The sequence below is a fragment of the Caulobacter sp. LjRoot300 genome, from assembly GCF_964253875.1.
Taxonomy (GTDB): domain Bacteria; phylum Pseudomonadota; class Alphaproteobacteria; order Caulobacterales; family Caulobacteraceae; genus Caulobacter.
Window position 1 is genome coordinate 1065327 of sequence record NZ_CAXUSA020000001.1, and the last position, 53851, is coordinate 1119177.

The window sequence follows — 53851 nt, forward strand, 5'->3', positions numbered from 1 at the left end:
GGTGGAGGCGTCCTTGGCCAGGTCCAGGCCTTCCAGGCCGGCCCAGGCCTTGGCCTTGGCGACCAGGGCGTCGAGGTCGAATTCGCCGGTCGGCGAGTGGGCGATCACGCCGTGCGGCATGCCGGTCTCGCGGATCTTGCGGGTCAGGGCGCGGGTGTCGACGCCGGCCAGGCCGATGACGCCGCGCCGCTGCATCCAGGCGTCGAAGTCGCTGTTGGCGCGCCAGTTGGCCGCATCGGTCGGGACCTCGCGGAACAGCACGCCGCGGGCGGCCGTCTCGGCCCCCCCGGCCATCTGTTCCAGGTCTTCGAGATTGGTCCCGACATTGCCCACGTGCGGGAAGGTGAAGGCGACGATCTGGGCCATGTAGGAGGGATCGGTGAGGATCTCCTGGTAGCCGGTCATGGCGGTGTTGAAGCACACCTCGCCGACCGCGTCGCCGACCGCGCCGCAGCCGACGCCCTGCAGGATCGTGCCGTCGGCCAGGGCCAGGACACCAGTGACGCCGGGGAGAAGGTCTTTGGACATCTCGAAAAGCGCCTCCAAAACGCAGGCCCCAAGGGGCAGGTCATTGTCGCAAAGAGGCGGGCCAGGAGTAACCCCCGCCCGCGTCCGGCTATCGCCGGACTCTACCTGCAAGAAGGCGGTCGGGCTCTCGCCCGACCGCCGCGCAAACGGCGGCGTGTCTAGGGGCATGCGGAGGGGGGGTCAACCCCTTCGATCACGGGAGTCGAAGCGTGGCCCCACATTCCCGTGATCGGCCAACAAGCCCCCTCGCGCGGCGCGCCCCAAAGCCCCTATGCTGGAAGGGTTAAGCGCCACAAGAAGCATTAGAACCTGGGAGGACGGCCCATGCTCGAACTGCGTCCCAATTGCGAGTGCTGCGATCGCGACCTGCCGCCCGACAGCCTGGACGCGCGGATCTGCACCTTCGAATGCACCTTCTGCGCCGACTGCGTGGAGACCCGATTCTCCGGGGTCTGCCCCAATTGCGGCGGCGACCTGTCGGCCCGGCCGATCCGGCCCAGCGCGGCCCTGCACCGCTTTCCCGCCTCGCTGAGGCGCGTCTACAAGGCCCATCCGGTTTGCGCCCCCGTGCGGCCGCCGCCCCGCCCTTCGGACAGGCAACCGCCGCCCTCGTGGGCATGACGCCTCCAGCCTCTATTGAAACGGTTGTCATCCCGGAAGCCTCGCAGAGGCTGTCCGGGACCCAGGGGACTGGGCGAATGCAGTGCGGCTGTCCTAGGTCCCGGACAAGCGCTGCGCGCTTTCCGGGATGACAACTTTTCAACAGCCCCTGATCTGACCCTGACGCCCGACACACCGTCTCTTCGGCGCCACGGCTGGAACAACTTGTCGCGGGGGTGCGTCCGTTCGCGCGGTCGACGCGTTAACGCCTGGGAGCTCATGGTCGAGCTTCGAGGAGCTGATCCCATGAACCCGCCGGTCGCCCGCATCGTCCCCGCCGCCGCCGACTGGTTCGGCCTGGTCGAGACCGGCCTGCGCGTGCTGCTGCTGGTCGCCGCGCCGGTCAGCGCGGCGATCTTCGTGGTCCAGAGTCTCTGAATTCGAAAAACCGATCTTGGCCGTTGGAACGTCGGGAAGGCGACGTCGTTTGGCTAGGCATGGGCGGGGGCGTCCTTAGTCGTGCCTGTGGCTTTTCATGTCCAATTCCTTTGACGATCGTTTCGAAGAACCGGCCTCGGCCGTGTCCGCGAACCTGACCGAGCAGATGCTCCACCTGACCAACCGGTTTGAGCAGGAACGCCTCAAGCTTGAAGAACGGACGTTCCGCGCCGACGGCGACAACGAACCCGAAGGCGCCGGCGAGGAAGGCTGAGCGGCGCGCCTTGGCCTGGGGCGGCGACGCAGCGTATCACCGGGCGAGATCCGGAGAGCTTCCATGGCCGTCACCACCGTCGGTATCGACGCCGACGACACCCTTTGGCACAACGAGACCATCTTCCGCCTGACCCACAAGCGGTTCGTCGAGCTGCTGGCCCCCTATGGAGACGCCGAGCAGATCGACGCCAAGCTGGCCGAGACCGAGAAGCGCAACCTGCGGCTCTACGGCTACGGGGCCAAGGGCTTCACCCTGTCGATGATCGAGACGGCGATGGACCTGACCGACAGCCAGGTCAGCATCGGCGTGATCCGCCAGATCTTGGCCGCCGGCCGCGAGATGCTGACCGAGCCGGTCGAGCCGCTGCCCGGCGTCGAGAAGGCGCTCGCCACGCTGTCGGAGCGCTACCGCCTGGTGCTGATCACCAAGGGCGACCTGCTGCACCAGGAGCAGAAGCTGGCGGCCTCGGGCCTAGGCGACCTGTTCGCCGCCGTCGAGATCGTCTCGGAGAAGGACGCCGACACCTACCGCCGGGTGTTCGCCCGCCACGGCTCGGGACCCGAGCAGGCGGTGATGGCCGGCAATTCGGTCAAGTCCGACATCCTCCCGGCCCTGGAGGCCGGCGCCTGGGCCGCCCTGATCCCCTACCCGCTGGTCTGGGCGCATGAGGCGGCCACGGCGCCCAAGGACCACGGGCGCTATGCCGAGCTGGGCTCGATCGGGGAGCTGCCGGCGTGGGTGGATTCGCTCACTTGAACCCTCTCTCTTAGAGAGAGGGAGGGGCCCAAGCGAAGCTTGGGAGGGTGAGAGGTTACAGCCTTAAGCCGGTGTGCCAGCAGGGCGCTAAGAACCGCGAAGTTCGCTTGCGACCCATGCACGATGTTGAGAAGGTCGGTTTGCGGGACCTATCTGACGGCGAACAGGCTGCTAACGGTCAGATTACGAGAAAAATTCAGCCGGTAGCAGTGCGGTCGCATCCAATATTTCGATGCCCACCAATCGACCATTCTGATCAAAATCGAGATTAATCGTCCCGCCAACCTGTTCGATATCGCAGGAATAGGTCTTGGACACCTCGCCCGGACCGATCTTCCTTAAGGAGACATAGGCAGCGTCAACTTGTCTGTCGTATGTCGTCTCAATCGGATTGCGCATCAACTTCCTCCGTCAACTGGGGCGTCTAGTCTCTTGCATGACGCAAGCCTAGGCCGGCTCAACCCAAATGTCCGGTCCACACTCACCACAGACGTTCTCAGCGTCAGCTAGCGGCCCAGCGTGAAACCGGACAGGGTGAAACCTCTCACCCTCCCACCGCTACGCGGCGGGCCCCTCCCTCTCTCCATGAGAGAGGGTTCGTCTTTGGCCCAGCCCTGAAATCCAGTCCCGCGCCGGCCGCTCGAACAGCACGAGCGACAGATAGGCGGCCGGGATCAGGGCCAGCACCCAGAACAGCACCCACAGCCTCAGCAGGTCGCCGTTCAGGCCCCAGGCGGCGACCCCGACCCAGTTGATCCCCATCTTCAGGGCGATCGGGTGCAGCAGGTAGAGGCTGAAGCTCAGCTGAGCCCAGGGCGCCAGGCGGCGGCTGATCCCGCCCTGCGAGCCGGCCGCGTCGGCGGCGACCCCGGCTAGGCCGATGGCGTAGACGAGCAGCAGCAGCAGGGTCCGCTCGATCCGCAAGGTCGAGGCGACCAGGAACGCCGCCAGCAGCCCCCACATCCAGAACCGCGCCAACGGCAGGCGGCCCAGCGGCGCGCGCAGCTGGAACGCCAGCATGCCCAGCAGGAAGCCCGGCACGGCGCGCAGCACGCCGAAGTTCCAGGTCCACTGGTGGAAGGGCATCTCGCCGTCGGGATTGAGCAGCAGGACGATCAGGCTGGCGATCGCCGCCATGGCGGTGACGATCCGCCCGCGCCCGGCGATCCAGAACAGCAGCGGCAGGGCCAGATAGAGCCCCATCTCGGCGCTGATCGCCCAGCTGGCGAAGTTCCAGGTCTGGCCGTGGCAGACATGCCAGGCGTGGACGAACAGGATGTTGGGCGCGATGCAGAAGAGGTCGTAGCGCTTGGGATCGACGTCGCCGCCCCAGCCCATCACGCCGGCCGCCCAGACGCCGACGAACACCAGCATGGTCGCCCAGTGCAGCGGCCCCAGCCGCGCCACCCGCTTCTTCAGGAAGGTCCCGTACCGCGACCAGCTGTTCAGCCGGCCGGTGTAGACCGCCGCCATCACATAGCCGGAGATCAGGAAGAACAGGTCGACGACCAGGCTGAAGCCCTTGACCATGTCGTCGACCAGCTGCCAGCGCCCATCCAGGTTGATGTAGCGGTTGAAGTGGAAGACCACGATCATCAGCGCCCCGACGATGCGCAGGGCGTCGAGGTGCAGCATGCCCTCGGAGTCGGGCTTCAGCGGCGGGAAGGCTTTCATCGCCCCGGGATGGGACGGGCGGCGGCGATGGTCAAGCTCGTGGGCGCGGTTGGGGACAGGTCCATGGGCCTGTCCCCGTTCCGATCCACCGCCGTTTTGTCATCCCGGACAAGGCCCACAGGGCCGCCGATCCGGGACCACCGCAAGCGCATGCGTTCAGGCCTGGTCCCGGATCTTCGCGCTGCGCGCTCGTCCGGGATGACAACGTTGGCTGGTCATGGGCGATAGCTCTCCTCCCAAGGCCCTCCCAAGGGAGGGAAAGGCGCGCCTACCGCAGCGCCGGGCCCTTGGCCCTGTCCAGGCTGGCCAGGGCCAGCTTCGGCGCGGCGGGATCAACCGCCTCCCCCCCCGCCTGCGCCAGCAGCGTGTCGATATGCGCCCGCTGGGCCTTGAAGCGCGACAGCTCGGCGCCGGCCAGGATCGTGCCCTGGGGCACCTTGGCGCCGATCGGATTGACCCGCTGGCCGTTGAGCCAGACCTCGTAGTGCAGGTGCGGGCCGGTCGCCAGGCCGGTGGCGCCGACATAGGCCACCACCTGGCCCTGGCGCACGTGGACGCCGGGACGGATGCCCGAGGCGTAGCGCGAGATGTGGCCGTAGCCGGTGTCCCACTGGCCCGAATGGCGGATGCGCAGCCAGTTGCCGTAGCCGCTCCAGCGGCGGGCCTCCAGGACCACGCCGTCGCCGGCCGCCAGGATCGGCGTGCCGGTCCCGGCCCCGAAGTCGACGCCCTTGTGGGCGCGGGTATAGCCCAGCACCGGGTGCTTGCGCTGGCCGAAGGTCGAGGTGATGCGGGCCCCGTCGACCGGGGTGCGCAGCAGGAAGCCCTTGATGTTCTTGCCCAGCTCGTCGAAGAACTGCGGCTTGCCGTCATCACCTGAGCGCTCGAAGGCGTAGAACTTCTGGCCCTTGACCTCGGCGTATTCCAGGTCGCCCGCTTCGACCGTGCGGCCGCTCTCGGTGACCTTGCGGTCGAACACCAGGCAGAAGCGGTCGCCTTCCTTGATGTCGCGCGAGAAGTCGATCTTGTGGGCGAACAGCTGGGCCGCCTGGCTGATCACCGCCGGGGTGCCGCCGACGTCGGCGACGCTCTCGTAGAACGACCCCTTCATCTCGCCGCAGGCCACCTTGGTCTCGTCGGTGACCTTTTCCTCCAGCTCGCGCAGCTTCATCGCGCCGTCGAAGGTGCGCGAAACGGTCAGGGTCGAGGACGGGCCGGTGCGCATCGACAGGCCGATCAGCCGGGCCGAGCCCGCCCTCCTTTGACTATTGGGCCCGTTGCGACGCTCGGCGATGGCGGCCTCGAAGGCCATGCCGGCCTTGATGTTGACGGTGTCGATCGCGCCCTGCAGGGCGGCCACCACCTGGCGGGCGTCGTTGGGGGCGATGCCGGTGCGCAGCACGGCGTTTTCCAGGGTCTCGCCGGGACGGACCTGGACGGGGATCGATTCCGGACGCTCGAAGCCCGGCTGGGCCTCGGCGCTGGCGAAGGCGGCGTGCTGCAGGGCGGCCAGGGCGTTGGCGTCGAGCGGGGCGCGGACCACCGCCACCGGCGCGTCCGGCGCGGTCAGCTTCCACCCCAGGCCCAGGGCGACCAGGCCGGCTGCCGCGGTGAGGATCTTGGGGGCCAGACGCATGGTCGGCCGTCTCGGATCGAATTCCTGCATCAAGCCCCCGACTGGTAGCGATGCCGTGTGCGGTTGGAAGACACGGCTGGGAAGCCCCCCAGCAATCGTCGCGCCGGAAAATGACGGATGACGCCATGTTCGAGCAAGGACTATTCGGTGCTTCGGGCGATTTGTCACGGACAGGGTTAAGGCCCTGTTCCCACAAAGGAAAATGCCCGCCTCCGGAGAGGCGGGCGCTCAACTTTCCAGGCTGGTCGCGCCGGCGATTACGCCGCGTTGACCTGCTCGTTCGGGTCGCGCAGCACGTAGCCGCGGCCCCAGACGGTCTCGATGTGGTGCTTGCCCTGGGCCGAGGCCGCCAGCTTCTTGCGCAGCTTGCAGATGAAGACGTCGATGATCTTCAGCTCCGGCTCGTCCATGCCGCCGTACAGGTGGTTGAGGAACATCTCCTTGGTCAGGGTCGTGCCCTTGCGCAGGGAGAGCAGCTCCAGCATCTGGTATTCCTTGCCGGTCAGATGCACGCGGTTGCCGTTCACCTCGACCGTCTTGGCGTCGAGGTTGACGATGATGTCGCCGGTCTTGATCACCGACTGGGCGTGCCCCTTCGAACGACGGACCACCGCGTGGATGCGGGCGATCATCTCGTCCTTGTGGAACGGCTTGGTCATGTAGTCGTCGGCGCCGCCCGAGAAGGTCTTCACCTTCGTATCGATTTCGGCGCTGCCCGACAGGATCATGATCGGCGTGTTCACCTTCGCCACCCGCAGGGTGCGCAGAACATCCAGACCGCTCATGTCCGGCAGATTCAGGTCCAGCAGGATGAGGTCGTAGTCATAGATCTTGCCCAGATCCACGCCCTCTTCGCCAAGATCCGTCGTGTAGACGTTGAAGCCTTCAGACTTCAGCATCAGCTCGATGGTCTGCGCGGTGGCGCTGTCATCCTCGATCAACAGTACGCGCATGCAGCCCTCCCCGCCCTTGGGCGGCATTATTCGACAGCTAGGCGGAATACCGCCGGTGAAACCCGTCCTGCACTCTGCCGGACAGTTAATTTAAGACAGGTTAATGGTGAATGATCTCGCTGGAGAAATGGTTAATCTGATTTGCGAATCGGGTGCAAGCGGTCAGCGACTCATTTGGCGCAAAGGTCGCAGGGGCCTGTGGATGGTCCGTCAAGACGATTCCTTTTGGCCCGAAAGCCCGGAATTGGGGCGCTGTAAAGGGGCCGGGCGCCGTCTTTCGTCCCTGTCGCCACGCCGCGCCGTTCACCAGTAAGGCGAGATTGCGGCGTTCTGTCGCGAGAAGTTTACAGGCTTGGCCGCGCCGCCCAGAGCGCCGCCTTCGGGCTGGCCGTCCGGCGTCCGCGACGTCCCGTCGCGGCGGGCTCCGCGTTATTTTCCGCCGGCGGCTTCCGGCGCCAGCCAACCGGCCTCCCCAAGCCTGGCCACGGAGGCGCGCGAGACCGGCGCGTGGAGGTCGCCGCGCAGGGTCAGGCGCAGGTTGCGACCGTCGGCGACCAGCCATGCCATGGCCCGGATGGGGTCAAGACATAAGGACGCAGACCGCATCCCCAGCCACAATCCTCAAGGGCCGATTAACCATGTCGGTCTACTTCACTCCCCATTAACGCGCGGGGCCCAAAGCTTGGCTCCGAGCTCTCGGGGACCTCACTTGCGCAGCCTGATCGCCGCCGTCGAACGTATCGATCCGCTGACCATCTTCGGTCGCGTCGCCGCCGTGAACGGCCTCCTGATCGAGGCTCGCGGCGGGCTGACCCGGCTCGCCGTCGGCGCCCGGGTCGAGATCGAGCGCCTGGGCCTGCCGGTGCTGCCGGCCGAGGTGGTCGGCTTCCGCGAGACCCGCGCCCTGCTGATGCCGTTCGGCCCCGTCGAGGGCGTGGCCCCCGGCGCGGTGATCAAGATCATGCCCGAGGGCGCCGTGGTCCGCCCGACCAAGGCCTGGCTGGGCCGCATCATCAACGCTTTCGGCGAGCCGATCGACGGGCTGGGACCGCTGCCGCAGGGCGAAGTCCCCTACCCCTTGAAGACCCCGCCGCCGCCGGCCCACGCCCGCGGCCGTGTGGGCGAGCGCATCGACCTGGGCGTACGGTCGCTGAACGTCTTCACCACCACCTGCCGCGGCCAGCGCCTGGGCATCTTCGCCGGTTCGGGCGTGGGCAAGTCCGTCCTGCTATCGATGCTGGCCAAAGAGGCCACCTGCGACGCCGTCGTGGTCGGCCTGATCGGCGAACGCGGCCGCGAGGTCCGCGAGTTCATCGAGGAGACCCTGGGCGAGGAAGGCCTCAAGCGCGCCATCGTCGTGGTCGCCACCTCGGACGAGCCGGCCCTGACCCGCCGCCAGGCCGCCTACATGACCCTGGCGATCAGCGAGTTCCTGCGCGACCAGGACCTGGAAGTCCTCTGCCTGATGGACTCGGTGACCCGCTTCGCCATGGCCCAGCGCGAGATCGGCCTGGCCGCCGGCGAGCCGCCGACCACCAAGGGCTACACCCCCACCGTCTTCACCGAGCTGCCCAAGCTGCTCGAGCGCGCCGGCCCCGGCCCGATCCGTCCCGACGGCACCACCGCCGCCCCGATCACCGCCCTGTTCACCGTGCTGGTCGATGGCGACGACCACAACGAGCCGATCGCCGACGCCACCCGGGGCATCCTGGACGGCCACATCGTCATGGAGCGGGCCATCGCCGAGCGCGGCCGCTTCCCGGCGATCAACGTCCTCAAGTCCATCAGCCGGACCATGCCGGGCTGCCAGACGCTGGAGGAGCGCGAGGTGGTCAAGGCCGCCCGCCAGAGCCTGGCGGCCTATTCGAACATGGAGGAGCTGATCCGCATCGGCGCCTACCGCGCCGGGGCCGATCCGATCATCGACCGCGCCATCCGCCTGAACCCCGCCGTCGAGGCCTTCCTCAGCCAGACCCCGGACGAGGCCACCAGCCTCGACGACAGCTTCGGCTACCTCGCCCACATCCTGCAGAGCGACGCCGCCTAGATGGGAAACCTGGCATGACCAAGTGGGCCGACTCCCTGATCCGCATCTCGAACCACGAGGTCGAGACTCTGCAAAAGCGCCTGGCCGACATCGTCGAGCGCCGCCAGACCGCCGAGATGAAGGTCGCCGCCCTGGACGCGGAGTCCGAGGCCGAGGCCATGCAGGCCCAGGGCGACGTCGAGGCCGGCTGGTACATGATCGGCTTCCGCCAGGGCTCGAAGATCCGCCGCGACCAGGCCTTGCTCGAGATCGACCAGATCCTGATCGAGGAGGCCGGCGCCCGCGACGCCCTGTCCCTGGCCTTCGAGAACCTCAAGAAATACGAGCACGTCGCCGAGGCCGCCAAGGTCGCCAAAGCCAAGCTGGCCGGCAAGCTGGAAACCGCCGCCCTGGACGAACTGGGCCTGCGCCGGATGGTCGTCGGTGGGCGGTAGGCGCGACAGCCTCTATTCGCCGCGTCCGGGGCTGGGGACAGGCGCATGCGCCTGTCCCCGTCCGCCGCCCCTGCCCCGTCTCGGCCGCCGCGCGGTCCTGACCGGGGCCCTGGCCCTGTCGGCCTGCGGCCCTCAGGTCGCCAAGAGCCAGCCCGCCCCCTTGCCGCCGCTGAAGAGCCTGGCGCCGTTCCGGATCGGCAGCTGCGTCCAGGCCCTGCACCTGGACGACCCCGCCCTGGCCGCCCTGCTGGCCCGCGAGGTCAACCAGCTGACGCCCGAGTGGCAGATGAAGATGGAGTACATCGTCCAGCCGGACGGGTCCTTCCGCTTCGACGCCCCCGACCGCATCGCCGCCTTCGCCCGCGCCCACGGCATGGGCCTGCTGGGCCACACCCTGGTCTGGTACGCCCAGGCGCCGGAGGCCTTCGCGCGGCTGGACGAGAACCGCATCGACTTCGCCGACGCCTATCGCAACTACATCCTCGCCGTGGCCGGCCGCTATCGCGGTCAGGTGGTCGGCTGGGACGTGGTCAACGAGGCGGTGGCCGAGGACGGCAACGGCTGGCGCGACAGCTTGTGGGCCCAGCGCCTGGGCGCCTTCGACCACATCGCCCTGGCCTTCCGCACGGCGCGCGAGGCCGAGCCGGACGCCCCGCTGCTGCTGAACGACTACAATCTCGAATACTATCCGCGCAAGCGCGCAACCTTCCTGAACCTGGCCGAACGGCTGCTGGCCTCGGGCGCGCCGCTGACCGGCCTGGGAACCCAGATGCACGTGGCGGCCGACCTCGCCCCGGGCGAGATCACCCGGATGATCCGCGAGCTGGCCGGCCTGGGCCTGCCGATCCACGTGTCCGAGCTGGACGTGTCGCTGACCCGGTCGGAGAACAAGCTGCTGTCGCGCGCCGAGCTGCAGCGCCGCCAGGCGGCCGTCTATGCCGAAGCCGCCGAGGCCTTCATGGCCCTGCCCGAACGCCAGCGCTTCGCCTTCACCGTCTGGGGTCTTCGTGATCGCGATTCGTGGCTGACGGCGGAGAACGCCGCCGACGCCCCGGCCATCTTCGACAACGCCGGCCGGCCCAAGGCCGGCGCCGAGGCCCTCGCGGCGGCGTTCCGGGGGATAGGGGCGACCTAAAAAATGGTTGTCATCCCGGAAGCCTCGCAGAGGCTGTCCGGGATCCAGGGGACTGGGCAAGAGCGGTGCGGTTCACCTGGGTCCCGGCTCTCCGCTTCGCTGCGGCCGGGATGACAACTGTTGGCTCTCTTACTTGGGCTCTGGACCTAACCCGCCGTCCCGCCCGCCGGCTCGTCGTCGCCGTCCGAGCTGAGCGTCCGGGCCAGGGCCAGGATCTGGCGGCGCTGGGCCGGCGGCAGCTGCGGCACCAGCGAGGCCAGCTCCACGCCCTCCTCCGTGGCCATGAACCGGCGCACGGCCTGAATCCGCTGGTCGCCGGCCCCGACGCCGTCGGCCTCGGGCGGCATGCCCTCGAAGAACCAGGCCACCGAGGTCTGCAGCGTCACGGCCATGCCGTAGAGCTTGGACGCGCTGACGCGGTTGGTCCCGCGCTCGTACTTCTGCAGTTGCTGGAAGGTGATGCCCACGCTGTCGGCCAGTTGCGTCTGGCTCAGGCCCATGGATTTGCGGCGCATCCGGATGCGCGCGCCCACATGGATATCGACGAGGTGAGGTTCTTGATCGGCGGCCAAAATGCGTCTCCGGCTGGAGGCTCGACAGGCCTCCTGCCGCTTAGACGCCGGGGATCGACCCCGCCCTCAAGCTTTGTGACGTATTTTCGTCGACCGCGTTATTCGGTCGCAGGGGTGAGGGTTCAGGCGATCGGGCCTTGGACTTTTGTTTTCGCATCGCTCTTGCGGAAAACCGGCGTCCACTTTTCCGCGCGATGCTCTAGCCCTGAACCGGCGGCCGGGTGACGGTCGCCACCGCGTGGTCGGCGTCGCTGGCCTGGCGCAGGGCGCGCAGGTCTTCGCTGATCCGGAAGATGGCGACGTAGAACTCGCAGAAGGCGCGCCACAGCAGCACCATGGCGGCTGCGACCAGCAGGCCGGCGATCAGCACCGGGAAGGCCAGCAGCAGCGACTGCAGGCCGGGCTCCTTCAGCGCCAGGCCGACGGCGGCGCCGACGACGGAGAAGGCGAACAGGGCCACCACGCCCAGGCCGGCCCAGTAGATCAGGTGAATCACCGGCCCGGTGACGAGGCGGTCGAACGTCAGCAGGTCCCAGAACAGGCCATTGGAGCCACGCGCCTTGGAATTTCTGGCCGGAGCCATCCGACACCCCTCATGTCAGCGGGAGCTCCGCCGGGTACTGGCCCATCGCTAGCAGCGCGAAGCCCGCTCGGCAATGCCGAGCGGGCTCCTGGTCGTTCCGATGAGGCCGGATGGTTATTGCGGCTTGGCGCCGGCCAGGGTGGCGTCGATCTGCGCCTTGGTGGCCGTGGTCTGCAGGCCGCCGGTGGTGGCGGCGCTGAAGCTGGCCTTGGGCAGGGCGAACTTCTTGTCGCCGCTGGTCACGACGACATTGGTCGAGCCGTCGGCGCCGGCCGTGGTGCCGGCGATGGTGCCGACCACCGCGCCCGAGGGATCCTTGACCTCGGAGCCGACCTTCAGGTCCAGGGCGACATTGGCCGAGGACGGCGTGCCCGCCGCGTCGGCGTCAGCCGCCGTCGTGCCGGCCGTGCCCGCGGTGCCGGTCGCGCCGGTCGAGGCCGCCGCGCCCGTGGCCGGGCTGGCCGGCGTGGCCGGAGACGCCTGCTCGCCGGTCGACGGCGAGGCGGGCGTGGCCGGAGTGGCCGAGGTCGTGCCAGACGGGGTGGTCTGGGCCGACGGCATGGTCTGGCCGGACGGCGTCGTGGCGCCGGTGGCCGGTGTCGAGGAGGACCCCGTCGTCTGGGCGAAAGCGGCGCCGGCCAGCGAAAGAGTCGCGGCGGCGGCGAACATGGCGATCTTGGTTTTCATCAGTAGCGCTCCGTCGTGAAGGCCCCCGCCTTGCCAAACCGAACGCGACCTATCGGCAACGGTTCCGAAATAGTCCGTAACAAGGCGTGACCATTTCAGGGCGCTTCCGGGCTTTTTCCGGGCGGAAGGCCTCATGGTCGGGACGCGTCGCCAGCCGGGGACATGCACTTGTGCGTGTCCCCTTCCTCATTCCTGACGGCTTGGGGAGCGTCACTGGGGACACGCACAAGTGCATGTCCCCGGCTGCTAGACCATCCCCACGGTGCGCAGGCGGGCGCGGGGATGGATTTCGTTCTGGCTCATCACCACGGTCTGACCGCGGAAGCGCTCGATGATCGAGCGGACATAGGGCCGCACGCCGGGGCTGGTCAGCAGCACGGCGCTGTCCCCGGACATCGCCGCCTGGTCGAAGGCGTCGCGCACGCCGCGGATGAAGTCCTGCAGGCGCGAGGGCGCCAGGGCCAGCTGCTTGTCCTCGCCCGGCCCGACCAGGGCCTCGGCGAAGGCCTGCTCCCACTCGGCCGACAGGGTGATGATCGGCAGGGCGCCGTCGTCGCCGCGGTTGGCCCAGCACAGCTGGCGGCCGAGGCGGGCGCGGACCTGCTCGACCAGCTGGATGACCGAGGCGGTGTGCGGCGCGGCCTCGCCGATGCCTTCCAGGATCTGCGGCAGGTCGCGGATCGATACGCGCTCCTTCAGCAGGGCCTGCAGCACGCGCTGGATGGTGGTGGCGCTGACCACCGAGGGGATCAGGTCGTCGACCAGCTTCTTCTGGCCCTCGGGCAGGTCCTTCAGCAGCTTCTGCACCTCGGCGTAGGAGAGCAGGTCGGCCATGTTCTCCTTGAGGATCTCGGTCAGGTGCGTGGTCAGCACGGTGGCCGGATCGACGATGGTGTAGCCGCGGAAGGTGGCCTCCTCGCGCATGGCCTCCTCCACCCAGGTGGCGGGCAGGCCGAAGGCGGGTTCGCGCACGTGCTCGCCCGGCAGCTCGACCTGGCCGCCGCGCGGGTCCATGGCCATCAGGCAGCCCAGGCGCACCTCGCCGGCCCCGGCCTCCATCTCCTTGATGCGGATGGCGTAGCCCTGGTTGGCCAGGCGCATGTTGTCCAGGATGCGGACCGGCGGCATCACGAAGCCGAACTCGGTGGCCAGGGTCTTGCGCAGGGCGCGGATCTGGTCGGTCAGCTTGCGGCCGTCCAGGTCGTTGATCAGGGTCAGCAGGCCGTAGCCCAGCTCGATCTTGACGTCGTCGATGGCCAGGGAGGCGCTGATCGGCTCCTCTTCCGGCTCGGCGGACGCTTCGGCCAGGGCGGCCAGGGCGGCGGCGTCCAGCGGCTGCGGCTCCTTGGCCTTCTGGGCGCGACGATAGGCCAGGTAGCCCGAGCCCACCGCCAGGGCGGCGAACGGGATGATCGGCATGCCCGGGATCAGGGCGATGACCCCGGCCGAGGCCGAGACCATGCCCAGGGCGACGGGGTTCATGGCCAGCTGAGTGGTCAGGGCCTTGTTGGCGCTGCCCTCGACGCCGGCCTTGGACACCACCATGCCCGCGGCGATCGAGATGATCAGGGCCGGGATCTGGCTGACCAAGCCGTCGCCGATGGTCATCAGGGTGTAGGAGGCCGAGGCCTCGCCGATCGGCATCTTGTGCTGGACGACCCCGATCAGGATGCCGCCGACGATGTTGATGGCGGTGATGATCAGGCCGGCGACGGCGTCGCCCTTCACGAACTTTGACGCCCCGTCCATGGCCCCGAAGAAGGTCGATTCCTGCTCCAGGTCCTTGCGGCGCTGCTTGGCGGTGTCCTGGTCGATCAGGCCGGTCGACAGGTCGGCGTCGATGGCCATCTGCTTGCCGGGCATGGCGTCCAGGGTGAAGCGGGCCGCCACTTCGGCGATCCGGCCCGAGCCCTTGGTGACGACCATGAAGTTCACCACCACCAGGATGATAAAGACGATCACCCCGATGACGAAGTTGCCCTGCATCATCAGGTTGCCGAAGGCGGCAATCACCGCGCCGGCCCCGTGCGAGCCTTCCTGGCCGTGGCCGAGGATCAGGCGCGTGGAGGCCACGTTCAGGCCCAGCCGATAGAGGGTGGCGACCAGCAGGACGGTCGGGAACGAGGTGAATTCCAGCGGCTTCTTGATCAGCACCGCGGTCATCAGGATCAGCACGGCGCCGGTCAGCGAGATGGCCAGCAGCAGGTCCAGCATCATCGCCGGCACCGGGATGATCAGCAGGACGATGATGCCCACGACGCCCAGGGCCAGTCCCATTTCGCCGCGCAGGATCCCCTCCCACAGCGACTTGGCGCTGGGGATCGACGTGGCGGCCTTGGGGACGGCGGCGTCAGCCATTCAAGTCTTCGATCCTGTTGCCCAGCTTTGGCGAGTGGAGCGATTTGCGCGAAGTCGCCAGGGGTCTTAATCGAAATTAGCTATGTTGGGCGCCGGACCGATGGTCGCGGCGCCCGAACGGGGTTCACGGTCCTCAGGCGGCGGCCACCCCGCCCTGCGGCGGCGGCACCGACACGCCGGCGTCGGAATATTCCTTCAGCTTGTTGCGCAGGGTGCGGATCGAGATCCCCAGGATGTTGGCCGCGTGGGTGCGGTTGCCCAGGCAGTGCTCCAGGGTCTCGATGATCAGGTGCTGCTCGACCTCGGCCACGGTCGAGCCGACGAAGGTGCGCGACACGGCGTCGGCGGCCATCTGGGCGCCGCGAGCCACCGCGACGTCCGGGGCGGGGGACAGGGGCTGGCCGTCGGGCAGACGGATGGCGAACTCCTCGATCTCCGCGCCCGGCGACAGCAGCACCGCGCGGTGCATGGCGTTCTCCAGCTCGCGGACGTTGCCCGGCCAGCGGTGGGCGATCAGCCGGCGCTTGGCCTCGGCCGAGATCGGCTTTTCGGCGACGCCGTTGGCGGCCGAGTACTTCTTCACGAAGTGCTCGCACAGGGTGATCACGTCGCCCGGGCGCTCGCGCAGCGGCGGCAGGCGCAGGTTGACGACGTTCAGGCGGTAGAGCAGATCCTCGCGGAACGTGCCGTCCTTCACCGCCGCGGCCAGGTCGCGGTTGGAGGTGGCCAGGATGCGGATGTCGACCTTGACCGGCTTGGAGCCGCCGACCCGGTCGATCTCGCGTTCCTGGATGGCGCGCAGCAGCTTGGCCTGCAGGCGGGCGTCCATCTCGCTGATTTCGTCCAGCAGCAGGGTGCCGCCGTTGGCTTCCTCGAACTTGCCGACCCGGCGGGCCACGGCGCCGGTGAAGGCGCCCTTCTCGTGGCCGAACAGCTCGCTTTCCAGCAGGTTCTCGGGGATGGCGGCGCAGTTGACGCTGATGAACGGCGCCTTGGCCCGGCGCGACTTGGCGTGGACGTAGCGGGCCATGACCTCCTTGCCCGAGCCGCTTTCGCCGGTGATCAGGATCGAGGCCTCGGACGGCGCCACCTGGTCGGCCAGGCGGATGACGCCTTCCATGGCCGGATCGCGGACGATCATCGGGCGGTTGTCGTCGGTGACGGCGGCCAGGACCGCGGCGATCAGCTCGGCGTCCGGCGGCAGCGGGATGAATTCCTTGGCCCCGGCCTTGATCGCCGCGGCGGCCCGCATCGGGTCGGCGTCGACGCCACAGGCCACCACCGGCACCCGGATCCGCTCGGACTCGTTGGCTGCGATCAGGCCGGCGATGTCGAGCGTGTACTCGACCATCAGCAGGTCGGCCCCCTGCCCGGCCCGCAGCGCGTGGGTCGCCGCTTCCGTGGTCTCCACGTGCGAGACCTTGGCCCCGGTGTTCATCGCCATCTTCACGGCGACCGAGAGCTGTCCGTTCAGTTTTCCGACGACCAGGAGGCGCATCGTTTTCTCTCCGTTGGGGCCTTCGTGCCCCGGCAGTTCAACTGTTTAAGCGGTGCTCGGCGGCGCCAGGCGTCAGCCGGCGGCGTCGCCGTCCTTGATGATTTCCGTCATGGTCACGCCCAGGCGCTCGTCGACGACGACGACCTCGCCACGGGCCACCAGGCGGTTGTTCACATAGATGTCGATCGCCTCGCCGACCTTGCGGTCCAGTTCGAGGATGCTGCCGGCCTGCAGCTGCAGCAGCTGCGCCACCGACATGTGGGCGCGGCCCAGCACGGCCGAGATGTTGACCGGCACGTCGAAGACCGGCGCCAGGTCGGACGCGATCTTGTCGCTGAGTTCGACCGGCATTTCGGAGGCCAGCATGCTGCCGCCGAATTCGTCGAGGGTGAGGTTGTCTTCAGACATGGCGGTCAGCCTTCGCTAGGCGCAAGAGGTTCGGCGTGGAGACCCTCGGCCGCGATGGCGGCTTCGAGGGCTTGGGTGACGCGGGCGGCCGCGTCGGCGGGATCGAAGGCCGCGCGCCCGTCGCCCCAGTCGAGGAGGAAGGCGGCGGGCGGCACGGCGTCGGCCCGGGCGATGATCTGGCCGGGGAAGCCGATGGCCTGGGCGGTCTGCTCCAGGGCGGCCTGGGTGCGCTCGACCAGATGCGGGGCGACGCGGACGGTCAGCTTGGGGCTGGCCTCCACCTCGCGGGCCAGGGCGACCAGGGCCGCCTGGGTCGGGGCCTCGGGGAACTGGTCCAGGGCGGCGTCGGCGATAGCCCGGCCGCAGGCCAGGGCCAGCATCGCCGAGCCCTCGCGGTGCTCGTGGGCGACGGCGGCCAGGGTCGAGAAGGCGCTGTGGATCGCCTGGCCGACGGTATTGAGGGCCAGGGCGGCCTCGCGCTCGGCCTGGGCGACGGCCGACTGCTCGCCGGCGGCATAGGCCTGGGCCTTGGCCTCTTCCAGCTCTTCCAGCGTGAAGTTCTTCTTCACCCGCGGCGGCGCGGTCATGCCGCCGTGGTCGTCGAACACGGTGTCGAAGGTGAAGCGCTTGTGGGCGATGTCGGTCATTCAGCCATCCCCCTAGTAGATCAGTTCGTCTTCGGCGCCGGCGCCGGCCAGCATGATCTCGCCCTTGGCGGCCAGGTCCTTGGCGACCTGCACCATGGCGACCTGGGCCTGGTCGACGTCCTTCAGGCGGACCGGGCCCATGCTTTCCATGTCCTCGCGCATGATCTTCGAGGCGCGCTCCGACATGTTCGAGAAGAACATTTCGCGCAGCTTGTCCGAGGCGCCCTTCAGGGCCAGGGCCAGCTGTTCCTTGCCGGTGGCGCGCAGCAGGGTCTGGACGCCGCCCGGGTCGAGCTTGCTGAGATCCTCGAACACGAACATCAGGGCGCGGATGCGCTCGGCGGCCTCGCGGTTGCGCTCTTCCAGCGCCGCGATGAACCGGGCCTCGGTCTGGCGGTCGAAGTTGTTGAAGATCTCGGCCATCATCTCGTGGCTGTCGCGCTTGGAGGTGCGCGCCAGGTTCGACATGAATTCGGTGCGCAGGGTCTGCTCGATCTTGTCGAGGATCTCGCGCTGCACCGGCTCCATCCGCAGCATGCGGGTGACGCATTCCAGGGCGAAGTCCTCCGGCAGCGAGGCCAGCACGCGCGCGGCGTGGTCGGACTTCACCTTCGACAGCACCACCGCGACGGTCTGCGGATATTCGTTCTTCAGATAGTTGGCGAGCACCGCCTCGTTCACGTTGCCCAGCTTGTCCCACATGGTTCGACCCGCGGGACCGCGGATCTCCTCCATCAGCTGGTCGACCTTCTCCGGCGGCATGAAGGCCGACAGTAGGCGCTGGGTCTGCTCGTAGGAGCCCATGATCGCGCCGGTCGAGCTCATGCCCGAGACGAACTCGACCAGCAGCTCTTCCACCACCGAGGCCGAGACCGTGCCCAGGCCGGCCATGGCCTGGGAGACTTCCTTGATTTCCTCGTCGTCCAGGGCTTCCCAGATCGCGGTGTGCTCTTCGCCGAGGGCGAGCAGCACGATCGCGGCCTTCTCGGGACCGGCCAGCTTCTTGACGTCGTTGACGGAGGTCTTCATCGCCTACTCCGACTCGTGCAGCCAGGAGCGGAGGATCGCGACGGACTCGTCGGGGTGCTTGTCGACGAACTCCGAGACCCGCTTGATCGACGAGGCCTTCACCTGGCCTTCGATCTTGGCGATGTCGATGCGCTGGTCCATGTCGCCGGGACCGGCGATGGCGATGGGCTCGCCCGTCTGGTCGACGATCACTTCCTGGGTCGAGCCGTCCGACAGGGTGACCATGCGGGTCACCTGCGGGCCGTTCAGGGCCAGGCCCAGCGGGGTCGGCGGCGGGCTCATCAGGCTCTTCAGGAACGGACGGACCGCGAACAGCAGGATCAGCAGGGCCACGACCGCCAGCACGGCCAGTTCGGCGATGCGCATCAGGTCGTTCTTGTCCATGCCGTCCATCAGGCCGGCCTTGCCCAGGCCCTGGTCCTCGGGCTGCGGGAAGCGGACATTGACGACCGAGACCTGGTCGCCGCGGGCCTGGTCGAAGCCGACGGCGGTCTTCACCAGTTGCTCCAGCTGGGCCATCTCGGCGGCGGTGCGGGGGGTGTAGGCGCCCGGCTTGCCGTCCTTGCCCGGAGGGGCGGTGATGCCGTCGACCGCCACGGCGATGGCCACCTTGCGGACCGCGCCCGGCTCCTGGACCGTGGTCCTGGTGCTTTCCGAGATCTCGTAGTTGGTGACGCTCTCGTTGCTGTCCTGCTTGGAGCCCAGCGGCTGGAAGCCGTTCGGGGTCTGGCCCGGGATGTTCTGGGTCGAGGTGACGCCGCCGGTGTCGTCGTTCTTGGTCTCGCTGGAATTGTTGGCGTTGGTGCTTTCCGAGCGGATGACCTGGCCGTCCGGGTCGAACTTGCGCTCCTGGGTGGTGACGCGGTTCAGGTCGAGGTCGGCGGTGACGTTGACGCGCGCCTTGCCCGGGCCGAGCACGCCGTCGATCATGTCCTTGACCGTCTTGGCGATGCGGCCCTCGGCCTCGCTCTTGGCGTCCTGGGCCAGCTTGCCGGCCAGGCTCTCGTCGTTGCCGGCCGACAGGGTCTTGCCGTGCTGGTCGATGACGTTGACGGCGTCCGGCTTCATGCCGGCGACCGAACCGGCCACCAGGTTCTGGACGGCGCGGACCATGTCGGCCGACGGCTCGCGGCCGGTGCTGATGGTGACGGCGGCGGTCGGCTTCTCGGCGTCTTCCTCGAACAGCTGGCGCTTGGGGATCACCAGGTGGACGCGGGCGGCGCGCACGCCGTCCCAGCCCTGGATGGTGCGCTCCAGCTCGCCCTGCAGGGCGCGCTGGCGGTTCAGCTGCTGGACGAAGTCGGTCTGGCCCAGCGCGTTGCCGGTGTCGAAGATCTCGTAGCCGACCGATCCGGAGGTCACCAGGCCCTTGGTGAAGATCAGCTGTCGGGCGGCGTTGACCTTGTCGCGGGCGACATAGATCGTCGAACCGTCGCTCTTGGTCTCGTACTTGATGCCGGCGGTGTCGAGCGCCTGGGTGGCGGCGGCGGATTCCTTGGGGTCGACATTGGACAGCAGCAGCTCGTTGGGCTGCTTGCTCATCATCATCATCACGGCGGCGATCACGGCGATGGCGCCGACGACGACGCCGATCAGGGCGGCCAGCCGGCCGACGCCGAACCTTTGAATCGCGCTGAGGAACTTATCCAACCTACGCCCTACCCCTGAACGGCGCTCCCGAAGGGAACGCCAGCCGCCGCGCGCCGGAGCACGCCGTCGCTAGGCAGGATTTACCCAGTGCAAGGTAAACGGGTCGTTTACAAAGGCCCCCTCCAAGGGGGACTCGGGGGCGCCAAAAGGTCGCGGCCGCGCCCCTGGGGGGCGCGGCCGCTGAACTGTTCGACAGGGTCGCCAAGGGGCCGAAACCCCTGTACGCCTTGGACTTCCGAGCCCGCCGACTAGCGGTACTGCTGAAGGCGCGTGGTCCGCAGACCCGCCAGGCCGTGACGGTCGATCGATTGTTGCCAGGCGAGGAACTCCTCGTTGGTCAACTTGTACCGATCGCACGCCTCGTCGAGCGAGAGGAGACCACCGCGAACGGCGGCCACCACTTCGGCCTTGCGCCGGATCACCCAACGCTGGGTTTCCGGAGGCGGCAAGTCGGAGAGAGTCAGCGGCGCGCCGGTCGGACCGATCACGTACTTCTCACCCCGGCTGTTCGTGCGCTGCTGCTGCAACATGGCTTTACGCCTTTCCCACAACCATCACTGTTGGAGAGGAATATAGACGCCGGGAAATAACAGGCGCTTAATTCCAATAGTAAAGAAAGGCTGAAACACGATACCTTCCCCTTACTCCCGTGATGTATCAATGTGACACAGGGCAATTAAGGTCAGTTAAGACCTGTAATTACCGTTTAATGCTCAGAAGCTCTTCTAGCATCTGGTCAGCGGTGGTGATGATCTTCGACGAAGCCGAATAGGCTCTCTGTGTCGTGATCAGCCCGGTGAACTCCGTCGACAAGTCGACGGTCGAAGCTTCCAGCGTGGACGGAGCAATCGAGCCCGCGCCGCCGCCACCTGGAGTCTTCAAGCTATAGGTGCCGCTTTCGTTGGTGACGCGATATGCATTTCCGTTCACCCCCTTCAATCCGTTGGGGTTCGAGAACGTGGCGATCGCAACCTGTGCGATGCGGCGGGTCACGCCGTTGTCGAAGATCGCCGAGACATAGCCCTGGTCGTCGACCTCGATGTTGGTCAGGTTGCCGAAGGCCGTGCCGTTGGTGTTGACCGACTGGACCACCGACTGGCTGTTGAACTGGGTCAGACCGCCGGCCGCGCTGGCCAGATCGACCTGCAGGGTCTGGGCGTCGATGCCCAGGCCGTCGGCCCAGCGCGGCGCCGTGCCGGTCGCCAGCGGGTCGGACGCGCCGATGCTGATCGCGGTCGGGGTGATCCCGCCGAACAGGTTGCCGACCGAGGCCAGCTTGCCGTCGGTGGTGAAGGTCACCTTGCCGCTGGCGATCTGACCGTTGGTGTTGTTGTCCAGGTCGCCCGGCTTGGCGCGCAGTTCGGCGAACCATTCGTTCGGACCCGGGCCCTTCAGCAGCGACAGGGTGACCGTGCGCTGACCGCCCTTGGAGTCCGAGACCGGGATCTGGATCTCGAAGTCCGGCTTGACGCCCGTGGTGTTGTCCTCGGCGTAGTCCGACATCGAGCGGGTCGCCGGGTCGTAGGCGCCGCTGGAGACGGCCTGGGCCTTGGTGTCCAGACCCAGGGCCGAGAGGTTCACGGTGTGGGCGCCGTCGGTGACGGTGGTGGTGCTGGGCGGACCCGCCGAGCCGGTGGGCAGGTAGCCGGTCAGCGCGCCGGTGGCCGGGTTGTAGGTAGCCACGCCCGTGGAGAACACCGCGCCGGCGCGGCTGATCGAAACGGCGTATTCGTTGCCGTTGCCCGTCGGGCTGTACGAGACCTTGTAGTCCACGGCCGGCGACGAGACCGGCGCTTCGACCACGGCGGTTTTGGTGACGGTGGCGTTGGCCGCGGCCGACACGGGCTGTTCCGAGCGCAGGTTGGCGTTGACGCCGACGCGGGTGGTCTTCTCGGCGGTGCCGCCCACGGTGCCGACGTTGATCGACGACAGCTGGGTCAGGTCCGACGGGTCGGGCGTGATGGTGCCGGTCACCGGGTCGGCCAGCCAGCCCTGCAGATAGAGGCCGGCGTCGTTCTTCAGATAGCCCAGGTTGTCGAGCTGGAACGAGCCGGCGCGGGTGAACGAGCGGGTGTCGGTGGCGGTCAGGCCTTCCGGCTTCTCGGTGCCGACGAAGAAGCCCGAGCCGGCGATCGACAGGTCCAGGTTCGAGGTCGTGGCCTGGGTCAGGCCCTGCTGGCTGACGAACTGGTGGGTCTGGGCCTTGACGCCGCCGGCGCTGTAGGTGGCGTTCTTGCTCTGGGCTGTGACCAGGGTCGAGAAGTTGGCCGAGCTGCGCTTGTAGCCGACCGTGTTGACGTTGGCGATGTTGTCCGAAATCGCGGCCAGGGCCGACGAGTTGGAGATCAGGCCGGAAACCCCGGCCAGCATGGCGCTGTTGATGCTCATGACTGCGATCCTGCGATGAAGTTCAAAAACGGATGGGTTCGAGGTTCAGCGCGGTTTGCGTTTGGGTCTCGGGATCCGGCGAGGCGCCGGGGGGAGACCGCGACGGCGTCGTTCTGACGCCCGTTCATCGAGTGGTGACGGCCGTTACGTGGTCGTCGTGGTGGGGTTGGTGACGCCGATCACGGAGTCGAGCGGCACCTTGGTTTCGCCGATCCAGACCATGTTGACGCCGCTTTCGTTGGTGACCTTGGTGACGACGCCGTCGATGCGCCCCTTCGCCGTGGTCGGAATCTTCGTGCCCGCCGCGTCGGTGGCGGTCACCTTGATCGTGTATTCGCCGCCGTCGGGCTGCTTGACGCCGTCGGCGCTCTTGCCGTCCCACTTGAAGGTGTGGTCGCCGCTCGACATGTCGTCGGGCAGGACGGTGGCGATCACCTTGTCGAACTTGTCCAGGACCTCGATCTTCACACCCGTGCCCGCGCGGCTCTGGGTGTAGCTCCAGGTCGCCTCGCCGCTCTTGAGCACCGACTTGTCGGTCTCGGCGGTGACCTGCTTGCCCATCAGGTTGACGCCCTCGCTAATGCCGCCGCTGGTGTTCATGCCCACCAGGGCCGTCAGCAGGTCGTTGGTGACCAGCTGCTGCTCGACGCCGGTCATCTGGGTGATCTGGCTGGTCATCTGGGTCGTGTCGGTGGGCGCCAGGGGGTCCTGGTTCTTCAGCTGGGTGGTCAGCAGCTTCAGGAACGTCTGCTCGTTGTTGGCGAGCGAGTTCCGCGAGTTGTTGATCTTGTCGGTGGTGGCGTTGCCGGTGGCGTTGGTGGCCGTGACCATGGCGGGCTCTCCTAGATTCTGACGTCGACGCCGCTGCTGTCGGCGACGCGCAGGCCGGGCAGCAGGGCGGACGGGGACAGGGTGGGGATTTCCTCGCCCAGCGCCGATCGGAAGGCGCGGCCTTGGAAAGCCTGACGGCCGTTCTCGCCGTCCTGGAAGTTGAAGAAGGCGTTCTGGCCCTGGCCGCCCTGGTTCTGGCTCGAACTGTCGAAGCTCAGGGCGTTGTCGGCGACGTTGAAGCCGGCGGCCGCCAGGGCCTGGCGCAGTTCGCCGGACTTGCCGCGCAGGTCGGCGGCGGCGGCCGGATTGTCGAAGTTCAGAGCGGCGGTCAGCTTGCCGTCCTTGGCGATCTCGATGCGCACGTCGACGCGGCCCAGGCCTTCGGGCTGCAGCACGACGTCGAAGCGGCTGGTCTTGCCGACCACCGCCTTGCTGGCGATCTCGGTCGTCAGGTGGTTGACGGTCTCCGGGCCGGCCCTGGGCGGCAGCTGGGCGGCGACAATGGGGGCCGGGGCGGCGGCCGTGCCCGGCGCGACGAAGGCCGGGGCGGCGGCTGGAGCGTCGGCGGCGGCCGCCACCGGCGCGGCGTCCTTCAGCGGCGAGCCCTGGGCGTTGGCGTGGTCCTGGGCGCCGTCGCCCGTCGCGCCCTCGCCCGTCGTCGCGGCATGGGCCGCGGCGGCGACCGGGCCATGGCCCGGTTCGGCGACGGCGTCGGCCACGGCGGCCGCGACGGCGCTCGCCGTGGTGGAGGCGGTCGTCTTCGGCTCGGCGGCCTTGACCACCTTGCCGGTGACGGAGGCGACTTCCGGCGCGGCGGCCTGGGCGGCGGCGGCCTGGGCGGGCGCGGGTTCGGCGGGGTCGGCGGCCGGGGCGGCGATCGCGGCGACGGCGGCCTGGGCGGTCGGGACGGCGGGCGTCGTGGTCGGCGCGAGCGTGGCGGCGTCGGCCTTGGCGGTCGGCGCCGTCGAAGATGTCTTGGATTTGGCGGCGGCCGCGATGGCCGCGAGCTCGGCGACCGAGGCGGTCGGCGGCGCCGTCAGGGCCGGGGCGGCTTCGGCGGCGTCGGTCGCCAGGGCCTCGGCCGGCAGGGCCAGCGCCTCGGCTTGCCCGTCCTGGGCGACGGCCGCGGAGGAGGTCTCTGTCGTGACGGCCTGGGCGGCCTGGACCGTCTGAGCGGTCGCGGCGGCGTCCGTCGCCGGCTTGGGCGTCTCAACGGCTGGCGCCTGCATGGCGGCGATCAGGGCGGCCGCGGCCAGGGCGGCGGCGTCGGCCTGGCCGGCGGTCGCATCGGCGACCTGCCCGTCAGCGGCGACGGCGGCCTGGTCCTTGCTATCGGTCTTGTCGTCCGTCTTGCCTTGGGCCGGCTTGGCGTCCGAAGCCTTGTCGGTCGCCCGGCCGTCGGCGAGCTTGATCGGGGTCTTGGGATCGGCGGCCTTGTCTGCGGCGTCCGCGACCTTGTCGGCCTTGGCGTCGGCGGCGCGGTCGGCGGCCTTGGTGTCGGACGTCTTCTTGTCCTGGGCCCGGTCGGCCGCCTTGTCCGAGGCCTTGCCAGCGTCGCGAACGTCCCGCGTGGAGGCCTTGTCGTCCGAGGCGCCGGCGCTTCCGGCCTGGGCCAGCAGCGCGCCGAAGCCTTCGGCCGCGTCCTTGTCATAGCCGCTGGCGGGAGCCGGGGCCGAAGGCAGGACGGAAGCGGGGGCGGCGATCGCGGTCATGCGTCGATGAGGTCCACGGAGGATGGCGGCCCGAAGAGGAGACGCCTTGATCCGGACTTCCCTGAGCAACCGCCGGGCCAACTCGAAATCTAGAAGTAAGTCGTTGTTTCAGTTGATATTAATCTTGCATTCACACCTTCGGATAGGCCGACCACGGCGCTTTTTGCCGGGCTGAACCGAGCGGAAAGGGCCAGGCTTGCCGCGTCGTCGCGCCCCACCCGCGGTTGGCGCCGTCCTTGCGCATGGCTTTGCGTCGCTCGCTCGACGCCAGGAACGAATTGCCATGATTTTCAATGGCTTGCACATCGCCGAAGGGGTCGAACCCCACAACGCCCGGCAGTTTTCGCCGGGCAAGGTCGCGTTGCGCCGTTCGTGGTTTGCCGAGCAGGCCGGAGAATAGACCATGTCGTTGAACACCATCTTGAACGTGGCGACCTCGGGGATGATGGCGGCCCAGACGGGCCTGCGCGTCGTTTCCGACAACATCGCCAACATCAACACCGCCGGCTATGTCCGCAAGACGATCGCCCAGTCCAACCTGGTGTCGAACGGCATGGGCGTGGGCGTCAACATCGACGCCATCAAGCGCGCCACCGACAAGTTCATGGCCGCCGCCAGCCTGAACGGCGCCTCCGACGCCGGCCGCGCCAGCGCGGTCGCCACCGCGATGGACAACGCCCAGAAGCTGTTCGGCGACCCCAGCGCCAAGACCAACTTCTTCGCGACCCTGGACGACGTCTACGCCGCCTTCTCCATGGCCGCGGACGACCCGTCCTCGACCCTGCTGCGCAGCAGCGCCATCACCAAGGTCGAGGACTTCCTCGGCGAGAGCAAGCGCATCACCTCATCGCTGTCGAGCCAGATCAAGGACACCGACAACCGCATCGGCGCCGACGTCGACCGCGTCAACGACCTGCTCAAGCAGATCGACGCCCTGAACGTCGACATCACCCGCGCCAAGATGGCGGGCGCCGACGGCACCGGCTCGGAGAACGTCCAGAGCGGACTGATCAACGAGCTGTCGACCTACATGAACATCCAGGTCAGCGACCGCTCCAACGGCGGCGTCATGGTGCGCTCGGCCGAGGGCGTGACCCTGGCCGGCAACGGCCCCGCCACCGTCACCTACAACCAGTCGGGCCCGGCCAACGGCTACCTCACCGTCGTCACCGCCAACAGCGGCGGCCAGGTCATGCCGCTGGCGGTCACCAATGGCGAGATCCAGGGCCTGCTGGAGCTGCGCAACAAGGAGCTGCCCAACCTCTCCGACCAGCTGGGCGAGTTCGTCAGCCGCGCCGCCGAGGAGCTGAACCGAGCCTCCAACGCCGCCAGTTCGGTGCCCGCGCCAAGCAGCATGACCGGCAAGGACACGGGCCTGGACGCCAACACCGCCTTCGCCAACTTCACCGGCAAGACGACGATCGCCATCACCAACGCCGCCGGCGCCATCGTCCAGCGCGTCGATGTCGACTTCGGCGCCGGAACGATGACCGTCAACGGTGCGGCCGGCCCGACCTTCACCAACACCAATTTCCTGACCCAGCTGAACACCGCCCTGGGCGGCACGGCGACGGCGGCCTTCACCAACGGCCAGCTGAGCCTGAACACCACGAGCTCGACCAACGGCGTCGCCATCGTCGACGACGCCACCACGCCCTCGACCAAGGCCGGCAAGGGCTTCAGCCAGTTCTTCGGCCTCAACGACATCATCCGCTCGGACGGCTACTCGCCCTACGAGACCGGCATGGTCGCCAGCGATCCCAGCGGCTTCACGCCCGGCCAGACCATCACCCTGCGCCTGACCGACAGCGAAGGCAGCCGCATCCGCGACATCCAGGTGGCCATCCCGACCGGGACCGGCACGATGCAGGAAACCATCGACGCCCTGAACTCGCGCAATTCCGGCATCGGCCTCTATGGCTCTTTCTCGCTGGGCTCGAAGGGCGAGCTGACCTTCACCTCCAACACCGCCACCCCGGTCAGCCTGTCGGTGGTCGAGGACACCACCCAGCGCGGCGTCGGCGGTCCGTCGCTGAGCCAGCTGTTCGGCGTCGGCATGAGCGAGCGCAGCACGCGCGGCGGCCTGTTCAAGGTGGATCCGGCCATGGACGCCGATCCCTCCAAGCTGCCGTTCGCCAAGCTGGACCTGACCGTGGCGGCCGGCGTCCCGGCCCTGGCGACAGGCGACGGTCGCGGCGCGCTGGCCCTGGCCAAGGCCGGCGATGTCGCCGCCGCCTTCGCCACCGCCGGCGACACCGCCGGTTCCAGCAAGACCGTGCTGAACTACGGCGCGGACTTCAGCGGCTCGATCGCCCGCAAGGCCGCCGCCGCCACCAGCCGCAAGGAAGCGGCCGACTCCGTCAAGACCGAGGTCGACGCCCAGCGCCAGTCGCAGGAAGGCGTCAATCTCGACGAGGAACTGGTCAACCTGACCACCTACCAGCAGGCGTTCAACGCTTCGGCCCGCCTGATCCAGGCGACGAAGGACATGTTCGATGTCCTCACCAATATCGTTTGAGGTTAAGCCATGACCCGCGTCTCCACCTCCGGCAATTTCGGCGTGATGACCAGCAACCTGATGCGCGCCCAGGTGCTGCAGAACGTCGCCGGCGAACAGGTCTCCAGCCAGAAGAACGCCACCGACCTCAAGGGCTACGCCAAGAACGCCGAGGTCCTGACGGCGATGAAGAGCGCCCAGGCCAAGGTGGCCGGCTTCCTGGACCAGACGACCCTGGTCTCCAACCGCCTGGACGTCCAGGACATCGGCATCGGCCAGGTCTCGGACGCCACCCAGGACGCCCGCGACGCCATCGCCAACGCCATCGCGGCCGGCAGCGCCGAGACCCTGATGCAGCAGATGAACGGCGCGTTCGGCGACGTGGTCCAGGGCCTCAACAGCAAGTTCAACGGCCGCTACGTGTTCGCCGGGGCCAAGTCCGACACCCAGCCGACCACCGCCACCAGCATGGCCGACCTGACCGCGGGCCCGCCGATCGCCACCCTGTTCAAGAACGACCAGTACATCACCAGCAACCGCGTCGACGACACCACCTCGGTCGCCACCGGCCAGCTGGCCGACAAGCTGGGCACGGGCGTCTATGGCGCTTTCAAGCAGGTCCAGGCCTATGTCGACGCCAACGGCCCGTTCACCGGCAAGCTGACCCAGGCCCAGAGCGACTTCCTCAAGGGCCTGCTGCCCGTGTTCGACGGGGTCAAGACCGGGCTGGTCACCGCCCAGGCCCAGAACGGCCTGAACCAGAAGCGCTTCGACACCGCCAAGACCGAACTGTCGGACCAGGCCGACACCCTGACCACCATGGTCGGCGGCATCACCGACGTCGACATGGCCGAGGCGGTCACCCGGCTGGAGTCGGCCAAGCTGGCCGTCCAGGCCTCGGCCCAGGTGTTCGCGTCCCTGCAGAACTCGTCGCTGCTGAACGTGCTGAGGTAGGCAGGTTTGGGGACAGGCGCATGCGCCTGTCCCCGCCCGCGACACCCGCAACCTCGCAAAACCGGCTCCGAACCGCTATATGCGCGCGATGGACGCTATCCTCGCCCCGATCGACACCGCCCCTGCCGCCACCGCTCTCGATCGCGCGGTCGAGCAGGCGCGCGCGGCCGTCGGCCTGCCGGTCGGGACGCGGATCGTGGCGGCGATGTCCGGGGGCGTGGACTCCACCGTCACCGCCGCCCTGCTGGCCAAGGCCGGCTACGACGTCGTGGGCGTCACCCTGCAGCTCTACGACCATGGCGCGGCGATCTCGCGCAAGGGCGCCTGCTGCGCGGGCCAGGACATCCTGGACGCCCGCATGGCGGCCGAGCGGATCGGCATCCCGCACTACGTGCTCGACTACGAAAGCCGCTTCAAGGAACAGGTGATCGAGGACTTCGCCGACGCCTATCTGCGCGGCGAGACCCCGATCCCCTGCGTACGCTGCAACCAGACCGTCAAGTTCCGCGACCTGCTGGACGTGGCCCGCGACCTCGGCGCCGAGGCCATGGCCACCGGCCATTACGTGCAGCGCGCCATGCCGGCTCCTTCTAAGCAAGGAATGGGCGGCGGCAACCGGCCGCAACTGCGCCGCGCCGCCGACCCGGCCAAGGATCAGAGCTATTTCCTGTTCGCCACCACGGCCGAGCAGTTGGACTTCCTGCGCTTCCCGCTGGGCGGGATGGACAAGCCGACCGTGCGCCAGGTCGCCGCCGAGCTGGGCCTGGCCATCGCCGACAAGCCCGACAGCCAGGACATCTGCTTCGTGCCCGAGGGCAAGTACACCACGGTGATCGACCGCATCCGGCCGCAGGGCGCCTTGCCCGGCGACATGGTGCACCTGGACGGTCGCGTGCTGGGTCGCCACGAGGGCGTGACCCGCTACACCATCGGCCAGCGCCGCGGCCTCAATGTCGCGGTCGGCGACCCGCTGTTCGTGGTCCGCATCGACGCCGACAAGCGCCAGGTGATCGTCGGGCCGCGCGAGGCCCTGCTGACCCAGGCCCTGTCGCTGAAGGAAGGCAACTGGCTGGGGGCCGAGGACAGCCTGGAAGCCGCCGCCGCCGCCGGCGCGCCGGTGCTGGCCCGCGTACGCTCGACCCGCGAACCCGTCCCTGGCCGCCTGGCCCTGGCGGACGGCGAGCCGCGCCTGGTGTTCGACGGGCTGGAAGAGGGCGTCGCCCCCGGCCAGGCCTGCGTGCTCTACGACCCCGCCGATCCCGAGCGGGTGCTGGGCGGCGGCTTCATCGCCGCGACCGAGCGCGCCGCGCTCTAGCCGCCGACCCAGGTCGACGGTCTCTCGACGCGCCAGATCCAAGATTTTTCGCCGGCTCGCGCCGACGCACGTCAGACGCGTATCGGCGCGACTCAGCATCCTAGGGACGGTGTGCTGGGCCATTATTTGACGGCGCCGATAAAAACTGACGTTCACTCAAGGCCGCGCAGCAAAATAATCGTCGTTCGGAACCAGAAATCTCCCCCTGAGCAAGTGACATACGAAACTTTTGTGGCATGCATACGTATCTACTGTATGCCCGCGCCAAGTTTTTGACGCGACTGTAGAATTCGGAGTTGAGGGACCATGGCTACCGCCGCCTACACTTACAAGCACCGCCAAGAACGCCACGTCTCGCTGACCCGGCTGAGCGTGATCCTGGCCAATCTTGGTCTGTGGGCCAGCCTGATCGTCGGCGTGGCGATGATCGCGCGCTGATCGCGTCGCCGATCTAATCCAGGTCCTGTTCCTCGCGGAACAAGCCCTGGACCGCATAGAGGGCGGCGACCCTCAGATCGACGAACACCGACCATCGGGCGATATAGTCCAGCTCGGCGCTCCAGGACGGTTCGCCCTCCTCGCCGCGCGGCCAGATCATGCCCGGCCGCGCCTCCAGGCGCCGTGCATAGTCCGGCCGTCCCTGGCGCAGATAGGCGTCCTGCCCGGGCGACTGCGGCCGGGGACCGATCAGCGACATGTCGCCGTCCATGACATTCACGGCCGACGGCAGGTCGGCCAGTCCCGCTCGCCAGAGCACCTGGTCGAACAGGCTTCCGCCGTCGGCCGGCCGGTACAGGCGCCAGCGGCCGAACGCACGGCCATGCAGCCCGACGGTCTCCTCGCGCACGAAGATCGGCCCCCGCCGGGCGCAGCGGATGCCGATGACCATCACCAAGCCGATCGGAAGAAAGAACAGCAGCACGAGGAACGCGCCCAGCACGTCCAACATCCGCTTGCTTATGCTTCTGGCGGGGCCGACCACGCCCACACGCCCCGTCGCTTCGACCAACGCCAACCCCGCTGCACCCTGGGCGCCCCGCCCTGAGCGCGACGCGCTCGACGGCTCAAAACGCCGAGCTTGCGTCGGGGTTCCGACATATTCGTCAAAAGCTGTGGATCAAACGATCTCGTCGAAGCCCAGGCCGATCTTGAACAGGCAATGGCCGGTCTCGTCGACCAGCCGGGCGACGTCGGGATTGGTGTCGGCCCGCGCGCGGACTCGCGTGAAGCGCCAGTCTTCCGGATCGGCTCCGGCCGGAAATTCCGCCCCGTCCGCCGTCACCAGCCGATAGGCCGGCTTGGCGCGATGGACGTGGAAGCGGAAGCTCACTCGGCGGCGATCTTGGCCGAGGCCTCCAGAGCCTGGCCGACCGTCAGCGCCTGATCCTCGTGCACCACCCGGCCCAGGTCACGGCCGTCGACGATCTGGCCGCAGGCCTCGCAGGCCAGCTTGGGACGGAAGTCGCAGCCGCAGGTCTTGTGGACGAAGTGCACCGGCCCCTTGCCCAGGCCGTAGACGTGCTGGTCGCCCCACTCGGCCATGGTCAGCAGCACTGGCGACAGGGCCCGGCCCTTGGACGTCAGCACATATTCCTGGCGCGGCGGGCGTTCCGAATAGCGGCGCGGCTCCAGCACCCCGTGGGCCACCAGGCTCTTGAGCCGGGCGGCCAGCACGTTGCGGGCCACGCCCAGGCGTTCCTGCCACTGCTCGAACCGCTTCACGCCCTGGAAGGCGTCGCGCAGGATCAGCAGGGTCCACGGATCGCCGACGACCTCGAGGGTGGCGGCGATTGCGCAGCGTTCATTGGTGTAGTCGGCGGTCCGGCCCATCACACGAAGTTGAAGCCTTACGCCGGGGAATGCAAGGGTTGCTTTTGCAGACCCACGCAGGTAGGTTTTTTATAGCAATTGACTCTCTCGGTTGCGCACTGCGCGGCGACGGCGGGAATGTCCGCATTCCTCCGTCGCCCACTCTTTGCGGAACGCCCTTGCGCCCGCCGCGCCGAAGAGGGTTTATTCCGCCGCGAAATTCCCAGAACGCAAAATGGGTGGAGCTCCAGCATGTCCGAGGCCTTCAAGTCTTCTGGCGATCCGATCGTCATCGTCTCGTTCGCCCGCACGCCGATGGGCGGCTTCCAGGGCGCGCTGGCCAGCGCCAAGGCCACCGAGCTGGGGGCGACGGCGGTGAAGGCGGCGATCGAGCGGGCCGGCGTCTCGGGCGATCAGGTCGAGCAGATCTTCATGGGCTGCGTCCTGCCCGCGGGCCTGGGCCAGGCCCCCGCCCGCCAGGCGGCGATCGGGGCCGGCCTGCCCAAGTCGGTCGAGGCGACGACGGTCAACAAGATGTGTGGCAGCGGCATGCAGGCGGCGATCATGGCCCACGACGCCCTGGCGGCCGGCAGCGCCGAAATCATCGTGGCCGGCGGCATGGAGAGCATGACCAACGCGCCCTATCTGCTGACCAAGCACCGCGCGGGCGCCCGCATCGGCCACGACCAGATGTGGGACTCCATGTACCTGGACGGCCTGGAGGACGCCTACACCCCCGGCAAGCTGATGGGCGCCTTCGCCGAGGACAGCGCGGCGACCTACCAGTTCGGCCGCGACGCCATGGACGCCTATGCCATCGCCGGCCTGGCCAAGGCCCAGCAGGCCATCACCTCGGGCGCCTTCGCCGCCGAGATCACCCCGGTGACCGTCACCACCCGCAAGGGCGTCGAGACGATCGCTCAGGACGAGCAGCCGCTGAAGGCCGACCCCGCCAAGATCCCCACCCTGCGCCCGGCCTTCGCCCGAGACGGCGGCATCACCGCGGCCAATTCCAGCTCGATCAGCGACGGCGCGGCCGCCCTGGTCATGACCCGCCAGAGCGTCGCCCAGCGCCTGGGCCTGCCGATCGTCGCCCGCGTCGTCGCCCATGCCGCCCACGCCCACGAGCCGGGCCTGTTCACCACCGCCCCGGTCCCGGCCATGCGCAAGGCGCTGAAGAAGGCCGGCTGGGCGGTCGGCGACGTCGATCTGTTCGAGGTCAACGAGGCCTTCGCCGTGGTCGCCATGATCGCCCAGCAGGAACTGGGCTTCGACCCGGACCGGCTGAACGTCAACGGCGGCGCCTGCGCCCTGGGCCACCCGATCGGCGCCAGCGGCGCGCGCATCCTCTGCACCCTGATCGCCGCCCTGCAGGCTCGCGGCGGCAAGAAGGGCCTGGCCTCCCTGTGCATCGGCGGCGGCGAGGCGACGGCGATGGCGGTGGAGCTGGTCTAAGGGCCTTCGACCCGGGGACACGGACGGGGACAGGCCCATGGGCCTGTTCCCAACTTCATCCCCGCCCTACCCTGCCGAGACCGCCTTGGTCAGCAGGTTGATCCGCCGGCCGCCGGGCATCTCGACGTCGCCGCCGCTCCAGCCGTCGGGGCAGGCGCCCGACCACTCAGCGGTCATGCTCATCCTGTGCTCGCCGTTCATCGCCGGCTGGGCCGCGCCGCTCGTCGTGCTGGTGATGTCCATCACGTAGCGCGCGCCGAAATCGCCCGCTACGTGGATGGTGCTGTCGGTCTTGCCGGCCGGGCCCAGGTCGCAGGCCGAGACGACCGTCCAGCTTCCGTCGGCCCCGCGTGTCATCGACTTGCGCTGGCAGCGTTTGTCGTCGCCCTGGCTGTCCAGCCCCATCTTCTCGTCGCTGGTGGTATCGACGCAGAAGCGGAAGCTGCGGGTGAAGCCTTCCTTCAGGGTCATGGTCTGAGTCCACAAGCCCGGCTTGCGTTTGGGCCAGCCTGTCGCCGCGGGCGGCGTCGCGGCAGCCGGGGACGCGGCGGCCGCCTTGGGCCCTTCCGCCGCCTTGGTTTCGGACTTCTGGCCACAGGCGGCCGTGGCCGCGAGGGTTCCGAACGCCACAAACGCCAACAGAACCCGCATCGCCCACCTCGCTCGCGCGTTAGCCCCCCAAGAGCATTAACACGCCTGGCGCGGCGCGGCGTCCAGCCTATATGCGACTCATGACCGACGCCTTCAGCCACAACCCCGCCAAGAGCCGCTACGAACTGGAGGTCGACGGCCTGGTCGCCTTCGCCGATTATCAGCGCAGCGGCCAACGCCTGGTCATCCCCCACGTCGAGGCCGATCCCGCGCTGCGCGGCACCGGCGCGGCCGGCCGCCTGATGGGCAAGGTCGCCGAAACAGCCCGCAACGAAGGGATGAAGATCGTTCCTCTGTGCAGCTACGCCTCGGCCTGGCTGAGGCGAAACGATCCGGAGATGATCGCCTAGGCTGGGGACATGCACTCGTGCGTGTCCCCAAAGCTCGCACCGCGCCCCCGATTGGGGACACGCACAAGTGCATGTCCCCGGTCCTAAGTCGCCTGCTCCACCAGCCAGTCTCGGAACGCCGCCAGCGCCGGGGTGACCGTCCGCGACTTCAGCCAGGTCAGCCAGTACATCCCCGACCCCACCTCCAGGGCGAACGGGCGCACCAGCCGGCCCTGCTCCAGGTCGCGGGCGAACATCATCGACGGGGCCAGGGCCACGCCGACTCCCTGCATCGCCGCCTCGACCATCACCCAGGAACTGTCGAACACCGGCCCGCGGATCGGCGGCGGGACCAGGCCGGCGGCGGCGAACCAGTCGGGCCAGTCGTCGGCCCGGTAGCTGCGCAGCAGGACCTCGGCGCCCAGCGCCTCGGGCGACTTCAGCCGTTCGGCCACCAGCGGCGCGCACAGCGGCGTCATCGGCGCGGCGAACAGCGGCGCGGCCTGGGTTCCGTGCCAGGCGCCGTCGCCGAAGCGCACCGCGCAGTCCAGCCCCTCGCCGGCGATGTCGATGCGGTTGTTGTTGGTGAACAGGCGCAGGTCGACGAACGGATGGGCCTCGCGGAAGGCCGGCAGGCGCGGCAGCAGCCAGCCCACGGCGAAGGTGCCGACCACCCCGACGCTGAGCACCTCCATCACCCGGCCGGCCGAGAACCGCTCGAGCACATCGCTCATCCGGTCGAAGCTGTCGCGCACCGTCGGCAGCAGGGCCAGGCCTTCGTCGGTCAGGGCCAGGCCGCGCGGCAGGCGGCGGAACAGGCTGGCGCCCAGCCGCTGCTCCAGGCCCTTGACCTGGTGGCTGACGGCGGCCTGGGTCACGCACAGCTCGATGGCCGCCCGCGTGAAGGACAGGTGCCGGGCCGAAGCCTCGAAGGCTCGCAGGGCGTTCAGGGGAAGCTGCGCGCGACTCATCTCGACACCCAAATTTTCCTAGGGTTTGCGCCCAGGTATCATCGTTTGATCCCAGGGTCACGCCTGGCCCATCTTCCTGGCCATGGAGAACCCGATGATCGACCGACGCCAAGTGTTAACGGCCCTTTCCGCCGTCCCCGCTCTTTCCATCGCCGGCCCCGCCGCCTCGACCGCGACGGCGCGGCTGACTAGCGGCATTAGCCGGGGTATGGCCGACCTGGAGGCCCGCAGCGGCGGCCGGCTGGGCGTGGCGGTGCTGGACACCGCCAGCGGCAAGACGTTCGCCCATCGCGGCGACGAGCGCTTCGCCATGTGCAGCACCTTCAAGGCCCTGGTCGCGGGCCTGGTGCTCAAGCGGGTGGACCAGGGCCTGGAGCGGCTGGATCGGCGGATCGTCTACGGCCGAAACGTGCTGGTCGCCCATTCGCCGGTCACCGAGAAGCACGTCGACGAGGGCATGACGGTCGGAGCGCTGTGCGAGGCGACGGTCACCCTCAGCGACAACGCCGCCGCCAATGTGCTGCTCTACACCTTCGGCGGCCCGCCGGCCCTGACCGCCTTCCTGCGCGGCCTGGGCGACAAGGTGACCCGCCTGGACGGCTACGAGCCCGGCCTGAACATCGTCCGGCCCGGCGAAATCCACGACACCACCTCGCCCGCCGCCATGCTGGCCGCCCTGCGCGCCCTGACCCTGGGTCCGGTGCTGTCGACGGCCTCGCGCCAGCAGTTGGTCGCCTGGCTGGTGGCCAACCAGACTGGCGACAAGCGCCTGCGGGCCGGCCTGCCCGCCGGCTGGACGGTCGGCGACAAGACCGGCAGCTGGGGCGACGGCAAGGTCGGGACCACCAACGACATCGCCGTGATCTGGCCGACCGGCGCTGGCGGATCGCGCCGCCCGCCCCTGCTGATCACCGCCTATCTGAGCCGCTCCACCCTGGCCGACGACGGCCGCAACGCCGTGATCGCCGAGGTCGCGCGGCTGGTCGTGGCGGCGGGTTTCGGGTCCTAGGATCTGTGGCCAATTAGGCGTTTAGCGCCGGTGCGCCGCCCTCGTCCTTCGACAGGCTCAGGATGAGGGCTACTTGTAGGGCGGCCGAGTAGAATTCCTCATCCTGAGTTTGTCGAAGGACGAGGAATTCGGCCCAAGACCGTCAACTTTCCATAGGCCCTGAGAGAGTGACGCGCCAAGCCACTGTTCTTTAAGGCCTTCAGCCTATGCGTGCTTCAGGGGCGCCGACTCGAGCGGAAGCTGGGCGCCCCGCGAAAGCAGGGCGATGACAGAGACGACCTCCCCCGCCTCGATCCGGTCGATCTCGAAGTGGACCGGTGGCGACATCCTGAAGACGCTGGCCCTGGCCGTGATCGCGGCGGTCGGCTACGCCCTGCTGGCCTATCTCTGCGTCGAATTCCCCCGCAACTACAGCCAGGTGGCGCCGATCTGGCTGTCCAACGGCTTCGGCGTGGCCTGCCTGCTGTCGTGCCGCGGCCGGCACTGGCCGGCTGTACTGCTGGGATGCCTGGCCGGCGGACTGGCGGCCGGCGCCCACGTCCACGACCTGGTCACGGTCAACATCGTGCTGGTCAGCTGCAACATCATCCAGGTCTTCGTCTGCGCCTGGGGCATGCGCCGCGTGGTCGGCCAGGAGGTCGACCTGGGCCGGCCCCGGGACATGGTCGCCTTCGCCCTGATCTGCGGCCTGGCCGCCCCGATCGCCACCGGGGTGGTGACCGCCTCGATCCATACGGCCATGCGTGGCGGGGCGCTGCTGGCCAATATCGGCGTCTGGTCGCTGGGCGACATCCTGGGCCTGATGACCATCACGCCCTGCCTGTTGGCCCTGGTCCGCCTGCGCCATTACCTGCGCGAGCGCCCCCTGTCGGCCAGCGGCGTCGCCTGCCTGCTGCTGCTTCTGGCGGTGACCGTCGGCGTCTTCACCCAGCACCGGCCGCTGCTGTTCATGATCCCGCCGGTCATGCTGCTGGTCGCCTGGCGGCTGGAGGTGCTGGGCGCGGCGCTGAGCGCGACCCTGGTCGCGATCGTGGCGGTGATCTTCACCATGGCCGGCCGAGGCCCCATCACGCTGCTGCAGGCCGGTTCGGCCGACCAGGCGATCGTGCTGCAGCTGTTCCTGGCGGTGGCGATCTTCATCAGCCTGCCCGTGGCCTCGATCCAGCGGCGCCGGCGCCAGATGCTGCAGAGCATGACCGAGGCCAACGCCGCGGTGTTCCGCAGCGAGGCGCGCTTCCGCCAGTTGGCCGAGGACGCCCAGGACATGATCGTCCACAGCAACCTGCGGGGCGTCATCCAGTACGTCTCGCCGGCGTGCGTGGCGATGATGGGTTACGCGCCCGAGGAACTGGTCGGCCGCGAGGGCATGACCACCGTGCACGAGGACGACCGCGAGGCCGTCCGCGCCGTGGTGATCGAACACATCGCCCACATGGCCGCCCATGACGACAACGGCCCCAGCCGCGTCCAATATCGCGCGATCCGCAAGGACGGCCAGATGATCTGGCTGGAATCCCGCCCCAGCCTGCAGCGCGACCCGCTGACCGGAGCGGTTCTCGGCATCACCGACATCGTCCGCGACGTCACCGAGCAGAAGGCCATGGAGCGCCAGCTGCGCGAGGCCCGCAACGCGGCCGAGGCCGCCGCCGCGGTGAAGGGCGAGTTCCTGGCCAATATGAGCCACGAACTGCGCACGCCCCTGACCTCGGTGCTGGGCTTCGCCCGCCTGGTGGACGACGAGGCGGATCTGTCGCCCGACGCGCGCCGCTTCATCGGCCGTGTGCTGAGCGGCGGCAAGGCCCTGCTGACCACCATCAACGACATCCTGGACTTCTCGAAACTCGAGGCCGGCCAGCTGGAGCTGAAGCTGGAGCCCGTCGCGCCCGGCCCGCTGATCGAGGAGGCGCTGGGCCTGTTCTCGCTGGAGACCGACGCCCGGGGCGTGGCCCTGCGCGCCGAAGGCCTGGGCGCCCTGCCCGCCGACCTGCTGCTCGACGGCGGTCGCCTGCGTCAGGTGCTGCTGAACCTGATCGGCAACGCGGTGAAGTTCACCGAGGCGGGGTCGATCACCGTCGCCGCCGCCTATGACGACGCCGCCGAGCGGCTGAGCGTATCGGTGCGCGACACCGGCCCGGGCATCGCGCCCGAGGCCGTCGACCTGCTGTTCCGCCGCTTTTCCCAGGTCGACGCCGGCCTGACCCGCAAGCACGGCGGCACCGGCCTGGGCCTGGCGATCTGCAAGGGCCTGGTCGAGGCGATGGGCGGCCGCATCGGCGTCGTCAGCGTGCCGGGCGACGGGGCGTGCTTCAGCTTCGACATCGCCGCGCCGTCGACGGCTCGAGCCGAGGCCAGCCCCTCCCACGACGCCGCCATCCCGCCGCTGCCGCCCGCCTGCCGGGTGCTGATCGTCGACGACAACCCCGCCAACCGCGAGCTGGTCAACGCCATCCTCACCGCCCTGGGGGCCGAGGTCGCCGAGGCCGTGGATGGCGAGGAAGGGGTGGCGGCCGCCGCGGCGGCTCCGTTCGACGCCATCCTGATGGACCTGCGCATGCCGCGCCTGGACGGCGCCCAGGCCGCCCTGCGCATCCGCAACGGCGGCGGCCCCAACACCGCGACCCCGATCATTGCCTTCTCGGCCGACGCCCGCCCCGGCAATCCCGGCGGGGTCTTCGACGGCTCGGTGTCCAAGCCGATGACCGCCGCCGGCCTGGTCGACGCGCTCAACCGCGCCATGACCGCCGCCCCCGACAGGGCGCTGCGGGTTTCGGCCTAATTCGAAGATCACCGGTCTGCGAGATTGCGCGCCCGGCCGCACGCGCTAGGATCGCGCCTCCTTTTGGAGGGCCAGCCATGAGCGACGAACTCGTTTTCTACACCAACCCCATGTCGCGCGGTCGCATCGTGCGCTGGATGCTCGAGGAGGTCGGCGCGCCCTACCGCACGGTGACGCTCGACTACGCCGCGTCGATGAAGGCGCCCGAATATCTGGCGATCAATCCGATGGGCAAGGTGCCGGCCATCACCCATCGCGGCGTGACGGTCACCGAAGGCGCGGCGATCTGCGCCTACCTGGCCGACGCCTTTCCGGAGGCCGGCCTAGCGCCGCCCGTCGGCGCTCCCGAGCGCGGGACCTATTATCGCTGGCTGATGTTCGGCTGCGGCCCGGTCGAGGCGGCTGTGACCAACAAGGCCCTGGGCGTCGAGGTGCCGCCCGAGCGCCGCGCCACGGCCGGCTATGGCTGCCTGGAAGACACCCTGAACGCCCTGGAGACGGCCGTGACCGGCCGCCCGTACATCGTCGGCGACCGCTTCTCGGCCGCCGACGTCTATGTCGGCTCGCAGATCGGCTGGGGCATGATGTTCGGCTCGATCGAGAAGCGCCCAGCCTTCGAGGCCTATTGGGCCGGGATCAGCCAGCGCCCCGCGGCCAAGCGGGCCTCCCAGATTGACGACGCGCTGATCGCCAAGGCCAAGGAGGCGGCGGACGCCTGACGCTCCCTCCGTCCGTTCTCCTCCCCCGTGAAACGGGGTGTCAGGGGACGGGGACAGGCGCATGCGCCTGTCCCCAAGCCAAACCTAGGCCAGGACCTGGATCACCACGCGGCGGTTCTGGGCGCGGCCGTCGGGGTTGTCGTTGGGGGCCACGGGGTCTTCCTCGCCGTACGAGATCGTCGCCATGCGGTTCAGCGGCACGCCCTGCTTGCTGAGGAACTTGCGCACCGTCTCGGCCCGCTCGCCGGCCAGGCCTTCGTTGTACTTCGGATCACCGGTGGCGTCGGTGAAGCCCTGGATTTCCAGATAGACGTTCTTGTTGTCGCCCTTCAGCTTCGAGGCGAAGTCGGCCAGGCGCTGCTCGGCTTCCGGCGACAGCTCATACTGGTTCAGCGGGAACTTCACCGAGTCGTCGCTCAGCACCACCGAGTACAGGAACTTGCCCTCGGCCAGCTTGCCGGCGTCGGTCGCCCGCTTCAGCGCTTCCTGGCTGGTCCGGTCGACCTCGGCCAGCTTGGTCTCGGTCCCGTCGACGCGCGTGTTCACCACGCCGACCTGATCGTTGACATACCCCTTGGTCGCGCAGCCGCTGACCGACAGTCCGCCGGCCACCAGAGCGCTCACCATCATCATCTTGTAGTTCATGCTAATCATGGCACACCCTTCCGCCTTCTGTTTCAACACCGAGCGCCAAGCTGAGCCGTCCCACACCCCAGCGGCGGCGCTTCGTCAGGTCAAAATCGACATTCGAAAGAGGCGAATTCTGGGCCTGTTCTGGACAGACTTGGCCATTGCAGAGAAGGCGACCCGCCCACTCTTAAATAACGCGCGCGTACGCGGAACCTGAACAAAGGTTCCCAATAAATATTTGTAATATGCTGAGGTTGAGCGACCATCCTGGACCGCTTTTCCCGTCTCCGCCAGACAGAAAAGCGGGCGCGCCCGTCGGACGCGCCCGCCAAGGATTCGGTTGAGCTGGAATTTACTGCAACGTCGCCTTGCCGATCGCCAGGCCGTCGGGCCCGGCGCCGACCGCGATCACCCCGCCGTCCTCCAGGTCGCCGGCCAGCAGCTTGCGGGCGATCGGGTCGATCAGGTCCTTCTGGATCACCCGCTTGAGCGGGCGCGCGCCATAGACCGGGTCGTAGCCCTTGTCGGCCAGCCACTGCAGGGCCTCGGCGTCGAGCGCCACGGTCATGCGGCGCTCGGCCAGCATCTTTTCGACCCGCTGCAGCTGGATGCGGACGATGTCGCCCATGTTGGCGCGCGACAGGCGCTTGAACAGGATGATCTCGTCGATCCGGTTGAGGAACTCGGGCCGGAAGTGGCCGCGCACCGTGTTCATCACCATCGGCCGCACGGCCTCGACGTCGTCACCGTCCTCCTGGCCGGCCAGGAATTCGGACCCGAGGTTGGAGGTCATGATGATCAGGGTGTTCCTGAAATCGACCGTCCGGCCTTGCCCGTCCGTGAGGCGACCGTCGTCAAGGACCTGAAGAAGAACGTTGAAGACGTCCGGATGGGCCTTCTCGATCTCGTCGAACAGCAGCACCTGGTAAGGCCGCCGACGCACGGCCTCGGTCAGCGCCCCGCCCTCGTCGTAGCCGACATAGCCGGGGGGCGCGCCGATCATCCGGCTGACCGAATGCTTCTCCATGTATTCCGACATGTCCATGCGGGTGATGGCGTGCTCGTCGGCGAACATGAACTCGGCCAGGGCCTTGGTCAGCTCGGTCTTGCCGACGCCGGTCGGGCCCAGGAAGAGGAACGAGCCGATCGGCTTGGAGGGGTCGTGCAGGCCGGCCCGGGCGCGGCGGACGGCGTCGGACACCGCCTCCAGCGCCTCGTCCTGACCGACGACGCGGCCGCGCAGGGCGTCCTCCATCTTCAGCAGCTTCTCGCGCTCGCCCTCCAGCATCTTCTCGACCGGCACCCCGGTCCAGCGGCTGACCACGGCGGCGATCTGCTCGGCGTCGACCACCTCGGGCGTCAGCGACTTCTGCGTCGCCCCGCCGTTCTCGCCTGCCTCGGCTTCCGCCAGGCGGCGTTCCAGGGCGGGGATCTCGCCGTACTGGATCTGGCCGGCCCGGGCGAAGTCGCCGGCCCGCTGGGCGGTCGCCAGGTCGGCGCGCAGGCGGTCCAGGGCCTCGCGAGCCTGGGCGGCGCCGCCGACCTTGTCCTTCTCGGCCTTCCAGCGCGCCGTCATCTCGTCGGAGCGGAACTGCAGGTCGTCGATCTCGGTCTCGAGGTTTTCCAGCCGCTGCTTCGAAGCCGCGTCGGTCTCCTTGCTCAGGGCCTCGCGCTCGATCTTCAGCTGCACCAGGCGGCGGTCGATCTCGTCCAGCTCCTCGGGCTTGGAGTCGATCTGCATTCGCACCCGGCTGGCGGCCTCGTCGACCAGGTCGATGGCCTTGTCGGGCAGGAAGCGGTCGGCGATGTAGCGGTTGCTGAGGGTGGCGGCGGCGACGATGGCGCTGTCGCTGATGCGCACCCCATGGTGCACCTCGTATTTCTCCTTCAGGCCGCGCAGGATCGAGACGGTGTCCTCGACCGTCGGCTCGCTGACGAACACCGGCTGGAAGCGGCGGGCCAGGGCCGCGTCCTTCTCGACGTGCTTGCGGTACTCGTCCAGCGTGGTGGCGCCGACGCAGTGCAGCTCGCCGCGCGCCAGGGCGGGTTTCAGCAGGTTGGAGGCGTCCATGGCCCCGTCGCTCTTGCCGGCCCCGACCAGGGTGTGCATCTCGTCGATGAACAGGATGATCGAACCCTCGGCGGCGGTGACCTCACCGAGCACGGCCTTCAGCCGCTCCTCGAACTCGCCGCGATACTTCGCGCCGGCGATCAGGCTGCCCATGTCCAGCGACAGCAGCTTCTTGTCCTTCAGGCTCTCGGGCACGTCGCCGTTGACGATGCGCTGGGCCAGGCCCTCGACGATGGCGGTCTTGCCGACCCCCGGCTCGCCGATCAGCACGGGGTTGTTCTTGGTGCGGCGGCTCAGCACCTGGATGGTGCGGCGGATCTCCTCGTCGCGGCCGATCACCGGGTCGATCTTGCCGTCGCGGGCCGCCTGGGTCAGGTCGCGGGCGTAGCGCTTGAGCGCGTCATAGCCTTCCTCGGCCGAGGCGCTGTCGGCGGTGCGCCCCTTGCGGACGGCGGCGGCGGCGGTCTCCAAGCCCTGGGCCGAAGCCCCGGCGTCCTTCAGGATCTTGGCCGCGTCGCCGCCTTCCTTGGCGATGGCGATCAGCAGGCGCTCGGTGGTGACGAAGGCGTCGCCGGCCTTCTTCGCCCCCTCCTCGGCCGCGCTGAACACCCGGGCGGTGTCGGGCTTCATATAGAGCTGGCCGCCGGCCCCGTCGACGCGGGGGGTCTTGGCCAGCAGGGCGTCGGTCGCGGCGTCGGCCGCGTCGGGCCGGCCGCCGGCGCTCTGGATCAGGGCGCGACTGAGGCCGTCCTTCTCCTCGAGCAGGACCTTGAGCAGGTGTTCGGGGCCAAGCTGCTGGTGACCCCGGGCCAGGGCCAGGCTCTGGGCCGATTGCACGGCTTGCTTGGCGCGGTCGGAATAGAGGTCGATCTTCATGATATCCCCAGTTCAGGCGGATTAGGCCGGGCCGCCTTGATCAAGCGCAACTCGGTCCACGGGGATGTAGTGTGGCCGATCCGCCACACAAGGACCGCCTGGCCGGAACCTGCGCTCCCCTCCTCACCAAGTCGGGACGGTCGCATATGTTCGTGCCCCCAAACGCCTGTCATCCCGGACAAGGCCCGGAGGGCCGCCGATCCGGGACCGCCGCAAGCACCTGCGCTCTGACCCCGGTCCCGGATCTGCGCGCTGCGCGCTTGTCCGGGATGACAACCGTGTTGGCTATGGCGATAGGCCTTCCCCGCGATGCGGGTGAGGAGGATCGGTTCACCACCCCCGTTGAACGATATAGGCTTCCAGCGCCTGGATCCGGGCGGCGTCGGACGGGTGGGTCGAGGCGAACTGCGGGGTGTTGGGGCCGCCGCTGGCCTGCATGTGCCGCCACAGGATCACCGCCTCGCGCGGGCGGTAGCCGGCCCGCTGCATGAAGTCGACGCCCAGGCGGTCGGCCTCCAGCTCCTGCTTGCGCGAGAACGGCAGCAGGAAGCCGTACTTGGCGCCCGCCCCGCCATAGCTGGAGATCGCCCGGGCCGCGTCGGACGAGCCGGCCGCCGCGCCCAGCACGCCCAGCACCAGGCTGGAGGTCAGGTTTTGCGACTGGCGCTCGGCGGCGTGACGGGCGACCACGTGGCCGGCCTCGTGGCCGATCACCGCGGCCAGCTGGTCATCGTTGTCGACCAGTTTCAGCAGGCCGGTCGTCACGCCCACATGGCCGCCAGGCAGGACAAAGGCGTTGGGGGCGGCGTCCTCGAACACCGCATAGTCCCAGGGCCGCTGGCCCAGGCCGGCGGCGTCGACCACCCGCTGGCCGACGGCGCGCACCCGGGCGTTGGCGGCCCGGTTTGGACTGACCTTGCTGGTGGCCAGCGCCTGGCTCCACGCCTGCTCACCGGCCTTGGCCAGGCTGGCGTCGTCGACGATGGTCATCTGCTGGCGGCCCAGTTCGGGATTGTAGGCGCAGGCCGAAAGCGTGAACGCGGCGAGGACCAGGAGAGCGGAACGCAAATCGAAACTCCGGCAAGACGGATGATCTTGGCGCAGGACAGTGAAGGATCGGGAGGCCGCTTGTCCATCGCGCGGTAGGGCCGCCGCCGCCTTAGTCCCGGTCGATGGCGCCCACCACCCGGGCCAGATGCCGCGGATCTATGGGTTTGGAGAGCACGGGCGCATCGCGCAGATCGCCGCGCACGCCCTGTTCGCCATAACCGGTGATGAAGACGAACGGGATCTTGCGGTCGCGCAGGATGTCGGCGGCAGCGAACGAGGTCTCGCCGTCGAGATTGACGTCCAGCAGCGCGAAATCGATGACCGCCGTGCGGGCGGCGCTCTCGGCCTCGGCCGCCGACGAGGCCAGGCCGACGATGGTGCAGCCCAGGTCGCCCAGCATGTCCTCGACCAGCATGGCGACGAACAGTTCGTCCTCGACCACCAGCACCCGAAGCGACTCAGACGCCGCCTCGGATGAAGCGGGTGGGCTGGCCGGGCTTGGCGAGGGCGGAGCTGATCGTGCAGACAACTCCCGTCGGCGGATATTCGAGCCGCACCTCACCGCCGAGTTCCCGCGCCAGCCCCCCGGTGATGAGACGACTGCCAAAGCCCTGGCGGCTTGGCGTGGTGACCATGGGGCCATCGATTTCCTCCCACCGCAGATCCAGTCTTTCAACGTCGGCTTCGTTGACCCGCGCCCAACTCAGGATCACGTGTCCGGCCTGATTGGACAACGCGCCGTACTTGGTGGCGTTGGTCATCAGCTCATGCAAGGCCAGGGAAAGCGACAAGGCCACCTTGGGCGCCAGACGGAACGCGGGACCGTCCACCGTGAACCGCTCCGGATCGCCGTGCGAGGCGGTCAGCGAGGCGACCACATCGCGCAGCTCGGCGCCTTCCCAGCTCTCGAGCGTCAGGATGTCATGGGCCCGCGCCAACGCCAACAGCCGCGTGGTCAGCGAGTCGCGCGCCCCGTCCAGGTCGCTGGCGTTGCGCAGCGTCTGGCCGGCGACGGACTGCACCGTCGCCAGGGTGTTCTTGACGCGGTGGTTCAGCTCGTTGACCAGCAGGCGCTGCAGTTCCTCGGCGCGCTTGCGCTCGGTGATGTCGCGCATCACCCCGGTGAAGAAGCGCTTTCCGTCCTCCCGCCATTCGGCGATCGACAGTTCCAGCGGAAAGGTCGAGCCGTCGCGCCGCAGCCCCGAGACCTCGCGGCCAATGCCGATGATCCGACGTTCGCCCGTTTCGCGGTACCGGTCCAGATAGCCGTCGTGCTCCTTGTGGTAGGGCTCGGGCATTAGGATGCGGATGTTGCGCCCGACCACGTCCTCGGCCGCATGCCCGAACAATCGCTCGGCGGCGGGATTGAAGGCCTCGACCCGTCCGACCTCGTCGATCACCACGATGGCGTCGACCGCGGTGTCGACAATAGCCCGGTATCGCGCCTCGACCCCGCCCGAAGCCGGGGAGACGATTTGGGCGCGGCGTTTGCCTTCCTCGAGTTCGGTCATGATCGACTTCGCCCCCTGCGAACCATGACTCTAACCCTGTAGTTGCGGACCGCCTAGAGACTTGTCCTTTACGAGAGCGTCGCCGGCGCGCTACTTTCCGTCCGCATACAGCCTGACCACCTCGTAGAGGAACTGGCGGCCGTTCATCAGCGCCTTGACCTGGATGCGCTCGTTCAGGCCGTGGATATGGTCGCCGTCGACGCCGGCCATCAGGCCCGACAGGCCGTAGGTCGGCACCCCGGCGGCGTTGGTGAAGCGGCCGTCGGTGGCGCCGGTCAGCATGGCGGGGATGAACGGCACGCCCGGCCAGATCTTGCTCGCGACCTTGGTGGCCGGGGCCATGATCCGGGGCGTCAGCGGCGGTGGCGGGCTGACCGGATCCGGGTCGGCGGCCAGGGTGATCTTGATGGCCGGGTCGGCGACGATCTGCTCCAGCTGGTCGCGGATGACCTTCGGATCGTTGCCCGGCAGGATGCGGCAGTTGACGTTGGCCTTGGCGCGCTGCGGCAGGGCGTTGGGCGCGTGGCCGGCCTCGACCATGGTGGCCACGCAGGTGGTGCGCATCATGCTGTTGCGGCCCGGGTCTCGGGCCAGGATGGCGGCGGCCGCAGCGTCGGCGGGATCCTTGACCATGGCCCGCATGGCGGCCGCCACCTCGGGATCGGGCTCGATCCTGGCGTTCTGCTCGTAATAGCCCTTGGTGGCGTCGTTCAGGGCGATCGGGAAGTCGTAGGCCCCCAGCCGCGCCAGGCCATTGGCCAGGTGGTAGATCGCGTTGTCCTTGACCGGCCGCGAGGAGTGGCCGCCGGCGTTGGTCACTTCCAGAGTGTAGTCCATGTAGACCTTCTCGCCGACCTGGATGCCCAGAAGCCGGGGCTGACCCTTGTCATCCAGTTGGCTGTCGTCGCCCTCGTTCAGCGCGAAGTCGGCCTTCATGGCCTCGGGATACTTCTCCAGCAGCCAGGGCACGCTGTTGAACTGGCCGCCCTCCTCGCCGCAGGTCAGGGCCAGCTTCAGGTCGCGCCTGGGCTTGAAGCCCTCCTGCTTGTAGCGCACCAGGCTGTCGGTGAAGATCGCGGCCATGGCCTTGTCGTCGCTGGCCCCGCGGGCGTAGAAGTAGCCGCCCTCCTCGACCAGCTTGAACGGATCGCGCTCCCAGTCCTCGCGCTTGGCCTCGACCACGTCGATATGGGCCAGCAGCAGGACGGCGCCGGCCTTGGGGTCCTTGCCGTGCAGGGTGGCCAGCAGGGCGCCGGCCTTGGGATGCTCGTCGGGGAACACCACGCGCACGTCGCTGTCGGGGAAGCCCGCCGCCTTCAGCCGCGCGCCCATGGCCTGGGCCGCCGCCGTGCAGCTGCCCTGCGAGGCCGTGGTGTTGATCTCGACCAGTTCCTTGTAGAGGCCGCGGAAGGCTGTCTCGCCAGAGTCCTGGGCCCTGGCGGAGGTCATGGAAAGCGCCGACAGGGCGGCCGCCGTCAGGAGAAAGCTCTTAGTCTTGCCGCGCATGGTCGCCCCCTAATGTGTGGGAGGAAGCTAGGCGGGGTTCACCGCCCCACGCAATGGGTGACGTAGGTCGTGACAGGCCAGGGATTCACCTAAGAAACTGTCATCCCGGACAAGCTCGGCGAAGCCGAGCGCCGATCCGGGACCGCCGGAAACGCGGCGTTCACGCCCCGCCCCCGGATCTTCGCACTGCGCGCTCGTCCGGGGTGACAAGCGTTTCCTTGCGTTGCCGGGGGCCTATTGTCGGCTATCAGGGACCCACGCCGGACGCCGAACAGGAGATGGACCATGCGGATCAAGTCTATGGCGGCGCTTGCCGTGCTGATGTCGTGCTCGGTCGCGGCCGCCGACGCCGCGGAAACCGCGCCGTTCGATCCGGCCACGGTCGACATCGCTGACATCCTGGCCTGCAAGATCGACGGCGGCCATTATGTCGGGTTTTCGATGTCGTTCAGCGATGACGACAGCCCGGGCGGCGCCAAGGCGCGCGGCTGGGTGAGGCTGCCGCCCCCAAGCCCGACCTTCTCGGCCTATCGCCTGCCCAAGCCGCTCAACGTCTTCGGCCAGACCACCAGCACCGTGGCCTTCAAGGGTTCGGCGATGATGGCGGTCCTCGACCTGCCGGACGCGACCGCGCTCGGCGCGGCGCAGGGCGTCACCAACGTTCTTGCGGGGACCGGACGCTTCATGGGCGAACGCCTCGTCGACGACTCGACCCGGGTGGATCCGGAATCGGGATTTCGCTTCAAGAACCGCTCGTCCCTGAAAATCACGAGCCATCCGGCGTTTCCGGGCAAGACGCTGATCGGATGCGAGTACGACGGCCAGTTGCAGCCTCCCGCCTGATGGCGGTCGTCAGGCTCGTCGCGTCCGCGGCGCTGATCACGCTGTCAGCCTTCGGGGTTGGCGCGATCGATGCGCCGGCCCTTGCGCAGGACAAGGATCGGGCCGCCGCGGCCGGCGAGACGCGCTGCCCGGCCGGCGGCGCCTTTTCGATCGCCGGCGAAACCTTCGGGCCGGGCGATGTGACGGAGGTCGAGACGCAGTTCAGCGACCTGGGTATGCCGCTGGTCCAGATCGACCTGAGCGACCGGGGCCAGGCGCGTTTCGTGGCGCTGCAGGATGGGCGGGTAGGCGACCGACTGCCGATCTGCCTGGGCGGCGTCCTGCTGTCGGATCCCTATCTGACGGAGCCGATCACGGGATTCAGCCTGCAGATCGCCGGCGCCATGACGGTCTCGGAGACCCAGGATCTGGCCAGGCGGATCCGGGAACAGCTGGGTCTGAAGAGCAAGGCGCTGCTCTCGTCAGGCGCGCCGGATCATCCCGCCGAACCGACCAATTAACGCTGGATCGCGGCCCGTGCGGAAATCCCGGGCGCGAGGCCCGGGATGATGGGTGAAAGCACGGAGGCGGTCGCCCAGCGCGCCGGGCCACCAAAAGACGTTACGCCTCTTCCGACCCCGGCGTGGCGCTTTCGAAGCTGCGCGGGGCGCGGCGGCGCTTGGGCTTGGCCGGGGCCTCGCCCTCGTCGGCGGTTGGCGCGACGGGCGCGGCTTCGGCCGGAGCCTCGGCGCGAGTCGACTTGCGGCCGAGGAAGGCCGGGGCGTGGCTGACGTCGCCGTCCTGGCCGCGCAGCAGCGGCGAAGCCGGAGCCTCGCTGGTCAGCGGCGTGGCCTGGGGCTCGATCACCGCCATCGGGTCGCGGTCGCGCGGCGCCCGTTCCCGGCGCGGACGTTCGCGGCGGCCTTCGCTCGGCGCGGCCTCGGTCGCCTCGACGGCGGCCGGACGCTCTTCACGGACCCGCTCCTCGCGGGGACGGTCGTCACGCGGACGGTCGTCGCGGAAGCGGTCTTCCCGCGGCGCGCGCTCTTCACGAGGCCGGTCATCGCGCGGACGGTCGTCCCGCGGGCGATCTTCGCGAGGGCGGTCATCACGGGGCCGGTCATCACGGGGACGATCGTCGCGCTGGCCGTCGCGAGGACGGTCGTCACGGTCGCGCCAGCGGTCGCGGCGGCTCTGGCCCTGGCCTTGCTGGCCCTCGAAGCGGTCGCGGTTCTGGTTGTTGTCGCGCGGACGGTCGTCGCGTTGCCCTTCTCTGGGGCGATCGTCGCGGGGACGGTTCTCGAACCGGTCGCGACGCTGTTCGCCGCCCTGGCCTTCGCCGTCGCCGCCGTCGGCCGGAGTCTCGGCCTGGGTCGTCTCGGGGGTTTCGGACTGTTCCTCGGGCTCGGCCTCGAAGTCGATCTCGTAGGCCGAATAGGCGTCCTTGCCGATGATGTCGCTGACCGGCCGATTCGGCTGGATGGCGCGCAGGACGCGGAAATAGTGCTCGGCGTGCTGCAGGTAGTTCTCGGCCAGGACCCGGTCGCCGGACGACGTCGCGTCGCGGGCCAGCTGCTGGTACTTCTCGTAGACGCTCTGGGCCGCGCCGCGAACCTTCACGCCTTCGGGGCCGTTCGAATCGAAAGCCCGGTTGGCGTTGTGCTGCTGAGGCTTGCCGCCGCTACCCGTGCCGCCGCGATTGTTGCGGCCGCGCTGGCGCTTCATGCCCTTGAAATCTCTCATCTTCTCTTCTGAACCTGTCCGGCGGCGATCTGCGCGTCCGGTGTTTGGCCTCTGGAGCGGGGTGAACCCGGTTAGGGTCTGCCTTCGATGTTCTAGAGACGCTGGTTTCCGTAGAGCCTCCGCCCGGTTCGGGCGCGGCGATCAGCCTGTTCGGCCGTTCGCGCCTGCCGGGGGAGTCTTAACGGTCATCGAGACGACCGCTGTTCCCGTCACCCGGCGTTTTGGAAGGAGACGTTATTCGTCTACCGCCTCACGCCAGGGTTTCCAAGGGATTTTTCGAGCGGAGGCTTCCGCCTCTATTTCGTACCGGTGACAACGCGGTCGTTGACGGACAGATCCTTGATGGTCCGCACGTTCTGGGCGCCGGCCTGCTTGAACAGGGTCTCCACCGCCTGGGACTGGTCGTAGCCGATCTCGACGGCGAACATCGCGCCGGGCTTGAGCACCCGCAGGATCTCGCCGGCCAGGAAGCGATAGGCGTCCAGGCCGTCGGGGCCGCCGTCCAGGGCCAGGCGCGGCTCGTGGTCACGGACCTCCGGCTCCAGGGTCTCGATGACGTGGGTGGCGATGTAGGGCGGGTTGGAGACCACCAGGTCGAAGCTGTCGTCGCCCAGGCCGTTGGTCCAGTCGCCGCGCAGCAGGGCTGTCCGCCCGGCCAGGTCCAGGTTGGCGGCGTTCTCGCGGGCCACGGCCAGGGCCTCTTCGGAGACGTCGACGCCCAGCCCCTTGGCGGCCGGGCGCTCGGCCAGCACCGCCAGCAGGATCGTCCCCGAGCCGACGCCCAGGTCCAACATCTTAAATTCCATATTCTCGGGAAAGGCCTTGAGCACCTCGTCGACGATGACCTCAGTCTCGGGACGCGGGGTCAGGACGTGCTTGTTGACCTGCAGCAGGATCTTCCAGAATCCCTTGCGGCCGATGATGTGGCTGACCGGCTCGCGGCGGGCGCGGCGGTTCAGGAAGTCGTCCAGCGTCGCCATCTGGGCTTCGGTCAGCACCCGATAGGGATCGGTGATGATGTCGGTGCGGGTGACGTCGGCGGCCACTTCCAGCAGCAGGCGGGCGTCGATGGCCGGCTGGTCGATCTGAACGGTCTTCAGACGATCCTTGGCGGCGTTCCAGGCTTTGACGAGGGTCAGGGTCATGGGCGGCTCCTTAGCGCGTCATCGCCGTCGGGGCGAGTTTGAAGTCGGTACCAGTTTTTGGTATTTTGGCTGACCGGAGGATCCGATGAGCAAGAATACCTCGATCGTTCTCAGCGAGCACTTCCAGACCTTCATCGAAGGCCAGGTCGCCGACGGCCGCTACAGCTCGGCCAGCGAGGTCGTGCGCGCGGGGTTGCGGCTGCTGGAGCACCAGGAAGCCCGCCTGGCGGCGTTGCGCGCGGCGCTGATCGAAGGGGAAGAAAGCGGCGAACCGACGGAGTTTGAAATCGAGAGCTTTCTGGCGGAGCAGCGCAAGGCGTTCAACGCGCGATGAGGTATTATCGCCTCTCACCGGCCGCGCAACGCGACATGGCTGAGATCTGGCTCTATTCCGCGCAAAACTGGGGCGCGGATCAGGCTGACGACTACATTCGCGCTCTGAACGAAGCAATGGTCTCCATCGCCGAAGATCCATTGATCGGCGCGTCATGTGAAGACATCAGGCCCGGCTATCGCAAACGCCTGTCGGGCTCACACGCCATCTTCTACAGGCAAGTTTCGACCGACATCCTGATCATGCGCGTTCTGCACCAGAACATGGACTTCGCGCGCAACCTGCATTGAGGCGTCAAATCACCACCACCCCATCCCCCTCGCGCACTGCACCGCCCTCTTCCACCTTCAGGTAGACGCCGCAGAACATGTGGCCGTAGTGGTCGAACAGGGCCTTGACCAGCTCGATGTCGCGCTCGGCTGTGACCGGGTCGACGTGGGTGGCGGCGCAGCGGACGATCGGCTTGAGCACCTGCGCCCTCGCCTCGCCCACCCGCATCATCCGGCCGGTCCAGTCGTTCTCGACCCAGGCCGGCCAGCCCTCGACATAGAGGTTGGCGCGGAAGCGCAGGGGGTCGACGGGCCGACCCAGCTTGTCGGCCAGGTCGCGGACGCTGGCCAGGTTGACGACGGAGACATAGCCGCCGCGGCTGTCCATGAACCGGTAGTCGCCCGACCCGGCGATCACGCGCAGGGGCCCCTTGATCTCGCCGTCCAGCAACGTCGCCAGCCAGGTTTCGAACCCGCGCCGCCCTTCGTCGCCGCGCAGGTCGCCGGAGAAGTCGGGCAGCCCCTCGGCCTTGGCGCTGAAAATCCCGGTCGCCTCGTCATAGGCCGTCCGCGCCTTGGCCACGGTCGGGATCTTGGCCAGCACCGTGAACTTCATCTTCGGGATGTGGGCGGGCGCTTCGGGATCGAAGCCGCTGGGCCCGTCCTCGACCGCGTAGAGGCGGTCGCAGGGAAAGCATTGGCCCGCGACCAGCTCGGCCCGGTCCAGGCGCTCGGGCGTGAACCCCTTGACGGGGTGGCGATAGAGGCTGACGACCTGGGCTTGCATGACGCGCAAGGTCGTCGATGACTCGGAGCTTGGCAAGGTGAAGCCTGACCGCGCGGAACGGAGCCGGGCCGGACGTGTTCCCCCAGCGGAGGGCCAGGCCATGACAGACACCGTTCCGCGACGCCCGATACGGTCGTGGATCGCTTCTCGCCCCTACCACCTGGCGCCCTGGATCGCCCTGCTGGCCCTGGTCCCCTTCGTCCTGCCCAAACCCCGGTCCGGCCACGCGCCGAACGAGACGCCGCTGGACCATCCGCCCGGCCTGTCCGAGGACCGGGCCATGCCGCCCCATGACTTCGACCGGGCCGAGCCGATGCGTGGCCGGGCGGCCCGGCATCCGCACCGCATTCCCGTCCTGGGCTGGCGCGACATCCTGTGGCGCACCTTCCGCGAGATCAGCGTCGACCGCCTGCCCGCCGTGGCCGGGGGCGTGACCTTCTACACCCTGCTGGCCATCTTCCCGGCCATCGGCGCCTTCGTCTCGCTGTACGGCCTGTTCGCCGACGTCGGGGCGGTCGAGAAGCAGCTGCAGGAGATGTCCAGCGTCTTCCCCGCCAGCGTCGTCAACATCATCGGCGAGCAGATGCTGCGCCTGGCCAGCCAGGAGCAGACCAAGCTGGGCGTGGCCTTCATGCTCAGCCTGCTGCTATCGCTCTGGTCGGCCAACGCCAGCATGAAGGCGCTCTTCGACGGGCTGAACATCGCCTATGACGAGGACGAGAAGCGCAACTACGTCACCAAGACGGCGTGGACCTACGCCTTCACCTTCTGCGCCCTGCTGTACGCGGTGGTGCTGGCCGGCGTGCTGATCGCCGCGCCGGTGGTGTTCGAGCGGATCGGGCTGAGCGCGGCGGCGCCGTTCTGGATCCCGTTGCGCTGGCTGATCGTGCTGGCGGTGACGGCCTTCGCCTTCGCCATGCTGTACCGCTTCGCCCCCTGCCGCGCCCGGCCCCGCTGGCGCTGGGTGATCTGGGGCGCGGTGTTCGGGGCGGCGGCCTGGCTGGGCGGATCGCTGGTGTTCTCGGTCTATGTCAACCGCGTGGCCCACTACGACGCCACCTATGGCCCGCTGGGCGCGGTGATCGCCTTCATGGTCTGGATGTGGTTTTCGATCATGACCGTGCTGGTCGGGGCCGAGCTGAACGCCGAGATCGAGCACCAGACCGCCATCGACTCCACCACCGGTCCGGAAAAGCCGATGGGCCAGCGCGGCGCGGCCATGGCCGACACCGTGGGCCTGGCCTTCCACCCCTGGGAGTTCCTCCAGCGCGAGGCGGGCACGGTCAAGCGGGTGTCCGGCCGCTACTGGGGCCACGCCACCGGTTGGAGCAAGACCAAGCGCCCGCCGGACGCGCCGTCCAGTTGAGCATCAAAAACCCCGCTCATCCCGGCGAATGCCGGGATCCAGATCCCGTAGCGGAGGGTCTGACTGGATCAGCTCAGCGCTCTCGGCGTCAGCCTCAAAGCCATTCCATATGGGTCCCGGCATTCGCCGGGATGAGCGGAAAAAATCAGGGTTCAGTCGAGCGACGAATGTTCTAAATCAAACCCATGATCTTCGCCCCCGCTCTCGAAACCGACTTCCCCGCCATCGTGGCCTTGGTCAATTCCGCCTATCGCGGCCAGGGCGCCCAGGCCGGGTGGACCACCGAGGCCGGCTATATCGACGGCCAGCGGATCGACCTGGAAAACCTCAAACAGGACCTGGCCGACGCGCCTGGCGCGGTGCTGCTGACCCTGCGCGACGAGGATGGCGGCCCGCTGCTGGGCTGTGTCTGGAT

General features: G+C 68.6%; 55 protein-coding genes (2 of these 55 only partly in view). 22 read left to right on the plus strand and 33 right to left on the minus strand.

The genetic code is table 11. The features are described 5' to 3' along the window. Window positions 1–528 carry the beginning of a glutamine-hydrolyzing carbamoyl-phosphate synthase small subunit gene (gene carA / locus ACSQ2G_RS04910; protein ID WP_436028747.1) on the minus strand. 639 nt of this gene lie to the left of the window's left edge, so 528 of the gene's 1167 nt are visible here — the first part of the coding sequence; its start codon is at window positions 526–528; its stop codon lies beyond the left edge, outside the window. 324 nt (window positions 529–852) lie between these two features. Here carA and ACSQ2G_RS04915 point away from each other — a divergent pair, with 324 nt between their 5' ends. From ACSQ2G_RS04915 to ACSQ2G_RS04930, 4 genes are all read left to right on the plus strand, one after another. Beyond that, complete coding sequence (locus ACSQ2G_RS04915; protein WP_436028749.1) at window positions 853–1149, plus strand: DUF1272 domain-containing protein; 297 nt, start codon at window positions 853–855, stop codon at window positions 1147–1149. Window positions 1150–1434: 285 nt separating this feature from the next. Then, window positions 1435–1566: a hypothetical protein gene (locus tag ACSQ2G_RS04920; RefSeq protein ID WP_436028751.1), complete on the plus strand. Its 132-nt coding sequence runs from the start codon at window positions 1435–1437 to the stop codon at window positions 1564–1566. Between the two features lie 142 nt (window positions 1567–1708). After that, window positions 1709–1840 (plus strand): hypothetical protein, encoded by a 132-nt coding sequence (locus ACSQ2G_RS04925; protein ID WP_436028753.1) that lies wholly within the window; start codon window positions 1709–1711, stop codon window positions 1838–1840. A 63-nt stretch (window positions 1841–1903) separates the two neighbouring features. Next, window positions 1904–2599 carry an HAD family hydrolase gene (locus ACSQ2G_RS04930; RefSeq protein WP_436028754.1) on the plus strand — a complete coding sequence of 232 codons (696 nt, stop codon included), beginning with the start codon at window positions 1904–1906 and terminating at the stop codon, window positions 2597–2599. A gap of 183 nt (window positions 2600–2782) precedes the next feature. On the opposite strand, the gene ACSQ2G_RS04935 is transcribed toward ACSQ2G_RS04930, so the two are convergent. The 5 genes from ACSQ2G_RS04935 to ACSQ2G_RS04955 form a co-directional block, all read right to left on the minus strand. Further along, complete coding sequence (locus ACSQ2G_RS04935) at window positions 2783–2998, minus strand: DUF2283 domain-containing protein (RefSeq protein WP_436028756.1); 216 nt, start codon at window positions 2996–2998, stop codon at window positions 2783–2785. 159 nt (window positions 2999–3157) lie between these two features. Continuing rightward, entirely contained in the window at window positions 3158–4273 is a 1116-nt protein-coding gene (locus tag ACSQ2G_RS04940; protein ID WP_436028758.1) for an acyltransferase family protein, read from the minus strand. A 268-nt stretch (window positions 4274–4541) separates the two neighbouring features. Next, entirely contained in the window at window positions 4542–5939 is a 1398-nt protein-coding gene (locus tag ACSQ2G_RS04945) for a M23 family metallopeptidase (RefSeq protein ID WP_436028760.1), read from the minus strand. A gap of 227 nt (window positions 5940–6166) precedes the next feature. Then, window positions 6167–6862, minus strand: coding sequence for a response regulator transcription factor CtrA (gene ctrA / locus ACSQ2G_RS04950; RefSeq protein ID WP_029914069.1), 696 nt, complete (start codon window positions 6860–6862; stop codon window positions 6167–6169). A gap of 429 nt (window positions 6863–7291) precedes the next feature. Next, window positions 7292–7429 carry a hypothetical protein gene (locus ACSQ2G_RS04955; RefSeq protein WP_436028762.1) on the minus strand — a complete coding sequence of 46 codons (138 nt, stop codon included), beginning with the start codon at window positions 7427–7429 and terminating at the stop codon, window positions 7292–7294. A gap of 142 nt (window positions 7430–7571) precedes the next feature. Here ACSQ2G_RS04955 and fliI point away from each other — a divergent pair, with 142 nt between their 5' ends. The 3 genes from fliI to ACSQ2G_RS04970 are packed head-to-tail and all read left to right on the plus strand — an operon-like array spanning window position 7572 to window position 10478. Next, complete coding sequence (gene fliI / locus ACSQ2G_RS04960; RefSeq protein ID WP_436028764.1) at window positions 7572–8909, plus strand: flagellar protein export ATPase FliI; 1338 nt, start codon at window positions 7572–7574, stop codon at window positions 8907–8909. A gap of 14 nt (window positions 8910–8923) precedes the next feature. After that, window positions 8924–9343 carry a flagellar export protein FliJ gene (locus tag ACSQ2G_RS04965; RefSeq protein ID WP_436028766.1) on the plus strand — a complete coding sequence of 140 codons (420 nt, stop codon included), beginning with the start codon at window positions 8924–8926 and terminating at the stop codon, window positions 9341–9343. Beyond that, a complete protein-coding gene (locus ACSQ2G_RS04970) occupies window positions 9333–10478 on the plus strand; it encodes an endo-1,4-beta-xylanase (RefSeq protein WP_436028768.1) in 1146 nt (381 codons plus the stop codon). The genes ACSQ2G_RS04965 and ACSQ2G_RS04970 overlap by 11 nt, the downstream gene beginning before the upstream one ends. Window positions 10479–10624: 146 nt before the next feature. Here ACSQ2G_RS04970 and ACSQ2G_RS04975 read toward each other — a convergent pair whose 3' ends face one another. From ACSQ2G_RS04975 to ACSQ2G_RS05035, 13 genes are all read right to left on the minus strand, one after another. Beyond that, the gene (locus ACSQ2G_RS04975; RefSeq protein WP_436028770.1) at window positions 10625–11050 is read right to left on the minus strand and encodes a helix-turn-helix domain-containing protein; all 426 of its coding nucleotides are present in this window, start codon (window positions 11048–11050) and stop codon (window positions 10625–10627) included. 199 nt (window positions 11051–11249) lie between these two features. Next, the gene (locus ACSQ2G_RS04980; RefSeq protein WP_310081866.1) at window positions 11250–11633 is read right to left on the minus strand and encodes a DUF4282 domain-containing protein; all 384 of its coding nucleotides are present in this window, start codon (window positions 11631–11633) and stop codon (window positions 11250–11252) included. A 114-nt stretch (window positions 11634–11747) separates the two neighbouring features. Further along, complete coding sequence (locus ACSQ2G_RS04985) at window positions 11748–12320, minus strand: hypothetical protein (RefSeq protein ID WP_436028772.1); 573 nt, start codon at window positions 12318–12320, stop codon at window positions 11748–11750. A gap of 246 nt (window positions 12321–12566) precedes the next feature. Beyond that, window positions 12567–14678: a flagellar biosynthesis protein FlhA gene (gene flhA, locus ACSQ2G_RS04990; protein ID WP_436028774.1), complete on the minus strand. Its 2112-nt coding sequence runs from the start codon at window positions 14676–14678 to the stop codon at window positions 12567–12569. Window positions 14679–14811: 133 nt separating this feature from the next. Further along, window positions 14812–16176: a sigma-54-dependent transcriptional regulator FlbD gene (flbD, locus tag ACSQ2G_RS04995; RefSeq protein ID WP_436028776.1), complete on the minus strand. Its 1365-nt coding sequence runs from the start codon at window positions 16174–16176 to the stop codon at window positions 14812–14814. A gap of 72 nt (window positions 16177–16248) precedes the next feature. Continuing rightward, window positions 16249–16584 (minus strand): flagellar motor switch protein FliN, encoded by a 336-nt coding sequence (gene fliN / locus ACSQ2G_RS05000; RefSeq protein ID WP_028039304.1) that lies wholly within the window; start codon window positions 16582–16584, stop codon window positions 16249–16251. A gap of 5 nt (window positions 16585–16589) precedes the next feature. Continuing rightward, a complete protein-coding gene (locus ACSQ2G_RS05005; protein WP_436028779.1) occupies window positions 16590–17231 on the minus strand; it encodes a flagellar assembly protein FliH in 642 nt (213 codons plus the stop codon). Between the two features lie 12 nt (window positions 17232–17243). Then, on the minus strand, window positions 17244–18260 hold the full coding sequence (gene fliG, locus ACSQ2G_RS05010; RefSeq protein WP_018061390.1) for a flagellar motor switch protein FliG: 1017 nt from the start codon (window positions 18258–18260) through the stop codon (window positions 17244–17246). 3 nt (window positions 18261–18263) lie between these two features. Further along, window positions 18264–19910 (minus strand): flagellar basal-body MS-ring/collar protein FliF, encoded by a 1647-nt coding sequence (gene fliF / locus ACSQ2G_RS05015; protein ID WP_436028781.1) that lies wholly within the window; start codon window positions 19908–19910, stop codon window positions 18264–18266. Window positions 19911–20158: 248 nt separating this feature from the next. Beyond that, window positions 20159–20440 carry a CtrA inhibitor SciP gene (sciP, locus tag ACSQ2G_RS05020; RefSeq protein ID WP_007675208.1) on the minus strand — a complete coding sequence of 94 codons (282 nt, stop codon included), beginning with the start codon at window positions 20438–20440 and terminating at the stop codon, window positions 20159–20161. A 169-nt stretch (window positions 20441–20609) separates the two neighbouring features. Next, complete coding sequence (gene flgE / locus ACSQ2G_RS05025; protein ID WP_436028782.1) at window positions 20610–22298, minus strand: flagellar hook protein FlgE; 1689 nt, start codon at window positions 22296–22298, stop codon at window positions 20610–20612. Between the two features lie 144 nt (window positions 22299–22442). After that, on the minus strand, window positions 22443–23129 hold the full coding sequence (locus ACSQ2G_RS05030; RefSeq protein ID WP_436028784.1) for a flagellar hook assembly protein FlgD: 687 nt from the start codon (window positions 23127–23129) through the stop codon (window positions 22443–22445). An 11-nt stretch (window positions 23130–23140) separates the two neighbouring features. Then, window positions 23141–24841 carry a flagellar hook-length control protein FliK gene (locus tag ACSQ2G_RS05035; protein ID WP_436028786.1) on the minus strand — a complete coding sequence of 567 codons (1701 nt, stop codon included), beginning with the start codon at window positions 24839–24841 and terminating at the stop codon, window positions 23141–23143. Window positions 24842–25244: 403 nt separating this feature from the next. Here ACSQ2G_RS05035 and flgK point away from each other — a divergent pair, with 403 nt between their 5' ends. The 4 genes from flgK (at window position 25245) to ACSQ2G_RS05055 (ending at window position 30045) form a co-directional block, all read left to right on the plus strand. Continuing rightward, complete coding sequence (gene flgK, locus ACSQ2G_RS05040) at window positions 25245–27359, plus strand: flagellar hook-associated protein FlgK (protein ID WP_436028787.1); 2115 nt, start codon at window positions 25245–25247, stop codon at window positions 27357–27359. 9 nt (window positions 27360–27368) lie between these two features. Further along, window positions 27369–28292 carry a flagellin gene (locus ACSQ2G_RS05045; RefSeq protein WP_436028789.1) on the plus strand — a complete coding sequence of 308 codons (924 nt, stop codon included), beginning with the start codon at window positions 27369–27371 and terminating at the stop codon, window positions 28290–28292. A gap of 88 nt (window positions 28293–28380) precedes the next feature. Beyond that, window positions 28381–29607, plus strand: a complete 1227-nt coding sequence (mnmA, locus tag ACSQ2G_RS05050; RefSeq protein WP_436028791.1) for a tRNA 2-thiouridine(34) synthase MnmA — start codon at window positions 28381–28383, stop codon at window positions 29605–29607. 306 nt (window positions 29608–29913) lie between these two features. Next, the gene (locus tag ACSQ2G_RS05055; protein ID WP_436028793.1) at window positions 29914–30045 is read left to right on the plus strand and encodes a hypothetical protein; all 132 of its coding nucleotides are present in this window, start codon (window positions 29914–29916) and stop codon (window positions 30043–30045) included. A 13-nt stretch (window positions 30046–30058) separates the two neighbouring features. Here ACSQ2G_RS05055 and ACSQ2G_RS05060 read toward each other — a convergent pair whose 3' ends face one another. The 3 genes from ACSQ2G_RS05060 to ACSQ2G_RS05070 form a co-directional block, all read right to left on the minus strand. Further along, complete coding sequence (locus tag ACSQ2G_RS05060) at window positions 30059–30556, minus strand: sugar transferase (protein ID WP_436028795.1); 498 nt, start codon at window positions 30554–30556, stop codon at window positions 30059–30061. 168 nt (window positions 30557–30724) lie between these two features. After that, complete coding sequence (locus ACSQ2G_RS05065) at window positions 30725–30937, minus strand: hypothetical protein (RefSeq protein ID WP_436028797.1); 213 nt, start codon at window positions 30935–30937, stop codon at window positions 30725–30727. Then, window positions 30934–31437, minus strand: a complete 504-nt coding sequence (locus tag ACSQ2G_RS05070; RefSeq protein WP_436028799.1) for a winged helix-turn-helix transcriptional regulator — start codon at window positions 31435–31437, stop codon at window positions 30934–30936. Before ACSQ2G_RS05070 ends, ACSQ2G_RS05065 begins: the two co-directional genes overlap by 4 nt. A 231-nt stretch (window positions 31438–31668) precedes the next feature. On the opposite strand from ACSQ2G_RS05070, the gene ACSQ2G_RS05075 reads away from it, so the two are divergent. Then, a complete protein-coding gene (locus ACSQ2G_RS05075) occupies window positions 31669–32871 on the plus strand; it encodes an acetyl-CoA C-acyltransferase (RefSeq protein WP_436028801.1) in 1203 nt (400 codons plus the stop codon). Window positions 32872–32937: 66 nt separating this feature from the next. On the opposite strand, the gene ACSQ2G_RS05080 is transcribed toward ACSQ2G_RS05075, so the two are convergent. Beyond that, window positions 32938–33522 carry a DUF3617 domain-containing protein gene (locus ACSQ2G_RS05080; protein WP_436028803.1) on the minus strand — a complete coding sequence of 195 codons (585 nt, stop codon included), beginning with the start codon at window positions 33520–33522 and terminating at the stop codon, window positions 32938–32940. Between the two features lie 80 nt (window positions 33523–33602). Here ACSQ2G_RS05080 and ACSQ2G_RS05085 point away from each other — a divergent pair, with 80 nt between their 5' ends. Continuing rightward, on the plus strand, window positions 33603–33872 hold the full coding sequence (locus tag ACSQ2G_RS05085) for a GNAT family N-acetyltransferase (RefSeq protein ID WP_436028805.1): 270 nt from the start codon (window positions 33603–33605) through the stop codon (window positions 33870–33872). 83 nt (window positions 33873–33955) lie between these two features. On the opposite strand, the gene ACSQ2G_RS05090 is transcribed toward ACSQ2G_RS05085, so the two are convergent. Beyond that, window positions 33956–34822, minus strand: coding sequence for a LysR substrate-binding domain-containing protein (locus tag ACSQ2G_RS05090; protein ID WP_436028807.1), 867 nt, complete (start codon window positions 34820–34822; stop codon window positions 33956–33958). Between the two features lie 94 nt (window positions 34823–34916). Here ACSQ2G_RS05090 and bla point away from each other — a divergent pair, with 94 nt between their 5' ends. From bla to ACSQ2G_RS05105, 3 genes are all read left to right on the plus strand, one after another. Further along, window positions 34917–35831, plus strand: a complete 915-nt coding sequence (gene bla, locus ACSQ2G_RS05095; protein ID WP_436028809.1) for a class A beta-lactamase — start codon at window positions 34917–34919, stop codon at window positions 35829–35831. A gap of 265 nt (window positions 35832–36096) precedes the next feature. After that, entirely contained in the window at window positions 36097–38607 is a 2511-nt protein-coding gene (locus ACSQ2G_RS05100; RefSeq protein WP_436028811.1) for an MASE1 domain-containing protein, read from the plus strand. 77 nt (window positions 38608–38684) lie between these two features. Then, window positions 38685–39326 carry a glutathione S-transferase family protein gene (locus tag ACSQ2G_RS05105; RefSeq protein ID WP_436028813.1) on the plus strand — a complete coding sequence of 214 codons (642 nt, stop codon included), beginning with the start codon at window positions 38685–38687 and terminating at the stop codon, window positions 39324–39326. Between the two features lie 84 nt (window positions 39327–39410). Here the strand turns inward: ACSQ2G_RS05105 and ACSQ2G_RS05110 are convergent, their stop codons facing one another. The 6 genes from ACSQ2G_RS05110 to ACSQ2G_RS05135 form a co-directional block, all read right to left on the minus strand. After that, window positions 39411–39980, minus strand: a complete 570-nt coding sequence (locus ACSQ2G_RS05110) for an OmpA family protein (RefSeq protein WP_436028814.1) — start codon at window positions 39978–39980, stop codon at window positions 39411–39413. Window positions 39981–40308: 328 nt separating this feature from the next. Continuing rightward, the gene (gene clpB / locus ACSQ2G_RS05115) at window positions 40309–42903 is read right to left on the minus strand and encodes an ATP-dependent chaperone ClpB (RefSeq protein WP_436028816.1); all 2595 of its coding nucleotides are present in this window, start codon (window positions 42901–42903) and stop codon (window positions 40309–40311) included. A gap of 330 nt (window positions 42904–43233) precedes the next feature. Next, window positions 43234–43971 carry a M48 family metallopeptidase gene (locus tag ACSQ2G_RS05120; RefSeq protein ID WP_436028817.1) on the minus strand — a complete coding sequence of 246 codons (738 nt, stop codon included), beginning with the start codon at window positions 43969–43971 and terminating at the stop codon, window positions 43234–43236. A 91-nt stretch (window positions 43972–44062) separates the two neighbouring features. Then, window positions 44063–44401 (minus strand): response regulator, encoded by a 339-nt coding sequence (locus tag ACSQ2G_RS05125; RefSeq protein ID WP_436028819.1) that lies wholly within the window; start codon window positions 44399–44401, stop codon window positions 44063–44065. 10 nt (window positions 44402–44411) lie between these two features. After that, on the minus strand, window positions 44412–45464 hold the full coding sequence (locus tag ACSQ2G_RS05130) for a sensor histidine kinase (RefSeq protein WP_436028821.1): 1053 nt from the start codon (window positions 45462–45464) through the stop codon (window positions 44412–44414). Window positions 45465–45554: 90 nt separating this feature from the next. Continuing rightward, window positions 45555–46970 carry a M20/M25/M40 family metallo-hydrolase gene (locus ACSQ2G_RS05135; RefSeq protein WP_436028823.1) on the minus strand — a complete coding sequence of 472 codons (1416 nt, stop codon included), beginning with the start codon at window positions 46968–46970 and terminating at the stop codon, window positions 45555–45557. A 285-nt stretch (window positions 46971–47255) separates the two neighbouring features. Here ACSQ2G_RS05135 and ACSQ2G_RS05140 point away from each other — a divergent pair, with 285 nt between their 5' ends. Together ACSQ2G_RS05140 and ACSQ2G_RS05145 are read left to right on the plus strand one after the other, a co-directional pair. Continuing rightward, complete coding sequence (locus ACSQ2G_RS05140; protein WP_436028824.1) at window positions 47256–47813, plus strand: hypothetical protein; 558 nt, start codon at window positions 47256–47258, stop codon at window positions 47811–47813. Continuing rightward, window positions 47813–48313, plus strand: a complete 501-nt coding sequence (locus ACSQ2G_RS05145; RefSeq protein WP_436028825.1) for a SecDF P1 head subdomain-containing protein — start codon at window positions 47813–47815, stop codon at window positions 48311–48313. Before ACSQ2G_RS05140 ends, ACSQ2G_RS05145 begins: the two co-directional genes overlap by 1 nt. A gap of 100 nt (window positions 48314–48413) precedes the next feature. On the opposite strand, the gene ACSQ2G_RS05150 is transcribed toward ACSQ2G_RS05145, so the two are convergent. Both ACSQ2G_RS05150 and prmC read right to left on the minus strand, forming a co-directional pair. Beyond that, the gene (locus ACSQ2G_RS05150) at window positions 48414–49535 is read right to left on the minus strand and encodes a DUF4167 domain-containing protein (protein ID WP_436028826.1); all 1122 of its coding nucleotides are present in this window, start codon (window positions 49533–49535) and stop codon (window positions 48414–48416) included. 296 nt (window positions 49536–49831) lie between these two features. Further along, window positions 49832–50680: a peptide chain release factor N(5)-glutamine methyltransferase gene (gene prmC, locus ACSQ2G_RS05155; RefSeq protein WP_436028827.1), complete on the minus strand. Its 849-nt coding sequence runs from the start codon at window positions 50678–50680 to the stop codon at window positions 49832–49834. Window positions 50681–50765: 85 nt separating this feature from the next. Here prmC and ACSQ2G_RS05160 point away from each other — a divergent pair, with 85 nt between their 5' ends. Both ACSQ2G_RS05160 and ACSQ2G_RS05165 read left to right on the plus strand, forming a co-directional pair. Beyond that, on the plus strand, window positions 50766–51014 hold the full coding sequence (locus ACSQ2G_RS05160) for a type II toxin-antitoxin system ParD family antitoxin (RefSeq protein WP_436028829.1): 249 nt from the start codon (window positions 50766–50768) through the stop codon (window positions 51012–51014). Next, window positions 51011–51304, plus strand: a complete 294-nt coding sequence (locus ACSQ2G_RS05165; protein ID WP_436028831.1) for a type II toxin-antitoxin system RelE/ParE family toxin — start codon at window positions 51011–51013, stop codon at window positions 51302–51304. Before ACSQ2G_RS05160 ends, ACSQ2G_RS05165 begins: the two co-directional genes overlap by 4 nt. 4 nt (window positions 51305–51308) lie before the next feature. Here the strand turns inward: ACSQ2G_RS05165 and ACSQ2G_RS05170 are convergent, their stop codons facing one another. Then, a complete protein-coding gene (locus ACSQ2G_RS05170; RefSeq protein ID WP_436028833.1) occupies window positions 51309–52070 on the minus strand; it encodes an MOSC domain-containing protein in 762 nt (253 codons plus the stop codon). 100 nt (window positions 52071–52170) lie between these two features. Between ACSQ2G_RS05170 and ACSQ2G_RS05175 the strand changes: the two genes are divergently transcribed. Next, entirely contained in the window at window positions 52171–53436 is a 1266-nt protein-coding gene (locus tag ACSQ2G_RS05175; protein ID WP_436028834.1) for a YihY/virulence factor BrkB family protein, read from the plus strand. A gap of 185 nt (window positions 53437–53621) precedes the next feature. Further along, a protein-coding gene (locus ACSQ2G_RS05180) for a GNAT family N-acetyltransferase (RefSeq protein ID WP_436028835.1) crosses the window boundary here: on the plus strand, window positions 53622–53851 show its beginning. It continues 292 nt past the right edge of the window; only the first 230 of its 522 coding nucleotides appear in the window; its start codon is at window positions 53622–53624; its stop codon lies off the right edge, out of view.

What these genes read in the sequence shown, in the direction of transcription:
- clpB (WP_436028816.1), bottom strand. Translation starts at nt 42,903, where the DNA reads ATGAAGATCGACCTCTATTCCGACCGCGCCAAGCAAGCCGTGCAATCG.
- ACSQ2G_RS04920 (WP_436028751.1), top strand. Translation starts at nt 1,435, where the DNA reads ATGAACCCGCCGGTCGCCCGCATCGTCCCCGCCGCCGCCGACTGGTTC.
- ACSQ2G_RS05160 (WP_436028829.1), top strand. Translation starts at nt 50,766, where the DNA reads ATGAGCAAGAATACCTCGATCGTTCTCAGCGAGCACTTCCAGACCTTC.
- ACSQ2G_RS05170 (WP_436028833.1), bottom strand. Translation starts at nt 52,070, where the DNA reads ATGCAAGCCCAGGTCGTCAGCCTCTATCGCCACCCCGTCAAGGGGTTC.
- ACSQ2G_RS05030 (WP_436028784.1), bottom strand. Translation starts at nt 23,129, where the DNA reads ATGGTCACGGCCACCAACGCCACCGGCAACGCCACCACCGACAAGATC.
- flgE (WP_436028782.1), bottom strand. Translation starts at nt 22,298, where the DNA reads ATGAGCATCAACAGCGCCATGCTGGCCGGGGTTTCCGGCCTGATCTCC.
- ACSQ2G_RS04980 (WP_310081866.1), bottom strand. Translation starts at nt 11,633, where the DNA reads ATGGCTCCGGCCAGAAATTCCAAGGCGCGTGGCTCCAATGGCCTGTTC.
- fliN (WP_028039304.1), bottom strand. Translation starts at nt 16,584, where the DNA reads ATGTCTGAAGACAACCTCACCCTCGACGAATTCGGCGGCAGCATGCTG.
- ACSQ2G_RS04945 (WP_436028760.1), bottom strand. Translation starts at nt 5,939, where the DNA reads ATGCAGGAATTCGATCCGAGACGGCCGACCATGCGTCTGGCCCCCAAG.
- ACSQ2G_RS05085 (WP_436028805.1), top strand. Translation starts at nt 33,603, where the DNA reads ATGACCGACGCCTTCAGCCACAACCCCGCCAAGAGCCGCTACGAACTG.
- ACSQ2G_RS05005 (WP_436028779.1), bottom strand. Translation starts at nt 17,231, where the DNA reads ATGACCGACATCGCCCACAAGCGCTTCACCTTCGACACCGTGTTCGAC.
- ACSQ2G_RS04935 (WP_436028756.1), bottom strand. Translation starts at nt 2,998, where the DNA reads ATGCGCAATCCGATTGAGACGACATACGACAGACAAGTTGACGCTGCC.
- ACSQ2G_RS04915 (WP_436028749.1), top strand. Translation starts at nt 853, where the DNA reads ATGCTCGAACTGCGTCCCAATTGCGAGTGCTGCGATCGCGACCTGCCG.
- flgK (WP_436028787.1), top strand. Translation starts at nt 25,245, where the DNA reads ATGTCGTTGAACACCATCTTGAACGTGGCGACCTCGGGGATGATGGCG.
- mnmA (WP_436028791.1), top strand. Translation starts at nt 28,381, where the DNA reads ATGGACGCTATCCTCGCCCCGATCGACACCGCCCCTGCCGCCACCGCT.
- ACSQ2G_RS05165 (WP_436028831.1), top strand. Translation starts at nt 51,011, where the DNA reads ATGAGGTATTATCGCCTCTCACCGGCCGCGCAACGCGACATGGCTGAG.
- ACSQ2G_RS04955 (WP_436028762.1), bottom strand. Translation starts at nt 7,429, where the DNA reads ATGGCATGGCTGGTCGCCGACGGTCGCAACCTGCGCCTGACCCTGCGC.
- bla (WP_436028809.1), top strand. Translation starts at nt 34,917, where the DNA reads ATGATCGACCGACGCCAAGTGTTAACGGCCCTTTCCGCCGTCCCCGCT.
- prmC (WP_436028827.1), bottom strand. Translation starts at nt 50,680, where the DNA reads ATGACCCTGACCCTCGTCAAAGCCTGGAACGCCGCCAAGGATCGTCTG.
- ACSQ2G_RS05100 (WP_436028811.1), top strand. Translation starts at nt 36,097, where the DNA reads ATGACAGAGACGACCTCCCCCGCCTCGATCCGGTCGATCTCGAAGTGG.
- sciP (WP_007675208.1), bottom strand. Translation starts at nt 20,440, where the DNA reads ATGTTGCAGCAGCAGCGCACGAACAGCCGGGGTGAGAAGTACGTGATC.
- ACSQ2G_RS05045 (WP_436028789.1), top strand. Translation starts at nt 27,369, where the DNA reads ATGACCCGCGTCTCCACCTCCGGCAATTTCGGCGTGATGACCAGCAAC.
- ACSQ2G_RS04940 (WP_436028758.1), bottom strand. Translation starts at nt 4,273, where the DNA reads ATGAAAGCCTTCCCGCCGCTGAAGCCCGACTCCGAGGGCATGCTGCAC.
- ACSQ2G_RS04965 (WP_436028766.1), top strand. Translation starts at nt 8,924, where the DNA reads ATGACCAAGTGGGCCGACTCCCTGATCCGCATCTCGAACCACGAGGTC.
- ACSQ2G_RS05035 (WP_436028786.1), bottom strand. Translation starts at nt 24,841, where the DNA reads ATGACCGCGATCGCCGCCCCCGCTTCCGTCCTGCCTTCGGCCCCGGCT.
- fliG (WP_018061390.1), bottom strand. Translation starts at nt 18,260, where the DNA reads ATGAAGACCTCCGTCAACGACGTCAAGAAGCTGGCCGGTCCCGAGAAG.
- ACSQ2G_RS05105 (WP_436028813.1), top strand. Translation starts at nt 38,685, where the DNA reads ATGAGCGACGAACTCGTTTTCTACACCAACCCCATGTCGCGCGGTCGC.
- flhA (WP_436028774.1), bottom strand. Translation starts at nt 14,678, where the DNA reads ATGGCTGACGCCGCCGTCCCCAAGGCCGCCACGTCGATCCCCAGCGCC.
- ACSQ2G_RS05150 (WP_436028826.1), bottom strand. Translation starts at nt 49,535, where the DNA reads ATGAGAGATTTCAAGGGCATGAAGCGCCAGCGCGGCCGCAACAATCGC.
- ACSQ2G_RS05140 (WP_436028824.1), top strand. Translation starts at nt 47,256, where the DNA reads ATGCGGATCAAGTCTATGGCGGCGCTTGCCGTGCTGATGTCGTGCTCG.
- ACSQ2G_RS05060 (WP_436028795.1), bottom strand. Translation starts at nt 30,556, where the DNA reads ATGTTGGACGTGCTGGGCGCGTTCCTCGTGCTGCTGTTCTTTCTTCCG.
- ACSQ2G_RS05145 (WP_436028825.1), top strand. Translation starts at nt 47,813, where the DNA reads ATGGCGGTCGTCAGGCTCGTCGCGTCCGCGGCGCTGATCACGCTGTCA.
- ACSQ2G_RS05135 (WP_436028823.1), bottom strand. Translation starts at nt 46,970, where the DNA reads ATGCGCGGCAAGACTAAGAGCTTTCTCCTGACGGCGGCCGCCCTGTCG.
- ACSQ2G_RS05090 (WP_436028807.1), bottom strand. Translation starts at nt 34,822, where the DNA reads ATGAGTCGCGCGCAGCTTCCCCTGAACGCCCTGCGAGCCTTCGAGGCT.
- ACSQ2G_RS04930 (WP_436028754.1), top strand. Translation starts at nt 1,904, where the DNA reads ATGGCCGTCACCACCGTCGGTATCGACGCCGACGACACCCTTTGGCAC.
- ACSQ2G_RS05075 (WP_436028801.1), top strand. Translation starts at nt 31,669, where the DNA reads ATGTCCGAGGCCTTCAAGTCTTCTGGCGATCCGATCGTCATCGTCTCG.
- ACSQ2G_RS05110 (WP_436028814.1), bottom strand. Translation starts at nt 39,980, where the DNA reads ATGATTAGCATGAACTACAAGATGATGATGGTGAGCGCTCTGGTGGCC.
- ACSQ2G_RS05055 (WP_436028793.1), top strand. Translation starts at nt 29,914, where the DNA reads ATGGCTACCGCCGCCTACACTTACAAGCACCGCCAAGAACGCCACGTC.
- ACSQ2G_RS05175 (WP_436028834.1), top strand. Translation starts at nt 52,171, where the DNA reads ATGACAGACACCGTTCCGCGACGCCCGATACGGTCGTGGATCGCTTCT.
- flbD (WP_436028776.1), bottom strand. Translation starts at nt 16,176, where the DNA reads ATGCGCCTCCTGGTCGTCGGAAAACTGAACGGACAGCTCTCGGTCGCC.
- ACSQ2G_RS05070 (WP_436028799.1), bottom strand. Translation starts at nt 31,437, where the DNA reads ATGGGCCGGACCGCCGACTACACCAATGAACGCTGCGCAATCGCCGCC.
- ACSQ2G_RS04985 (WP_436028772.1), bottom strand. Translation starts at nt 12,320, where the DNA reads ATGAAAACCAAGATCGCCATGTTCGCCGCCGCCGCGACTCTTTCGCTG.
- ctrA (WP_029914069.1), bottom strand. Translation starts at nt 6,862, where the DNA reads ATGCGCGTACTGTTGATCGAGGATGACAGCGCCACCGCGCAGACCATC.
- ACSQ2G_RS05080 (WP_436028803.1), bottom strand. Translation starts at nt 33,522, where the DNA reads ATGCGGGTTCTGTTGGCGTTTGTGGCGTTCGGAACCCTCGCGGCCACG.
- ACSQ2G_RS05130 (WP_436028821.1), bottom strand. Translation starts at nt 45,464, where the DNA reads ATGACCGAACTCGAGGAAGGCAAACGCCGCGCCCAAATCGTCTCCCCG.